42 protein-coding genes, 1 tRNA gene and 1 other RNA gene (1 of these 44 cut by a window edge) are annotated in these 42,630 nt (G+C 72.0%); 23 read left to right on the top strand and 21 right to left on the bottom strand.

Annotated features, from left to right (window positions below; genetic code table 11):
* From ACE3UN_RS15600 to ffs, 5 genes are all read right to left on the bottom strand, one after another.
* A partial coding sequence (locus ACE3UN_RS15600; protein ID WP_374675895.1) for an efflux RND transporter periplasmic adaptor subunit occupies positions 1 to 1,173 on the bottom strand: 1,173 nt, incomplete at its 3' end.
* Positions 1,170 to 1,670 carry a MarR family winged helix-turn-helix transcriptional regulator gene (locus ACE3UN_RS15595; protein WP_374675894.1) on the bottom strand — a complete coding sequence of 167 codons (501 nt, stop codon included), beginning with the start codon at positions 1,668 to 1,670 and terminating at the stop codon, positions 1,170 to 1,172. The genes ACE3UN_RS15595 and ACE3UN_RS15600, both read right to left, overlap by 4 nt.
* Before the next feature lie 100 nt (positions 1,671 to 1,770).
* Positions 1,771 to 3,561 carry a diguanylate cyclase gene (locus ACE3UN_RS15590; protein WP_374675893.1) on the bottom strand — a complete coding sequence of 597 codons (1,791 nt, stop codon included), beginning with the start codon at positions 3,559 to 3,561 and terminating at the stop codon, positions 1,771 to 1,773.
* Positions 3,562 to 3,611: 50 nt separating this feature from the next.
* Positions 3,612 to 3,830 carry a DUF3606 domain-containing protein gene (locus ACE3UN_RS15585; RefSeq protein WP_374675892.1) on the bottom strand — a complete coding sequence of 73 codons (219 nt, stop codon included), beginning with the start codon at positions 3,828 to 3,830 and terminating at the stop codon, positions 3,612 to 3,614.
* A gap of 35 nt (positions 3,831 to 3,865) precedes the next feature.
* An RNA gene (gene ffs, locus ACE3UN_RS15580) (signal recognition particle sRNA small type) lies at positions 3,866 to 3,962 on the bottom strand.
* A gap of 112 nt (positions 3,963 to 4,074) precedes the next feature.
* On the opposite strand from ffs, the gene ACE3UN_RS15575 reads away from it, so the two are divergent.
* Positions 4,075 to 4,362: a hypothetical protein gene (locus ACE3UN_RS15575; RefSeq protein WP_374675891.1), complete on the top strand. Its 288-nt coding sequence runs from the start codon at positions 4,075 to 4,077 to the stop codon at positions 4,360 to 4,362.
* A gap of 19 nt (positions 4,363 to 4,381) precedes the next feature.
* Here the strand turns inward: ACE3UN_RS15575 and ACE3UN_RS15570 are convergent, their stop codons facing one another.
* Entirely contained in the window at positions 4,382 to 5,503 is a 1,122-nt protein-coding gene (locus tag ACE3UN_RS15570) for an AIR synthase-related protein (protein ID WP_374675890.1), read from the bottom strand.
* A gap of 68 nt (positions 5,504 to 5,571) precedes the next feature.
* On the opposite strand from ACE3UN_RS15570, the gene dnaX reads away from it, so the two are divergent.
* The 3 genes from dnaX to recR are packed head-to-tail and all read left to right on the top strand — an operon-like array spanning position 5,572 to position 8,522.
* Positions 5,572 to 7,551, top strand: a complete 1,980-nt coding sequence (gene dnaX / locus ACE3UN_RS15565; RefSeq protein ID WP_374675889.1) for a DNA polymerase III subunit gamma/tau — start codon at positions 5,572 to 5,574, stop codon at positions 7,549 to 7,551.
* 33 nt (positions 7,552 to 7,584) lie between these two features.
* On the top strand, positions 7,585 to 7,911 hold the full coding sequence (locus ACE3UN_RS15560; RefSeq protein ID WP_374675888.1) for a YbaB/EbfC family nucleoid-associated protein: 327 nt from the start codon (positions 7,585 to 7,587) through the stop codon (positions 7,909 to 7,911).
* A gap of 23 nt (positions 7,912 to 7,934) precedes the next feature.
* The gene (gene recR, locus ACE3UN_RS15555; RefSeq protein ID WP_374675887.1) at positions 7,935 to 8,522 is read left to right on the top strand and encodes a recombination mediator RecR; all 588 of its coding nucleotides are present in this window, start codon (positions 7,935 to 7,937) and stop codon (positions 8,520 to 8,522) included.
* Between the two features lie 62 nt (positions 8,523 to 8,584).
* Here the strand turns inward: recR and ACE3UN_RS15550 are convergent, their stop codons facing one another.
* Together ACE3UN_RS15550 and gloB are read right to left on the bottom strand one after the other, a co-directional pair.
* Positions 8,585 to 10,312 (bottom strand): transglycosylase SLT domain-containing protein, encoded by a 1,728-nt coding sequence (locus ACE3UN_RS15550; protein ID WP_374675886.1) that lies wholly within the window; start codon positions 10,310 to 10,312, stop codon positions 8,585 to 8,587.
* Complete coding sequence (gene gloB, locus ACE3UN_RS15545; RefSeq protein ID WP_374675885.1) at positions 10,312 to 11,082, bottom strand: hydroxyacylglutathione hydrolase; 771 nt, start codon at positions 11,080 to 11,082, stop codon at positions 10,312 to 10,314. The genes ACE3UN_RS15550 and gloB overlap by 1 nt, the downstream gene beginning before the upstream one ends.
* Here gloB and ACE3UN_RS15540 point away from each other — a divergent pair.
* Together ACE3UN_RS15540 and rnhA are read left to right on the top strand one after the other, a co-directional pair.
* Complete coding sequence (locus tag ACE3UN_RS15540; protein WP_374675884.1) at positions 11,081 to 11,911, top strand: class I SAM-dependent methyltransferase; 831 nt, start codon at positions 11,081 to 11,083, stop codon at positions 11,909 to 11,911. The genes gloB and ACE3UN_RS15540 overlap by 2 nt on opposite strands.
* Positions 11,904 to 12,353 carry a ribonuclease HI gene (gene rnhA, locus ACE3UN_RS15535; RefSeq protein ID WP_374675883.1) on the top strand — a complete coding sequence of 150 codons (450 nt, stop codon included), beginning with the start codon at positions 11,904 to 11,906 and terminating at the stop codon, positions 12,351 to 12,353. The genes ACE3UN_RS15540 and rnhA overlap by 8 nt, the downstream gene beginning before the upstream one ends.
* 268 nt (positions 12,354 to 12,621) lie before the next feature.
* Here rnhA and moaA read toward each other — a convergent pair whose 3' ends face one another.
* Positions 12,622 to 13,740, bottom strand: coding sequence for a GTP 3',8-cyclase MoaA (gene moaA, locus ACE3UN_RS15530; protein WP_374675882.1), 1,119 nt, complete (start codon positions 13,738 to 13,740; stop codon positions 12,622 to 12,624).
* 76 nt (positions 13,741 to 13,816) lie between these two features.
* On the bottom strand, positions 13,817 to 14,452 hold the full coding sequence (locus ACE3UN_RS15525) for a C40 family peptidase (RefSeq protein ID WP_374675881.1): 636 nt from the start codon (positions 14,450 to 14,452) through the stop codon (positions 13,817 to 13,819).
* Positions 14,453 to 14,649: 197 nt separating this feature from the next.
* Between ACE3UN_RS15525 and ACE3UN_RS15520 the strand changes: the two genes are divergently transcribed.
* Entirely contained in the window at positions 14,650 to 16,638 is a 1,989-nt protein-coding gene (locus ACE3UN_RS15520; RefSeq protein ID WP_374675880.1) for a M3 family metallopeptidase, read from the top strand.
* Between the two features lie 19 nt (positions 16,639 to 16,657).
* On the opposite strand, the gene ACE3UN_RS15515 is transcribed toward ACE3UN_RS15520, so the two are convergent.
* From ACE3UN_RS15515 to ACE3UN_RS15505, 3 genes are all read right to left on the bottom strand, one after another.
* Complete coding sequence (locus tag ACE3UN_RS15515; protein ID WP_374675879.1) at positions 16,658 to 18,367, bottom strand: PhoH family protein; 1,710 nt, start codon at positions 18,365 to 18,367, stop codon at positions 16,658 to 16,660.
* Between the two features lie 147 nt (positions 18,368 to 18,514).
* Positions 18,515 to 18,991, bottom strand: coding sequence for a peroxiredoxin (locus ACE3UN_RS15510; protein WP_374675878.1), 477 nt, complete (start codon positions 18,989 to 18,991; stop codon positions 18,515 to 18,517).
* A gap of 95 nt (positions 18,992 to 19,086) precedes the next feature.
* Positions 19,087 to 19,476, bottom strand: coding sequence for an Mth938-like domain-containing protein (locus ACE3UN_RS15505; protein WP_374675877.1), 390 nt, complete (start codon positions 19,474 to 19,476; stop codon positions 19,087 to 19,089).
* Between the two features lie 97 nt (positions 19,477 to 19,573).
* On the opposite strand from ACE3UN_RS15505, the gene ACE3UN_RS15500 reads away from it, so the two are divergent.
* The 9 genes from ACE3UN_RS15500 to ACE3UN_RS15460 all read left to right on the top strand — a co-directional run bounded on the left by ACE3UN_RS15500 (position 19,574) and on the right by ACE3UN_RS15460 (position 27,933).
* A complete protein-coding gene (locus tag ACE3UN_RS15500; protein ID WP_374675876.1) occupies positions 19,574 to 20,806 on the top strand; it encodes a pyridoxal phosphate-dependent aminotransferase in 1,233 nt (410 codons plus the stop codon).
* A gap of 40 nt (positions 20,807 to 20,846) precedes the next feature.
* A complete protein-coding gene (locus tag ACE3UN_RS15495; protein WP_374675875.1) occupies positions 20,847 to 22,157 on the top strand; it encodes a homoserine dehydrogenase in 1,311 nt (436 codons plus the stop codon).
* A 17-nt stretch (positions 22,158 to 22,174) separates the two neighbouring features.
* Positions 22,175 to 23,593 (top strand): threonine synthase, encoded by a 1,419-nt coding sequence (gene thrC, locus ACE3UN_RS15490; protein WP_374675898.1) that lies wholly within the window; start codon positions 22,175 to 22,177, stop codon positions 23,591 to 23,593.
* A gap of 37 nt (positions 23,594 to 23,630) precedes the next feature.
* Entirely contained in the window at positions 23,631 to 24,887 is a 1,257-nt protein-coding gene (glp, locus tag ACE3UN_RS15485; protein WP_374675897.1) for a gephyrin-like molybdotransferase Glp, read from the top strand.
* Between the two features lie 47 nt (positions 24,888 to 24,934).
* Positions 24,935 to 25,189, top strand: a complete 255-nt coding sequence (locus ACE3UN_RS15480) for a MoaD/ThiS family protein (protein WP_374675874.1) — start codon at positions 24,935 to 24,937, stop codon at positions 25,187 to 25,189.
* Positions 25,190 to 25,192: 3 nt separating this feature from the next.
* A complete protein-coding gene (locus ACE3UN_RS15475) occupies positions 25,193 to 25,684 on the top strand; it encodes a molybdenum cofactor biosynthesis protein MoaE (protein ID WP_374675873.1) in 492 nt (163 codons plus the stop codon).
* A 6-nt stretch (positions 25,685 to 25,690) separates the two neighbouring features.
* Positions 25,691 to 26,074, top strand: a complete 384-nt coding sequence (locus tag ACE3UN_RS15470) for a CrcB family protein (protein ID WP_374675872.1) — start codon at positions 25,691 to 25,693, stop codon at positions 26,072 to 26,074.
* Between the two features lie 72 nt (positions 26,075 to 26,146).
* Positions 26,147 to 26,632 carry a flavin reductase family protein gene (locus tag ACE3UN_RS15465; RefSeq protein ID WP_374675871.1) on the top strand — a complete coding sequence of 162 codons (486 nt, stop codon included), beginning with the start codon at positions 26,147 to 26,149 and terminating at the stop codon, positions 26,630 to 26,632.
* Positions 26,633 to 26,670: 38 nt separating this feature from the next.
* On the top strand, positions 26,671 to 27,933 hold the full coding sequence (locus tag ACE3UN_RS15460) for an acyl-CoA dehydrogenase family protein (protein ID WP_374675870.1): 1,263 nt from the start codon (positions 26,671 to 26,673) through the stop codon (positions 27,931 to 27,933).
* Between the two features lie 35 nt (positions 27,934 to 27,968).
* Here the strand turns inward: ACE3UN_RS15460 and ACE3UN_RS15455 are convergent, their stop codons facing one another.
* Entirely contained in the window at positions 27,969 to 29,402 is a 1,434-nt protein-coding gene (locus ACE3UN_RS15455; protein WP_374675869.1) for a sulfotransferase, read from the bottom strand.
* A 181-nt stretch (positions 29,403 to 29,583) separates the two neighbouring features.
* On the opposite strand from ACE3UN_RS15455, the gene clpB reads away from it, so the two are divergent.
* The 3 genes from clpB (at position 29,584) to ACE3UN_RS15440 (ending at position 35,216) form a co-directional block, all read left to right on the top strand.
* Entirely contained in the window at positions 29,584 to 32,175 is a 2,592-nt protein-coding gene (gene clpB, locus ACE3UN_RS15450; RefSeq protein ID WP_374675868.1) for an ATP-dependent chaperone ClpB, read from the top strand.
* 86 nt (positions 32,176 to 32,261) lie between these two features.
* On the top strand, positions 32,262 to 33,953 hold the full coding sequence (gene nadB, locus ACE3UN_RS15445) for an L-aspartate oxidase (protein ID WP_374675867.1): 1,692 nt from the start codon (positions 32,262 to 32,264) through the stop codon (positions 33,951 to 33,953).
* Positions 33,954 to 34,049: 96 nt separating this feature from the next.
* The gene (locus ACE3UN_RS15440; protein ID WP_374675866.1) at positions 34,050 to 35,216 is read left to right on the top strand and encodes an HD-GYP domain-containing protein; all 1,167 of its coding nucleotides are present in this window, start codon (positions 34,050 to 34,052) and stop codon (positions 35,214 to 35,216) included.
* Positions 35,217 to 35,237: 21 nt separating this feature from the next.
* On the opposite strand, the gene ACE3UN_RS15435 is transcribed toward ACE3UN_RS15440, so the two are convergent.
* The 4 genes from ACE3UN_RS15435 to ACE3UN_RS15420 form a co-directional block, all read right to left on the bottom strand.
* Positions 35,238 to 35,522 carry a late competence development ComFB family protein gene (locus ACE3UN_RS15435; RefSeq protein WP_374675865.1) on the bottom strand — a complete coding sequence of 95 codons (285 nt, stop codon included), beginning with the start codon at positions 35,520 to 35,522 and terminating at the stop codon, positions 35,238 to 35,240.
* A gap of 126 nt (positions 35,523 to 35,648) precedes the next feature.
* Entirely contained in the window at positions 35,649 to 36,521 is an 873-nt protein-coding gene (nadC, locus tag ACE3UN_RS15430; RefSeq protein WP_374675864.1) for a carboxylating nicotinate-nucleotide diphosphorylase, read from the bottom strand.
* Between the two features lie 10 nt (positions 36,522 to 36,531).
* Positions 36,532 to 37,644 carry a quinolinate synthase NadA gene (nadA, locus tag ACE3UN_RS15425; RefSeq protein ID WP_374675863.1) on the bottom strand — a complete coding sequence of 371 codons (1,113 nt, stop codon included), beginning with the start codon at positions 37,642 to 37,644 and terminating at the stop codon, positions 36,532 to 36,534.
* A gap of 64 nt (positions 37,645 to 37,708) precedes the next feature.
* Positions 37,709 to 38,560 (bottom strand): helix-turn-helix transcriptional regulator, encoded by an 852-nt coding sequence (locus ACE3UN_RS15420; protein WP_374675862.1) that lies wholly within the window; start codon positions 38,558 to 38,560, stop codon positions 37,709 to 37,711.
* Between the two features lie 74 nt (positions 38,561 to 38,634).
* Between ACE3UN_RS15420 and ACE3UN_RS15415 the strand changes: the two genes are divergently transcribed.
* Positions 38,635 to 39,885, top strand: coding sequence for an MFS transporter (locus ACE3UN_RS15415; protein ID WP_374675861.1), 1,251 nt, complete (start codon positions 38,635 to 38,637; stop codon positions 39,883 to 39,885).
* Between the two features lie 16 nt (positions 39,886 to 39,901).
* On the opposite strand, the gene ACE3UN_RS15410 is transcribed toward ACE3UN_RS15415, so the two are convergent.
* A complete protein-coding gene (locus ACE3UN_RS15410; RefSeq protein ID WP_374675860.1) occupies positions 39,902 to 40,801 on the bottom strand; it encodes an EamA family transporter in 900 nt (299 codons plus the stop codon).
* Positions 40,802 to 40,907: 106 nt separating this feature from the next.
* On the opposite strand from ACE3UN_RS15410, the gene ACE3UN_RS15405 reads away from it, so the two are divergent.
* From ACE3UN_RS15405 to ACE3UN_RS15395, 3 genes are all read left to right on the top strand, one after another.
* Positions 40,908 to 41,375 (top strand): Lrp/AsnC family transcriptional regulator, encoded by a 468-nt coding sequence (locus ACE3UN_RS15405; protein WP_374675859.1) that lies wholly within the window; start codon positions 40,908 to 40,910, stop codon positions 41,373 to 41,375.
* 2 nt (positions 41,376 to 41,377) lie between these two features.
* The gene (gene rraA / locus ACE3UN_RS15400; protein WP_374675858.1) at positions 41,378 to 41,884 is read left to right on the top strand and encodes a ribonuclease E activity regulator RraA; all 507 of its coding nucleotides are present in this window, start codon (positions 41,378 to 41,380) and stop codon (positions 41,882 to 41,884) included.
* A 45-nt stretch (positions 41,885 to 41,929) separates the two neighbouring features.
* A tRNA-Pro gene (locus ACE3UN_RS15395) sits at positions 41,930 to 42,006 on the top strand.
* A 78-nt stretch (positions 42,007 to 42,084) separates the two neighbouring features.
* Here ACE3UN_RS15395 and ACE3UN_RS15390 read toward each other — a convergent pair.
* Positions 42,085 to 42,279 carry a hypothetical protein gene (locus ACE3UN_RS15390; protein WP_374675857.1) on the bottom strand — a complete coding sequence of 65 codons (195 nt, stop codon included), beginning with the start codon at positions 42,277 to 42,279 and terminating at the stop codon, positions 42,085 to 42,087.
* A gap of 66 nt (positions 42,280 to 42,345) precedes the next feature.
* Positions 42,346 to 42,630, bottom strand: partial view of a hypothetical protein gene (locus tag ACE3UN_RS15385; RefSeq protein ID WP_374675856.1) — the 3' portion only. Its footprint extends 486 nt past the window's final position; 285 of the gene's 771 nt are visible here — the last part of the coding sequence; its start codon lies off the right edge, out of view — the gene reads right to left on this strand; it ends in the stop codon at positions 42,346 to 42,348.

Here is a 42,630-nt window from a genome sequence, read left to right as displayed (position 1 = left end):
CGCGGTCGTGGCGCCACGACCGCGTTCCGCGAGGGGCGCCCCGGGGCGCAGGTTCTGCCGGCCATCGAGCACCACGCGCTCACCGGGCTGCACGCCCTCGACCGCGGCATCGGCCCCTTCGGCATGCAGCACCTTCACCGGCCGCGATTGCGCCTGCCCGTCGACGGCCACGTAGACCACCGGTCCCCGTGCGGCCTCGATCACCGCGGCCTGGGGAATCACCACCGCACCGGCCAGCGAACGGGCCTGCATGCGCACGTGGACGAACGCCCCCGGCCACAGGCGGGTGCCGGGGTTCGGGAACACCGCCTTGGCCTTGACGGTGCCCGAGGCCGCGTCCACCTGGCTGTCCACGAACTGCAGCCGGCCCTGCACCGGTGCGCTGCCCGCGTCGGGCAACGTGGCCGTGACCGGCGCGCCACCCCCCGGCAGCGCGGCCAGGGCATCGGCCAGGTGCCGCTGGGGCAGGCTGAACGACACGGCCACGGGATCCAGCTGGGTGATCGTGGTCAGGGCGGTCTGGCCGCTCAGCACCGCGGTGCCGGGGAACACCGGCACCAGGCCGACCCGCCCCGAGCCGGGGGCGGTGATGCGGGCGTGGGACAGCGCCACCCGGGCCGCCGCCAGCGCGGCGCGGTCGGACTGCACCAGGGCGGCCTGGGCGTCCACGTTGGCCTGCGCCGCGTCGACCGAGCCCTGGGAGACAAAACCCTGCGCCAGCAGCTCGCGGGCGCGGGCCAGCTGGCGCTGCGCGTCCGCCAGCGAGGCCTCGTCCCGCGTCACCTGCGCCGCCGCCTTGGCCACGTTGGCCTGCTCGGTGCGGTCGTCGAGCGTGAACAGCAGGTCGCCGGCGCGCACGAACTGGCCCTCGCGCACATGCACGCGCTGCACCACGCCGCTCATCTGGGGCTTCACGTCCACGGCGGACAGGGGCGTGACGGTGCCCGTGGCCTGCAGGCTGACCGGCAGGTCCTGCCGGCGGGCGGCGACCGTGGTGACGCTGACGGCCGGGCCGGTGGCCGCACCGGAGGCCGCGGGGGACGAGGCGGCTGGGCCGTTGCCGCCCTGGCCGCCGCCACAGGCGGCCAGCACGGCGGTGCTCAGGCACACCGCCAGCCGCGACCGGGCGCCGCGTGACGGGAAGGAAGGGAAAGGCGGTTCGGTCCGTCTCATGCGGTGCGTGAGGAGGGGGGTGGAGCGGAGGGCGCGGCGGTCGGCGCGACCGGCCGCCCGAAGAGCTGGCGCAGCAGCAGCAGGCCCGCGTGCAGGGTGCGCAGGTCGTCGGCGCTGCGCGGTGACAGCCACAGGGCAAGCTCGGCGTGGGCGCCGCGGCGGATGGTGTCGAGCTGGTCCCGGCCCGCCGGGGTGAGCTCCAGGGCGCTGCGCCGCCGGTCGTCCGTCGCCGTGCCGGGCGCCACGGCGCCGGCCTTGACCAGGCGATCCACCATGGCCGAGGCCGTGGGCAGGCTCACGCCCAGGAAGCGGGCCACGGCGCCCACGGAACTGCCGGGGTGCAGGCCGATGTAGTTGAGGCAGCGGAACTGCGGCACCGAGAGCTGGTCGCCCACATGGGCGCGCATCGCCAGCCGCAGGGCGTCCATGGCCCCCGGCACCGCGTCCAGGAACGCGGAGGCAACGGAATCAGCGTCGGGGACCGGGAAGGCGGGCATTGCTTAGCTCAGCTAACCAAGCCGCGGAGCGTAACACCGGGTTTCAGCACCCGGCGGGTAGGAGGGTTCTCTTTACCCCCCGCAACACGCAGGGCCCGGCTCAGGCCGCCACGCCCACCCGGTTGCGGCCCTCGCGCTTGGCGGCCAGCAGCCGGTCGTCGGCCGCTTTCAGCAGGGCGTCGGGCGAGTCGGCGGCCAGCCGCGTGTCCGCCACGCCCGCGGAGAAGCTGAGCCCCTGCACCTGTTGCCCGGACAGGTCGAACGCCTGCAGCCGCCAGCGCCGCAGCAACGACTGCACCTTGCGGCGCGCGCCCGCGGCGTCGGTGCGCGGCATGAGCAGGCAGAACTCCTCCCCGCCGTAGCGGCAGGCCACGTCGCTGCGGCGGCAGTGGCCGGACAGCAGCTCGCCGAAGGCCGCCAGCAGCTGGTCGCCGGCGATGTGGCCATGCTCGTCGTTGATGCGCTTGAAGTGGTCCAGGTCGATGATGGCCAGCGCCATGGGCTGGCCGTCACGCGTGGCCAGCGCGAACAGGGTGGGCAGGGCGTCGTTCAGGTGTCGGCGGTTGAACAGCCCCGTCAGCGGGTCGTGCGTGGCCTGCTCGATCAGCGCCTGCTGCAGCGCCTTGACCTGGGCCACCTGGCGGCGCAGCTCGGCGTTGGCGGTGGCGAGCTCCTCGCGCGCGGCCTCGAGCCGCCGGCGGTGGGCATCGTGCCGGTCCAGGCGCTGCTGCAGGCGGATCACCTCGCTCTGCAGGGCCGCCGCCTGGTAGCGCGCGCGCGACGCCAACTGGGACTGCAGGCGCTGGAGCCGCTGCTGCTGGCGCAGGGCGTGCAAGGATTCGGCCACGTGGCCGGCCGCTTCCTGGGCCTCGGACAGCACACCGAAGAACTGGGCGCGCACGCGCACGCTGCCCCCGCTGCGCAGGTCGTCGGCCGCGTCGGCCACCATCGGCAGCAGGCCTTGCAGCGCGTCCGCGGGGCGACGGTCCGCCAGGGCCAGCAGTGCCGTCGCGCAGGCGCGCTCCAGCCGCTCGTCGGCTTGCACCGCATCGCCCAGGGTCCAGGCGCGCGCGACGAGGTCGCGGCCCATGGCCGGCTGGCCGGCGCGCAGCGCGGCGATCGCCAGCGTCTCGTGGTGCGGCGACATGCGGCCGCGGCCCGTAGGGTCGGTGGGCAGGGCGAGCAGGGCCGCGATGTCGGGCAGGCTCTCGCCGGCTCGACCGAGCTCGGTCAGGGCGATGACCCGGTTGATCCAGAGCACGCTGGTCAGCCGTGCGTTCTTCAGCGCCTGGCCGCGCGCCAGGCCTTGGCTCACATGGAGCAGGGCATGCTCGTAGTCGCCGATCTGCAGCAGCTCGTGCGAGAGGTTGCAGTGCAGCACCACGTCGAACCCGCCGCCGGTGTGACTGCCGGTGTCGCGCAGGGCCTCGAACATGTAGGCGAAGGCCTGGGCCGATTCACCCAGCGCCGAGTAGCAGCCGGCAATGGTGTTCAGCAGCACGCCGCGCTGGTCGGGCCGCAGCACCCGAAGGCCTTCGTCGCGCAGGGGCAGCACGTGCGCTAGCGCGCGCGGGGCGTCCCCCTGGCGCCACATGGCGCGGGCCTGGCCGGCCTGGCAGAGGATGCGCCCGGCGGCGTCGCCGCCGCGGGCGAAGTGGGCCTCGGCGCGGGCCAGCTCCTGTGCGGCCTCGGCGGCCGTGGCGTAATAGAGCAGGTGGAACCCGCTCGCGAGCCGGGCCCAGCCGAGCGCGGCGTCGTCGCCCCGGCGCTCCGCGTCGACCAGGGCCCGCTCGGCCAGCTCGCGCGACTGCGCCGAATCCGCATGCAGCAGATCCCAGGCCTTCTGGGCGAGGCGCCAGGCAGACGAGGCGGACATGCGTGGCGTGGCCATGCCAGCGATTATCGGCGCCAGCATCTGCGCCAGGATGACAGCCGGCGGACTCAACCGGCGGACTGGTCGGCGCCCATGCCGCCCTGGCCGAGGTATTCCTTGACGCGGTCGATGCGCGTGCCGACTTCCTGCACCGCGTTCACGAGGGCCTCGTCGGTGGTGCCAAGCGCTTTTGCCCAGCGGTCGACCGAGGCCTTGTCGTCGATGTCGACGTGCTCTCGGGAGTGGGGGTCTTCCGCGGCGTCGCGGGCATGGGCGGCTGTGTTCATGGCCGCCATGGGCAAACGGAATGCCCGGAATGGGGGGTGACGAGCCTGACCCCGGCACTGGTCACAACGGTTAGGGCTGCTTGGTTCCCCACCTGACCCGGTTGGCCGCGCTTCCATGCGAGGAGGCCCGTCGAGGCGCATTGTAAGCGAGCGCCCTGGCCGCGCGGGCGCAGGGACAACTGTTTACCGTCTGGTGGCGCAGGGATCGTTATGCTGCGCGCCGATCTACCTTTCAGGAGCGTGCATGCCCGTGGCCCCCACCCACCACCGTCGCCCGATCGTCCGCCTGGCCGCCGCCGGCCTCGCCATGGCGCTGCTGTCTGCCGTGCCCGCCCGCGCCGGGCAACCCCACATGGAGGAGGCCCTGGCCCACCTGCAGCAGGCCCGCGCGGCGCTGATGCGCGCGAGCTCCGACAAGGGCGGCAACCGCGCCGACGCGCTGCGCGCCGTGGACAAGGCGATCGCCGAGGTGCAGCGCGGCATGGCCTATGACCAGCGGCACCAGTCCTTCAAGGAATCGTACCGCCGCTGAACGGCCGGGAGCCGGCCGTTCAGCGCAGCTGCAGGTCGTCGTCGCCGAAGCGGATGCCCAGCGGTTCGATCAGCAACTGCTTGTCGCCGTCTTCCACGCGCCCGGCCACCAGGGCCTCCACACCCTGGCTGCGGGCGATGTCGACCGTGCGCTGGGCGTCATCGGCCGCCACGAAGAGGGCGAAGCCCGCACCCATGTTGAGGGTGGAATAGGCCTCACGATCGTCCTGCTGCGCATGGCGCTGCATGAACGACAGCACCGGTGGCACGGCGGGCAACGCGTCGATGCGGTAGGTGAGCGCTTTCGGGTGACGTAGCAGCTTGCGCCAGCCGTGCCCCGTGATGTTGGCGCAGTAGTGCATCGTCACGCCCGCCTTGGCCAGCGCCTCGGTGACCGGGCTGTACAGCGTCGTCGGCGCCAGCAGGGCCTCGCCGTAGCTCAGGCCCGGTGCCACCTCGGTGAGGTAGCCCTCGGGCAGGCGCTCGACCAGCTTGCGGGCCAGGCTCAGGCCGTTCGCATGGATGCCGCTGGACGCCAGCAGCACGATGGCGTCGCCCGCGCCGAGCGCGTCACCCACGGACAGGCGGCTCTTGGGGCTGATGATGCCGGTGCACGACGCGGCCAGGTCGATGCGACCCGGCTCCACGATGCCGGCGAGCGCGGGCGTCTCGCCGCCGCCCCAGGCCACGCCGCAGGTGTCGCAGGCGCGCTTCCAGCCCTCGACCAGGGCCTGGGCGCGTTGGGCATCGGCGAACCAGTCGCTGCCACCGGCGGCCCAGTAGGCCTGCACCACGAGCGGGGTCGCGCCCACGGTGATCAGGTCGTTCACCGCCATCGCGATGGTGTCCTGGGCGATGCCGGCGTAGTACGAGCGGCCGGTCAGCGCCTTCATCTCGTCGGCCACCAGGGCCTTGGAGCCCAGGCACTCGACGATGCTGGCGAGGTAGAAGGGCCCCACGTCCACCACGTAGGCCGATTCGCCGCGGGAGGCCGGCACCTCGCTGAAGCCGTGTCCGGCGAGGTGGCCGGCGGTGGCCGCGGCCGAGCGCTGGGCGGCCACCTTCAGGGGATCGATCAGGTCGTAGTTGACGCCGGCCTGTTCGTAGCTCAGCGTGCCGGTGGAAGCGGGGGTGGAACTCATGGGGCGGGATTATCCGCCACGGGGTCGCCGGCACAGGCGACGCCGGGGGCGCCCGTAGAATGCCGCGCATGAGCTATGTGGTCCTGGCGCGCAAGTACCGTTCGCGCAACTTCGAGGAGATGGTGGGCCAGGACCATGTGGTGCGGGCCCTCACGCATGCGCTCGAACAGCAGCGGCTGCACCACGCCTACCTCTTCACCGGCACCCGCGGCATCGGCAAGACCACCGTGTCGCGCATCCTTGCCAAGTGCCTCAACTGCACGGGGACCGACGGCACCGGTGGCATCACGGCCACGCCGTGTGGCGTGTGCACGGCGTGCCGCGAGATCGACGCCGACCGCTACATCGACTACACCGAGCTCGACGCCGCCAGCAACCGCGGCATCGACGAGGCCCGCGACCTGATCGAACGCGCGTCCTACAAGCCCAGCGTGGGCCGCTTCAAGGTCTTCATGATCGACGAGGCACACCAGCTCACCAAGGACGCGTTCAACGCGCTGCTGAAGACGCTGGAGGAGCCGCCGGAGTACCTGAAGTTCGTGCTGGCCACGACGGACCCGGAGAAGATGCTGCCCACGGTGCTGAGCCGCTGCCTTCAGTTCAACCTGCGGCCGATGGCGCCCCAGACCGTGGCCGACCACCTGCGCGACGTGCTCGGGCGCGAGCAGATCGCGGCCGACGACGGCGCGCTGCGCCTGCTGTCGCGTGCGGCGCGGGGCTCCATGCGCGACGCGCTGTCGCTCACCGACCAGGCCATCGCCTACGGCGGCGGCCGGCTGGAGGAGGCCGCCGTGCGCGCCATGCTCGGTACGGTGGACCGCCGGCATGCGCAGCGCCTCATCGAATCGCTGGCCGCGCGCGATGGCCGGGCGGTGCTCGAGCAGGCCGAGGCGCTGCGCAGCCAGGGGCTGTCGGCGCCGGGCACGCTGGAGGAGATGGCGCGCCTGCTGCAGCACATGGCGGTCGAGCAGGCGGTGCCCGGCGCGCTGGACGCCGCCGATCCCGACACCGAGGCGCCGCGCCTGCTGGCGCCGCAGCTGGCGCCGGACGAGACGCAACTGCTCTACAGCATGGTGCTGCAGGGACGCGCCGAGCTGAGCCTGGCGCCGGACGAGTACGCGGGCCTGGTGATGGTGCTGCTGCGCTTCCTGGCCTTCCCGCCCGCAGGCGGCGCAGCGGCCCGCCCGCCGGCCGCGGCGGCGCCCGGCTCTGCCGCGGGGCCGGCGGGGACGGCGTCGGCGCCGTCCCCGTCCGCGGCGCTGCAGGCGCGCCGCGTCGAGCGCACCAGCGCGCCGGTCGACACGCCGGCCCGGGCCCGCGCCGCGGCGACCGACCACCCGCGCCCGGTTCCGCCCGTGGCCGCCGAGCGCGCCACACTGGCCGTGGTGGCCACTTCATCGGACGATGGCCCGCCCCCCTGGATGGACGAGGCGCCGCCCTGGGCCGACGAGGCGCCCGCGGCGCCGGCCCCCACCGCCGCGCGTCCCGCGGTCGGCGAGGGCAGTGCGGCGGGCCCGGCCGCCGCCGTGCAGGCGGCTGTGCCGGCGGCCTCGGTACACCGTCCGGTCCCCCCCGCCCCCGCCCCGGAGCCGTCGCCTGCCGCCCCGCCCGCGCCTGTGGCCCCGGTCGCCTCGTTGCGGCGCACGCCGCTGGGCGACCGCTGGGCCGAGCTGGTCGCCGCGCTGGTGGCCGGCAACGCCATCCAGGCACTGGTGCGGGAGCTGGCCATGCAGGCCGAACTGGCCGCCGTGGACCCGGCCGGCGAGGGCGGCGAAGTCTGGCGCCTGGTGGTCGAGCGAGAGACCTTGCGTGCCCCTGGCCTGGCAGACAAGCTCCAGGCGGCCCTGCGCACCCGGCTCGACGCCACGCTCCGTCTGGAAGTGGTGGCCGGCGTGCCGGCCGATTCGCCCGCCCGGCGCGACGCCGAGGCGGCCGCGGAGCGGCAGCGACAGGCCGAGCAGATCATCCACGACGACCCCCTGGTTCAGGCCGTGCTGTCGCAGTTTGCGACCGCCCGCATCGTGCCCGGTTCCATCCGGCCGGCCTGACCCCTCCACTCCCTACCCGAAGGAACACCGACCATGATGAAGGGTCAACTCGCCGGCCTGATGAAGCAGGCCCAGGCCATGCAGGACAACCTGCGCAAGGCACAGGAAGAACTCGCGCTGATCGAGGTCGAAGGCCAATCGGGCGCGGGCCTGGTGAAGGTGGTCATGACCTGCAAGAACGACGTCAAGCGCGTGACCATCGACCCCAGCCTGCTGGCCGATGACAAGGACATGCTCGAGGATCTCGTGGCCGCCGCGTTCAACGACGCCGTGCGCCGCGCCGAGACGACCACCCAGGAGAAGATGTCCAAGATCACGGCCGGCATGCCGCTGCCGCCGGGCATGAAGATGCCGTTCTGACAGGCGGCTCGCGCGCGACTGCCATGGCAACAGGCCATCTGGAGGCGCTGGTCGACGCGTTGCGGCGCCTGCCTGGCGTGGGGGTGAAGTCGGCGCAGCGCATGGCCTTCCACCTCCTGCAGCACGACCGCCACGGTGCCCAGCAGCTGGCGCGTGCACTTGACGAGGCGGTGGCCCACGTGCGCCACTGCAGCCGCTGCCATACCTTCACCGACGACGAGGTGTGCGCCATCTGCCGCGACCCGTCGCGCGACGGCCGCCTGCTGTGCGTGGTGGAGTCGCCCGCCGACCAGGCGGCGCTGGAGCGCACCGGCAGCTACCGCGGCTGCTACTACGTGCTGATGGGCCGCATCAGCCCGCTCGACGGCCTGGCAGCCAGCGCACTGGGCGTGCCGGGCCTCATCGGACGCGCCACCGACGGCACCGTGGAGGAGGTCATCGTGGCCACCAGCTTCACGGCCGAAGGCGAGGCCACCGCCCATGTGCTGGCCGAGACACTGCGCCCGCGCGGCCTGAAGGTCACGCGGCTCGCGCGCGGCGTGCCCGCGGGCAGTGAGCTGGAGTACGTGGACCTGTCCACCATCGCCCACGCGCTGGTGGACCGGCGCTGAGGCTGCCCCACGGCTGCCTCACGGCCCCACCGGGGCCGCCTGGGCGCGTCAGAGGCGGCGCCTCATTGCCGCGTCATGCGCACCGGCGCTGCCTTGGGCGACGCCGAGGCGCGTGAGACGGGGCGGGACGCCGGGCGCGACGCGCTGCCGCCGCGCGCCGCGTCGGCCACCTTGGTACGGCTGGCCTTGCTGCTGGCTTGCCGGGTGGATGCCTTCTTCGGTGTCGCCTTGGCGTTCGCCGCGGCCACCCGGGTGCCCTTGGCGCCGCGCCCGGCGACCGCCGTGGAGGCCTTGCGGCTCGGCTGGTACACCACGATGCTGGCGCCGGGCTTGAAGCGGCCACCGGCGCTCACGTCGTTCCACTGCGCCACCTGGCGCGCGGAGACGTTGTAGCGCCGGGCCACCGAGGCCACGGTCTCGCCCTTCTTGCCCGCGCGCAGCGTCAGCCGGCGCAGTGCGGGCGCATCCGGGGCCAGCGCGATCATGGCGTGGTCGGCCAGTTCCTCCGACACGTCCTGCTCGTGCCGGCTGTGGCGGGGCACCAGCAGCGTCGAGCCGGCCTTGACCAGCATGCGCGGCGGAATGCGGTTGACGTCGCGCAGCGCGTCTTCGCTCATGCCGACCTGCCGGGCCGCGTCGGCCGGCCGCATCGTGCGCGGCGTCACCCAGGCGGTCCAGGTGGCCAGCGGGCCCTTGTGCTGGGACAGGTTCTGCACGAAGCGGTTGGCGTTGTCGTAGGGCAGCAGGATCTGCTCGGTGCCGGCCGCCAGGATGACCGGCTTGTTCATCTGCGGGTTGAGGTGCCGGAACTCGTCCAGCGGCACCTCGGCCAGGTGCACCGCCATGCTGACGTCGATGTCGCGCTCGATGGGCACGCTCAGGAAGTACGGGTGGTTGCGCAGCTCGGGCAGCGCGAGTGCGAACGCATCGGGACGCGCGACGATGTTCTTCACCGCCTGTAGCTTGGGCACGTAGTAGCGCGTCTCCGCGGGCATGCGCAGGCTCTCGTAGTCGGTGGGCAGGCCGGCCTTCTGGTTGCGGGCGATCGCACGCTGGACGTTGCCTTCGCCCCAGTTGTAGGCGGCCAGCGCCAGATGCCAGTCGCCGAACATGCGGTGCAGGCGGCCGAGGTAGTCCAGCGCGGCCCGGGTGGACGCCAGCACGTTGCGCCGGTCGTCGCGGAACACGTTCTGCGTCAGGTCGTAGTCCTTGCCCGTCGACGGAATGAACTGCCACATGCCCGAGGCCTTGGCCACGGATTGCGCCTGCGGGTTGAAGGCGCTCTCGATGAACGGCAGCAAGGCGAGCTCCATCGGCATGCCGCGCTTGTCCAGCTCCTCGACCACGTGGAAGAGATAGCGGCTGCCCCGCTGCGTCATGCGTTGCACGTAATCGGGCCGTGACGCGTACCAGCGCTCACGGTCGCGCACCAGCTCACTGTCGAGGTCCGGCATCGCGAAGCCGGCGCGCACGCGTTCCCACAGGTCCACCTTGGCGCGGTCGTCGTACAGGTCCACCGGGCGGTCAGGCTGCATCGGGTCCACCGGCGTGGCCACGAAGCGCTCGTCGTCGGCTGCCGCGGGCGCGGAGGCCGCCGCCGACGCCACCGGGGCGGGCGCCACGACGTGCTCGGCCACGACCGTCGACGGTGCGGGCGCGGCCGCGGCCGGCTCGCCCGCCGGCGGCAGGGTGGTGGCGCAGCCGGCCAGCCAGGCGGCCAGGCCCAGGGCCAGCCAGCGGACGAGGGGGCGGGCGGACAAGGCAGCAGTCGGGGCAGGGGTGGGGGTCATCAATGCTGGTTCTTCCATTCGCGCAGGGCGGCGAACACGCTCACCGGGTCGGTGGCCTGGGCGCCGTGGGCCCGCGCCGACGCCACGAGAGCGGGCTCATCACAGCGCAGGAAAGGGTTGATGCGCCGCTCGAGCGCCAGGCTCGAGGGCAGGGTGGACAGCCCCTGTGCGCGCAATTGCTGGCAGCGCGCCTGGTGGGCCGGGATGTCGGGGTTGGACGGGTCCGCATCGCGCGCGAAGCGCAGGTTGGACAGCGTGTACTCGTGGGCGCAACAGACGCGGGTGTCGCCGGGCAGCGCCGCCAGGCGCTGCAGCGACGCCTGCATCTGCGCCGGCGTGCCTTCGAAGAGGCGGCCGCAACCGGCGGAGAACAGCGTGTCGCCACAAAACAGCAGCGGCCCGCCGGGGGCCGCTGGGGCGTGGTAGGCGATGTGGCCGGCCGTGTGGCCCGGCACATCGATCACCTCGAACTCGATGCCCTGCCATCGCACCGCGTCGCCGCCGGTGTGGCGGACGACCGGGTCCACCGGCATCGGCTCGCGGGCCGGACCGTGGACCGGTCCGTCGAGGCGGGGCTGCAGGGCCGCGAGGCCGCCGACGTGATCGGGGTGGTGGTGCGTCACTAGAATGGCCGTGAGCGCCAGGCCCAGTCGGTCGAGCGCCTCATTCACCGGCAGGGCATCGCCTGGATCCACCACGAGGGCCTCGCGGCCATCGTGCAGCATCCAGATGTAGTTGTCGGCGAAGGCGGGCAGGGCGACGAGATCCATGACGCAAAGCGAGTCGATTATAGAGTTGGGCCTCTGGCTGCGAACGCCCCCCGGCCGGTACCTGCTGGCATGGGAGCAGGAGCGGCTGGACGAGGCCGTGGCCGACCTCTTCGGCTTCCATGCCGTGCAGGTCGGCTTGCCCGAGATGGACGCGCTGCGCTGCAACCGCATGCCGCACCGCTGGGTGGCCAGCGACACGCTGGAGCTGCCTGCGCCCCTCGAGGTCCCTTGTGCCGAGGAGGCGCCGGGCCGCGGACCGGCGGCGGTGGCGCTGCACTGCGAGCCGGACGCCTTGCCGTTCGCGGACCAGTCGCTCGACCTCGTCGTGCTGCCGCACACGCTGGAGCAGGCGGCCGACCCGCACCAGACCCTGGCGGAGGTGGCGCGGGTGCTGCGCCCCGAGGGCCGGGTGGTCATCGTCGGCCTCAATCCCGTGAGCCTGTGGGGCGTCCGGCAGCGGCTGGGCCATGCCCGACTGCGCCTGGCGGGCGGGCCGCGCAGCCTGTTCCTGCCGCGCGCGGGCGAGTTCATCGGCTACTGGCGCGCGCGCGACTGGCTGCGGCTGCTCGGCTTCCAGGTGGAGGCCGGGCGTTTCGGCTGCTGGCGGCCACCCGTGGCGTCGGAGCGCTGGCTGCAGCGCTTCGCCTGGATGGACCGGGTCGGCTCGCACTGGTGGCCGGTGTTCGGCGCCGTCTATTGCCTCGTGGCCGTCAAGCGGGTGCGCGGCATGCGGCTCATCGGCCTGGCGCGGCAGGAGCGGATCGCCCCCAAGGTGGCACCGGTGCTCAACCGGCACATGCACATGACAACCGAGGACACACGTGAATGACGCGACGACCGCAGTGACGGTCTATACCGATGGCGCCTGCAAGGGCAACCCCGGCCCCGGCGGGTGGGGCGCCTGGCTCAGCAGCGGCGGCCATGAGAAGGAACTGTTCGGCGGCGAGCGCCTGACCACCAACAACCGGATGGAGCTGACCGCCGTGATCGAGGCCCTCGCCAGCCTCAAGCGCCGCTGCCGGGTGGCCGTGTACACCGACAGCGAGTACGTGAAGAACGGCATCACCACCTGGATCCACAACTGGAAACGGCGAGGCTGGCGTACCGCCGACAACAAGCCGGTCAAGAACGCCGAGCTGTGGGAGCGCCTGGATGCCCTCGTGCAACAGCACGACGTCGCCTGGCATTGGGTGCGCGGCCACACCGGCGACCCCGGCAACGAACGCGCCGACGCCCTCGCCAACAAGGGCGTCACCTCCATCCTGCGCTGAGCCCGCGCGCAGCCCGCCGCCATGCGCGCGCAGCGCGCCCGCAGGGCGCCGCTGCCTCCCAAGGCGTGCGCGGATCCGGCTCCGCCGGTCCGCTGCGCGAGCCCCCTCGGGGGGCAACAAGGCCATCGAGCGTCGAGGCATCACTTCCCCCGCAGCGCGCCCGCAGGGCGCCGCTGCCTCCCAGGGCGTGCGCGGATCCGGCTCCGCCGGTCCGCTGCGCGAGCCCCCTCGGGGGGCAGCCCCCCGGCAGGGGGGCGTGGGGGCCCCATCACCCCCCGATGTAGTGCATCTCCACGCGGCGTTCGCCCGCCTGCGGCGCGGCGGCCGAGCCGCGCAGCTCGGAGTACCGGTCCTCGCGACCGCCCCACACCTGCGCGATGGCGGTGGTGATGTCGGCGTCGGTGGCGCCGCCCCGCAGCAGCGAGCGCAGGTCGTGCCCCTGGCTGGCGAACAGGCAGAGGAACAGCTGGCCCTCGGTGGACAGCCGCGCACGGTTGCAGTCGTGGCAGAAGGCCTGCGTGACGCTCGAGATGAGCCCGATCTCGCCGCGGCCGTCGTCGTAGCCCCAGCGCTGTGCCGTCTCGCCGGGCGCGGCGGATTCCAGCGCGTGCAGCGGCCACGCCTGTTGCAGCCGGCCCAGCACCTGGGACGAGGGCACCACGTCGTCCATGCGCCAGCCGTTGGTGGCGCCCACGTCCATGAACTCGATGAAGCGCAGCACCGCGGCGCAGCCATAGCGGTCGCGGAAGTGGCTCGCCATCGGCACGATCTCGTGGTCGTTGACCCCGCGCTTGACGACCATGTTCACCTTCACCGGGCCGAGCCCGGCCGCGAGCGCCGCGTCGATGCCGGCGAGCACGTCGGCCACGGGGAAGCCCACGTCGTTCATGCGCTGGAAGATGGCGTCGTCCAGCGCGTCCAGGCTCACCGTCACGCGGCGCAGCCCGGCCGCCTTCAGCGCGGCGGCCTTGCGCCGCAGCAGCGAGCCGTTGGTCGTGAGCGTGAGGTCCAGTTCCTCGCCGTCAGGCGCGCGCAGGCCGGACAGCATGGCGACCAGGTCCTCCACGTTCTTGCGCAGCAGCGGCTCGCCGCCGGTCAGGCGCAGCTTGCGCACACCGTGGGCGGTGAACAGCCGGGCCAGGCGGGTGATCTCCTCGAAGCTCAGCAGCGCGCTGTGCGGCAGGAACGCGTGCCGGTTGTCGAACACCTCCTTGGGCATGCAGTAGCTGCAGCGGAAGTTGCACCGGTCGGTGACGGAGATGCGCAGGTCACGCAAGGGGCGGCCGCGCGCGTCCGCCAGCAGGCCGGTGGCCGCGATCGGCGCGGCGGGGCGAGCCATGGCGGCGCCCCGGCGCCAGTCGGTGAGGGGGATGACACGTTCGCCCATGGCCTGCGATTGTGCCGTTGCCTGGTGCGCCGACCCCGCGCGGGGTCAAGCCAGGTGCCCGCAGGGGGCGGCGGCGCTACTGCACCGAGCGGTTGCCCGCTTCGGCCGACACCGTGCCGCCGACTTCCGGCGCGCGCCGCGCACCGTTGAAGCGCTTGGCCCAGTACTCCATGCGCATGTCCTCGATGCGCACCTCGCCGCCGGCCCGGGGCGAATGGATGAACTTGCCGTCGCCGATGTAGATGCCCACGTGGGAGAACGTGCGGCGCAGGGTGTTGAAGAACACCAGGTCGCCCGGCTTGAGATCGTCCTTGGAGATGCTGAACAGGCCCGGCGCCTTCGCCTGCTCGTCGGCTCGGCGCGGCAGCACCAGGCCCACGCTGTTCTCGAAGACGTAGCGGGTGAAGCCGGAGCAGTCGAAGCCGTTCTCGGCGCTGGTGCCGCCACGCCGGTAGCGCACGCCGATGAAGTTCATGGCCGACAGCACCAGGTCGGACGCCTTTTCACGCACCTGGTGGATCAGGCCCGTCGGGGCGCCGCTGGCCGGGGGCACTGCCGTGCCCGGCTGGATGAGGCCCCGGTCCTGCAGCAACTGCATCACCGGGTCGTGTGCAGCGCCGGCCGGTGCGCCGGGCGCGGCCTGCGCTGCGGACAGCGTCAGGGCGAGGAGGGCGGCCACCAGGGCGGGCTTCAGGGGACGAAGAATCGGCACGGGGCGCAGCATACGTGCGTGGGATTCCCGGTGTCAACGGGAAAAGTCAGTGTTTTCAAGTACTTGCGGGAGGATTGGGCCAGCACGGCCCTCGCGGCACCGATCCAATGATCAGGAATGAACGTCCGCGGGCCGGCGCAGCCGCCACAATGCGCGCCGGCCGGTGCTTCCATGCCGGCGCCATCCATCGAGGCGACATGCAAATTTCGTGGTTTCGTGCGTCGTTGGCCGTGTCGGCCATCGTTCTGGCCCCCCTGGTCAGGGCCGCTGACGGCCCCGCCTGGCCGGGGCCGGCCTTTCCCGACCTGCGCACCGCCGGCCAGGTGAAGCTGGCCTGCGACTCCGGGATGCGGCAGGCCGCTGCGGCCCTGCGCCGGCTGGAGGCCGTGGCCCCGTCGGCGGGCTGGATCGCCCAGTACGACGCCTTCTACGCCGTCACCGAGGACGCGCACGGCCCCGTCGAATTCATCCGCCATGTGCACCCGGACCCCAAGGTGCGTGATGCCGCCGAGGCGTGCGAACTGCGCTGGCAGGATTTCCTGACCCGCGTGGGCCAGAACGAGCGCCTGTACCGGGCAGCCCGGGCCGCCGAGCCGGCCGACGACATCGACCGCGAGGCGCTGCGCCAGACCATCGAGGCCTTCGAGGACTCGGGGGTGGGGCTGCCGCCGGCGCGCCGCGCCCGCGCCCGCGAACTCGCCAACCGCATCAGCGCGCTGGGCCAGCAGTTCGACAAGACGATCCGCGACAGCGCCACGCGCGTGGCGTTCACGCCCGCCGAGCTCGTGGGCGTGCCGGCCTCGCTGTGGCAGGGGGCGCGGCGCGATGCGCAGGGCCGCGTGCTGCTCGGCCTGGACTACCCGAGCTACTACCCCGTGGTGGAGCACGCCCAGAGCCCGGCCGCGCGCGAGCGCATGTGGCGGGCGAAGATGACCGAGGGGGGCGCGGCCAACATCAAGCTGCTCGGCGAGATCACCCGGCTGCGGCGCGACTACGCGCGCCTGTTCGGCTTCGACAGCTACGCGGATTTCATGCTGCGTCGGCGCATGGCGCGCGACACGGCCTCGGCGCAGCGTTTCCTGGACGACGTGCAGCAGGCCGTGCGTGCGGGCGAGCAGCGCGACCTCGCTGCGCTGCGCGAGGCCAAGGCCAGGCACCTGGACCAGCCGCTCGAGAAGACGACGCTCGAACGGTGGGACGTGCTGTTCTACACCGAGCGCCTGCGCAAGGAGCGCTTCACCGTGGACGAGGAGTCGTTCCGGCCGTACTTCCCGCCGCAGGAGAGCCTGCAGTTCGTGATGCGCATCGCCGAGACGATGTTCGGTGTGCGCTATACGCCCGTGCCGGCCCGCCTGTGGCACCCCGAGGCCCAGGCCTATGCCGTGAGTGACGCCGCCACCGGCAAGCCGCTGGCGGGCCTGATGGTCGACCTGTACCCGCGCGACGGCAAGTACGGCCATGCGGCAGTGTGGTCCTATCGCAGCGGCTCCACGCTGACCGGCCGGCTGCCGCAGGCGGCGCTGGTGGTCAACTTCGACCGCAAGGGCCTGACGATCGACGAGCTGGACACGCTGCTGCACGAGTTCGGCCACGCGCTGCATGCGAACCTGTCGGCCACGCGCTACGCACTGAACGCCGGGACCAGCACGCAGCAGGATTTCGTGGAGGCGCCGTCGCAGATGCTGGAGGACTGGGTCTTCGACCGGCCGGTGCTGAAGCTGTTCGCCGAGGTGTGCCCGCGCTGCGAGCCGGTGCCCGACGAACTGGTGGAGAAGGCCCGGGCGGCGCGTGAGTTCACCAAGGGCAGCCTCACCGCGCGCCAGCACCTCTACGCGGCCTATGACCTGGCCCTGCACGGCCCGGACGCCCCCGAACCCATGGCGCTGTGGCAGCGCATGGAGGGCGCCACGCCGCTGGGCCATGTGCGCGGCACGATGTTCCCGGCGGCCTTCAGCCACGTGGCCGGCGGCTACGGCGCCGGCTATTACGGCTACCTGTGGAGCCTGGTGGTGGCGATGGACCTGCGCACGGCCTTTGCAGGCAAGCGGCTGGACGCCACGGTGGGGCGGCGCTACCGCGACATCGTGCTGGGTGAGGGGGGCCAGCGCCCGCCTCAGCAGCTGGTGCACGACTTCCTCGGCCGCGACACCAGCCCCAAGGCGTTCTACGACTACCTGGCGCGCTGAGCGCGCCGCGCCTCGGGCGTCAGAGCACGTCCGAGGCGTAGTCGGCCAGGCGCGAACGCTCGCCGCGCGCGAGCGTGACGTGGCCGGAGTGCGGCCAGCCCTTGAACCGGTCGACCGCGTAGGTCAGCCCCGAACTGCCCTCGGTGAGGTAGGGCGTGTCGATCTGCGCCAGGTTGCCCAGGCAGACGATCTTGGTGCCGGGCCCCGCGCGGGTGACCAGCGTCTTCATCTGCTTGGGCGTCAGGTTCTGCGCCTCGTCGATCAGCACGAACTTGTTGAGGAACGTGCGCCCGCGCATGAAGTTCAGGCTCTTGATCTTGATCTTCGAGCGCACCAGGTCGTTGGTGGCGGCGCGGCCCCATTCACCCGCGGAGCTGTCGCTCTTGGCCAGCACCTCCAGGTTGTCGTCCAGCGCGCCCATCCACGGGCCCATCTTCTCTTCCTCGTTGCCCGGCAGGAAGCCGATGTCCTCGCCGACCGGCACGGTGACGCGGGTGACGATGATCTCCGAGTAGCGACGGTCCTCCAGCACCTGGGACAGGCCGGCCGCCAGGGTCATCAGCGTCTTGCCGGTGCCGGCCGTGCCGGTGAGCGTGATGAAGTCGCACTCCGGGTCCATCAGCAGGTTGAGGGCGAAGTTCTGCTCTCGGTTGCGTGCGGTGACCCCCCACACGGCGTTCTTGCCGTGGGTGTAGTCGCGCAGGGTCTTGAGCACCGCCGACTTGCCGGTGATCTCGGTGACGCGCGCGTACAGCGGCGCCTCGCCGGGCGTCTCGAGGTAGACGAACTGGTTGATCATCAGCGCCGGCACGAGCGGGCCGCTGATGCGGTAGAAGGTGTGGCCGCCCTGGTTCCAGCTCTCCATGGTCTTGCCATGGCGTTCCCAGAAGTCCGCCGGCAGGGGCAGCACGCCGGTGTAGAGCAGGTCGCCGTCGTCCAGCGTCTTGTCGTTGAAGTAGTCCTCGGCGCACAGGCCCAACGCGCGCGCCTTGACGCGCATGTTGATGTCCTTGGAGACGAGCACCACCTCGCGTCCGGCCTGCTGCTCGATCAGCGACTGCACCACCCCCAGGATCTGGTTGTCGGCCTTGCCCTGCGGCAGCCCGGCGGGCAGCTTGGCGTCCAGCAGCGTGGTCTGGAAGTACAGCTTGCCGGCTGCCTCCCGGTGGCCGGTCTTGGCCAGCGGGATGCCCTCGTGCGGCGCGAGCCCGCTGGTGTCGGAGGCCAGCGCATCAAGCTCGCGGCTGACCTGGCGCACGTTGCGCGCCACTTCGCTCATGCCCTTCTTGTGCCCGTCCAACTCCTCGAGCGTGATCATGGGCAGGTAGATGTCGTGCTCGTCGAAGCGGAACAGCGACATCGGGTCGTGCATCAGCACGTTGGTGTCCAGCACGAAGAGCTTGGGCGGCCCGTCGCGGCGGGGGCGGCGCGGCTTGGGCTGCGGCTCGGGGGCACGGGCCACCGACGGGGGCGGCGCCTTCGCCGCCATGGGGGCCGCCGCACTGGCGGCTGCCGCGGCGCGCGGCGCCTTGGCCGTCTTGGGCGCGCGTGCCGGCGCGACGGGAGTGGGGGTGTCCTGGCGCAGGGCCAGCGGCGGGGCGCCGTTGTCCTCGGGCGGCGAGGCGGCCGGGCCGGGCCGCGTGCGCCCGGAGCGGGGCGCGGCCTGGGTCTCGTAGGCGGAGGCGGGAAGGGTGGCGGCGCGGGTCGCTGGGGGCTTCGGCAGAGGCATGGGCGGTCAGGCTCGATGACGGAGGTGCGCGGCAGCCCGAGACAAAAAAGCCGCACAGACGGCTGTGCGGCTTGGGGGGTGGATGCAGGGCATCACGGTCACGGGCATGGGCCCATTATGCACATCGCGCAGCGCCGTCCAGGCGCGTCAGGCGGCCTTCTTCAGGTCCTTCACCGCTTGCAGCACCTCGTCCACATGCCCGGCAACTTTGATGCCGCGCCACTCGGCGCGCAGCACGCCCGTGCCGTCGATGAGGAAGGTGGACCGCTCGATGCCCTTGACCTTCTTGCCGTACATGATCTTGTTCTTGACCACGCCGAACATGTGGCAGAGCTTCTCCTCGGTGTCGGCGATCAGGTCGAACGGCAGTTCGAGGTTCTGCTTGAACTTGTCGTGCGAAGCCATGTTGTCGCGGGACACGCCGAACACCACGGCGCCGGCCTTCACGAACTCGCCGTGCTGGTCGCGGAACTGCATCGCTTCCGTGGTACAGCCAGGGGTGTTGTCCTTCGGGTAGAAATACAGCACGATGGCGCGGCCCTTGAAGGCCTGCGGCGTGAACTTCACCCCTCCCGTGGCTTGCGCTTCAATCTCCGGCAGGGTCTTGTTGAGGGCTGGCGTCATGTGGAGATAGGTGTCGTTATGCGGGCGCCCCGTCGAGGCTCAGCCCGCAATTATAGGTTCATGCGGGTGGGGCACCCGAGCCGGCCGGGCGCCCGTCAGCCCGCGGAGGGTGCCGGTGCGACGATGAACGCGCCCACCACCTTGCGGCCCTCGTTGACCAGCACGTTGTAGGTGCGGCAGGCCGCCGCGGTGTCCATGGTCTCCACGCCGATGCGCTGCGCGATGAGACCCCGGTAGAGCGCGGGGGAGACGAAGCGGTGCGCGGGGCCGCTGCCGAAGATCACCACCTCGGGTTGCCACTGCGCCGCCAGGTCGAAACACGCCGCGTCCAGGTCCTCCGGGCGCTGCGCGGGCCATGGCTGCACCGCGCCGCGCCAGGGTACGAGGACACTGTGGGAGAACGGCTGTGCATGCACCCAGATGCGGCCGGTGTCGAGCCGCGAGACGGCGTTCACGCCGTCCAGCTGATCGGGTTGGAATTTCACGGGGCCTCCTGTGTTTAAATTCTACGTTTTGCAGCGCAACATCAGCGCTGTCGTGGTCGATCGGGCACGCGCCCCCGGCCCGCGCCAGGAGGTCCCCGTGAAGCCGATCGCCAAGTCCAGCAAGCTCGCCAACGTCGGCTACGACATCCGCGGGCCGGTGCTGGACAAGGCCCGGCAGATGGAGGAAGAGGGCCACAAGATCATCAAGCTGAACATCGGCAACGTCGCCGCGTTCGGCCTGCTGCCGCCCGACGAGATCATCCAGGACATGATCCGCAACCTGCCCAGCCAGGTGGCGGCGGGCTACACCGATTCCAAGGGGCTGTTCGCCCCCCGCAAGGCGGTGGTGCACTACTGCCAGCAGAAGCACATCGCCGGCGTCACGGTGGACGACGTGTACCTGGGCAACGGTGCGTCCGAGCTCATCGCCATGAGCATGAACGCGCTGCTGGACGCGGGCGACGAGGTGCTCATTCCCTCGCCCGACTACCCGCTCTACACCGCGGTCGTGGCCCTGTCCAGCGGCACGCCGGTGCACTACCGCTGCGACGAGGGCTCGGGCTGGATGCCCGACATCGACGACATGAAGGCCAAGGTGACGCCCTGCACCAAGGCCATCGTGATCATCAACCCGAACAACCCCACCGGGGCGCTGTACCCGGTGGAGGTGCTGCAGCAGATCGTCGAGGTGGCGCGCCAGCACCAGCTCGTCGTGTTCGCCGACGAGATCTACGACAAGACGCTGTTCGACGGCGCGCAGCACACGAGCATCGCCTCACTGGCCGACGACGTGCTGTTCCTGACCTTCAACGGCCTGTCCAAGAACTACCGGTCCTGCGGCTACCGGGCCGGCTGGATGGTGGTGTCGGGCAACAAGAAGCGTGCGAAGGACTACATCGAGGGCCTGAACATGCTGGCCTCGATGCGGCTGTGCGCCAATACGCCCGGCCAGCTGGCCATCCAGACCGCGCTCGGCGGCTACCAGAGCATCGACGACCTGGTGGCCCCGGGCGGGCGCCTGGCGCGCCAGCGTGACCTGGCGCACTCGCTGCTCACCCAGATTCCCGGCGTCTCGGTCGTCAAGCCGACCGCGGCGCTGTACATGTTCCCCCGCCTGGACCCGAAGGTCTACCCGATCGAGGACGACCAGCAGTTCGCCTACGAACTGCTGGCCGAGGAAAAGGTGCTGATCGTGCAGGGAACCGGCTTCAACTGGCCGACGCCCGATCACTTCCGGCTGGTGTTCCTGCCCAACACCGACGACCTCACCGAGGCCATCGGGCGCATCGCCCGCTTCCTCGACCAGTACCGCAAGCGCCACACGGCGTGAACGCGGGCCTCCTTCCTTTTCGCGCTCCACGGATTTCCGCATGAAACCCATCCAGGTCGGCCTGCTCGGCATCGGCACTGTCGGCTCCGGCACCTACAAGGTGCTGCAGCGCAACCAGCATGAGATCCAGCGCCGCGCCGGCCGCGGCATCGAGATCGCCATGGTGGCCGATCTCGACGTGGCCCGCGCCCGCAGCATCGTGGGCGACGGCGTCGAGGTGGTGGCCGACGCCCGCGCCATCATCGCCAACCCGGCCATCGACATCGTGGTCGAGCTCATCGGCGGCTACGGGGTGGCCAAGGCGCTGGTGCTGGAGGCGATCGCCGCCGGCAAGCACGTGGTCACGGCCAACAAGGCCCTGCTGGCGGTGCATGGCAACGAGATCTTCGCCGCCGCCCGCGAGAAGGGCGTGATGGTGGCCTTCGAGGCCGCGGTCGCCGGGGGCATCCCCATCATCAAGGCGCTGCGCGAGGGCCTGACGGCCAACCGCATCGAGTGGATCGCCGGGATCATCAACGGCACCACGAACTTCATCCTCAGCGAGATGCGCGACAAGGGGCTGGACTTCGCCACCGTGCTGAAGGAAGCCCAGCGCCTGGGCTATGCCGAGGCCGACCCCACCTTCGACATCGAAGGCGTGGACGCCGCCCACAAGGCCACCATCATGAGCGCGATCGCGTTCGGCGTGCCGGTGCAGTTCGACAAGGCGCACGTGGAGGGCATCACCCAGCTGGCGGCCACCGACATCCGCTATGCCGAACAGCTGGGCTACCGCATCAAGCTGCTGGGCATCACCCGCCGGCGCGAGCAGGGCATCGAGCTGCGGGTGCATCCCACGCTGGTGCCGGCCAAGCGCCTGATCGCCAACGTCGAAGGCGCCATGAACGCCGTGGTGGTGCAGGGCGACGCCGTGGGCACCACGCTGTACTACGGCAAGGGCGCCGGTTCCGAGCCCACGGCCTCGGCCGTGGTGGCCGACCTGGTCGACATCACCCGCCTGCACACCGCCGACCCGGAGCAGCGCGTGCCGCACCTGGCCTTCCAGCCGGACGCCATGGTCGATACGCCCATCCTGCCCATCGCGCAGGTGGTCACCTCGTTCTACCTGCGCCTGCGCGTGGCCGACGAGGCGGGCGTGCTGTCCAAGATCACCACCATCCTGGCCGAGCACGCCATCTCCATCGACGCGGTGCTGCAGCGCGAGTCCAACGAGGGCGAGAAGTCGACCGACCTGATCATCCTGACGCACGACACGGTGGAAGGCCGGATGCGGGAGGCGCTGGCCCGCATGCAGGCGTTGCCGACCGTGCTCGCACCGATCGTGTCCCTGCGCAAGGAAGAGCTGGCCTGACCGCCGGCCGCATGGCGATGCGCTACATCAGCACCCGCGGCGACACGTCCGCGCCCAAGCGATTCTGCGAGATCCTGCTGGAGGGCCTGGCGCCCGATGGCGGGCTGTACCTGCCCGAGCGCTACCCGCAAGTGGATGCCGCCACGCTGGCGCGCTGGCGCGGCCTGCCGTACGCCGACCTGGCGTTCGAGATCCTCTCGCTCTACATCGACGACATTCCGGCCGACGACCTGCGCGCGCTGATGCGTCGCACGTACACCGCCGAGGTCTTCGGCAGCGCGGCCATCGTGCCGGTGCGGCCGCTGGGCGACACCGGCCTGCACATCGAGGCGCTGTCGAACGGGCCCACGCTGGCCTTCAAGGACATGGCGATGCAGCTGCTGGGCCAGCTGTTCGAGTACGAGCTCGGGCGGCGCGGCGAGCAGCTGAACATCCTGGGGGCCACCTCCGGCGACACCGGCAGTGCCGCCGAGTACGCCATGCGCGGCAAACGTGGCGTGCGGGTGTTCATGCTGAGCCCGCACGGCCGCATGAGCCCGTTCCAGCAGGCGCAGATGTACAGCCTGCCCGACGCCAACATCCACAACATCGCCATCGAAGGCGTGTTCGACGATGCGCAGGACATCGTCAAGGCGGTGTCCAACGACCTGGCCTTCAAGCGCGCCCACCGCATCGGCACGGTGAACTCGATCAACTGGGCGCGCCTGCTGGCCCAGGTGGTGTACTACTTCGCCGGCTACTTCCAGGTCACTCGGTCCAACGACGAGCCGGCCAGCTTCACCGTGCCCTCGGGCAACTTCGGCAACGTGTGCGCGGGCCACGTGGCGCGCATGATGGGCCTGCCCATCCGGCACCTGGTGGTGGCGACGAACGAGAACGACGTGCTCGACGAGTTCTTCCGCACCGGCACCTACCGCGTGCGACAGGGTGCCGAGACCCACGAGACGTCCAGCCCCTCGATGGACATCTCGAAGGCCTCGAACTTCGAGCGCTTCGTGTTCGACCTGCTGGGGCGCGACGGGGCGCGCACGCGGGCGCTGTTCGCCACGCAGGTGGAGCGCGAAGGGCGCTTCAGCCTGCAGCCGGACGAGTTCGCCCGCATCGCCGGATTCGGCTTCCAGTCCGGCCGCAGCACCCATGCCGACCGCCTGGCCACCATCCGGGCCACCTGGGAACGCCACGGCACGATGATCGACACCCACACCGCCGATGGCGTCAAGGTGGCGGCCGAACGCCGTGAGCCCGGCGTCCCCATGGTGGTGCTGGAGACCGCGTTGCCGGTGAAGTTCGCCGAAACGATCCGCGAGGCCCTGGGGCGTGAGCCGGAGCGCCCGTCGGCGCTGCAGGGCATCGAGGCCCTGCCACGGCGCGTGGTGGTGATGAAGCCCGACGTGCAGGCCATCAAGGCCTACATCGAGCAGCACACCACCGACTGACCTGCCGCTTGACCGCCGGGAGCCACCGCCCATGAGCCTGCCACCGCCCGACCGGCCCGCGCGGCCCGCGCTGTTGCCGCTGGACGACGCCCTGGCGCAGCTGGCGCAGGGCGCCGCCGCGCACCGCATCGCCGCCACCGAGCTGCTGCCCACCGCGCAGGCCCTGGGCCGCGTGCTGGCCGAGCCCGTGGTGTCGGCGGTGGACGTGCCGCCGGCGGACAACAGCTCCATGGACGGCTACGCCCTGCGCCATGCCGACCTGGCTGCCGGCCGGCCCCTGGCATTGGGCCAGCGCATCGCCGCGGGTGGCGTGGGCCATGCCCTGGTGCCCGGCACCGCGGCGCGCATCTTCACCGGGGCCCCCATCCCGCCCGGCGCGGACACCGTGGTGATGCAGGAGCAGTGCGAGCTGATCCCCGGCGAGCCGTCCGAGGTGCATGTGCAGGGCGAGGTGAGCCCGGGCCAGTGGATCCGCCGCCGGGGGGAGGACGTGTCGGCCGGCGCGACGGTGCTGCCGGCCGGCACCCGCCTGACGCCCCAGGCCATGGGGCTGGCGGCCTCCGTGGGGGCCGCCCGGCTCCGGGTCGTCCGCCGGCCGCGCGTGGCGCTGTTCTCCACCGGCGACGAGCTGGTGATGCCCGGTGAAGCGCTGCCGCCGGGCGCCATCTACAACTCCAACCGCTTCACGCTGCGCGGGCTGCTGGAGGCCGCCGGCTGTGAGGTGGACGACCTCGGCATCGTGCCCGACCGCCTCGACGCCACGCGCGACGCGCTGCGCCGCGCCGCCGCCGGCAACGACCTCATCCTCACCTCCGGCGGCGTGTCGGTGGGCGAGGAGGATCACCTCAAGCCGGCCGTGCAGGCCGAGGGCCGGCTGGACCTGTGGCAGCTGGCCATCAAGCCGGGCAAGCCGCTGGCCTTCGGCAGCGTGCGGCGGGCTGAGGGGGGCGACGCCCTGTTCATGGGCCTGCCGGGCAACCCCGTGTCCAGCTTCGTGACCTTCCTGATCGCCGTGGCGCCGGTGCTGCGCGTGCTCCAGGGCATGTCCGCCGGCCTGCCCCCTGCCTGGCCGATGCGGGCCGGCTTCGATTGGCCCCGGCCGGACAAGCGCCGGGAGTTCCTGCGCGTGCGCCTGGGGCCGGACGGGCGGCTCGCGCTGTTCCCCAACCAGAGCTCGGGCGTGCTCACCTCGGCCGTGTGGGCCGACGGGCTGGTGGACAACCCGCCGGGCCAGGCGATCCGGGCCGGCGACACGGTGCGGTTCCTGCCGTTGGCCGGCCTGGTCGGCACCTGAGCGGCGCCCGAGGTCCCCTTGAGGCGCACCTGACCGCCCGTATCGCCATGCTCACCATCCGACTTCGATTCTTCGCTTCCTTGCGCGAGGCCCTGGGCGCCGAGGGCCGGCTGCAGCTGCCGGTGGGCAGCCGCGTGGCCGATGCGCGTGCCGCCCTGGTCGCGCGGGGGGCGCCCTTCGACGCGGCCCTGGCGCCCGGTCGGGCGCTGCGCGCCGCCCGCAACCAGGTGCTTTGCGACGAGGCCACCGAGTTGGCTGACGGCGACGAGCTGGCGTTCTTTCCCCCGGTCACCGGAGGCTGAGCCATGGGCCACGCTCCCCGGGTGTCCATCCAGATGGCCGACTTCGACGCCGGCGCGGAGATCGCCGCCCTGCGCGCGGGCGACCTCTCCGTCGGTGCGGTCGCCTGCTTCGTGGGCACCGTGCGCGACCGCACCGCCGGCCAGGCGGCCGGCAGCATCCAGGCCATGGAGCTGGAGCACTACCCCGGCATGACCGAGCGCGCCATCGAAGAGATGATCGACGCCGCCATGGTGCGCTTCGACATCCGTGCCGCCCGGGTGATCCACCGCGTGGGGCCGCTGGCGCTGGGCGACCAGATCGTGCTGGTGGCCGTCACCTCCCTGCACCGTGGCCAGGCCTTCCAGGCCTGCGAGTTCCTGATGGATTACCTCAAGACCCAGGCGCCCTTCTGGAAGAAGGAGACGACGCCGGAGGGCGCCCGCTGGGTGAACGCGCGCGTGAGCGATGACGAAGCGCTGGCGCGCTGGGGCGATTTCGCCCCCAATGCGGGCTGAGCGCCGGTGGGCAGCGGCGGGATCCAGGCCCTGGCGGTGGCCGTGGGTGGCGCGGCGGGCGCGCTGCTGCGCTGGCGCATCGGCGCCTGGCTGAACCCGCTGTCGCAGTCGCTGCCCCCGGGCACCCTGCTCGTCAATGCACTGGGCGGCGTGCTGGTCGGTGCCAGCCTGGTGTGGTTCGACCGGCACCCCGCCGACACCCTGCGCCTGCTGGTGGTGACGGGCGGCCTGGGCGGGCTGACCACCTTCTCCACCTTCTCCGCCGAGTCCCTGGCGATGTGCCTGCGCGGCGACTGGACCGGCGCGGCCCTGCACAGCCTGGCCCACGTGGGCCTGGGCCTGGCCGGCGCGGCCGGCGGCTTCGCCGCAGCCCGGGCGCTGCTCGCCTGAAGGCGCCCGGCCGGCGCCCGCACAGCCCTGCGCCGTCACGCCGGCGCGTTTGCCCCTACCATCGCGCCTGTCATGCCGCCATTCGACACCCAGGCCTTGCGCTGCGCGCTGGGCCGATTCACCACCGGGGTCACGATCGCGACCTGCCGCGGCACCGATGGCGTGCGGGTGGGGCTCACCGCGAATTCGTTCAACGCGCTGTCGCTGGACCCGCCCCTGGTGCTGTGGTCGCTGCGGCGGGCCAGCCCGGCCGTCGCGGCCTTCCAGGCGGCGGGCCACTTCGCCATCAATGTGCTCGCCGAAGGTCAGGTGGGCCTGTCGCGCCGCTTCGCCAGCCCGGTGCCCGACCGTTTCGCCGAGGGCCTCTGGGCCGACGGCGTCGGCGGTGCGCCGGTGCTCGCGGGCTGCGCCGCGGTGTTCGAATGCACCCTGCACCAGCAGGAGACGCTGGGCGACCATGTGCTGTTCGTCGGGCGCGTGGAGCGGCTGCACGAGGCTGCCCTGCCGCCACTTGTGTTCCAGGGTGGCCACTACCACCTGCTGGGCGAAATGCTCTGACGCCTGCCCTCTGACCCCCATCGCTCGGGAGCTTGTCCATGGCTGTTGCGCCCCGACCCCTTGCCCACATCGCCGGCGATGCCGGCCGCCTCAGCGAGCGCCAGCGGGCCCTGGTCGCCCTGGCCGCCGACTTGGGCCGCTCCCGTTTCGCCGCCCGTGCCGCGCTGCATGACCGCGAGGCCAGCTTCCCGCTGGACAACCTGCGCGACCTGCGCGACAGCGGCCTGCTGGGCCTGTGCGTGCCGGCCGAGCGCGGCGGGCTGGGCGGCGGTTATGCCGAGCTGATGCTGGTGGCGGCCGAACTGGGCCGCCACTGCGGCGCCACGGCCCTGTCGTTCAACATGCATGCCTGCGCCACCCTCTGGCTGGGCCCGGTGGCGGACGCGCTGGCGTTGTCCGACCGCGAACGTGCCGACCAGCGGGCCCGCCAGGCCCTGCACCATGAGCGGGTGGTGCGCCAGGGCAAGCTCTACGCGCAGCCTTTCTCCGAGGGCGGCGCGGCGTCGGCCGGCAAGGCCCCCTGGGGCACCGTGGCGCGGCGGGTGGAAGGCGGCTACCTCGTCACCGGCCGCAAGGTCTTCGCCACCCTGGCGGGGGTGGCGGACCACTACGCCGTGCTGTGCACGCTCGACATCCCGGGCGCATCCCCGCGCGATGCGTTGTTCCTGGCGGTGCCTGCCGATGCGCCCGGTGTGAGCGTGACCGGCGCCTGGGACCCGCTGGGCATGCGCGCCACGGTGTCGCGGGACCTGGTGCTGCACGATGTCTTCGTGCGCGACAGCGCCCGCCTGCTGCCCGAGGGCCGCTACCACGAGGCCGCGCAGCGGCACCCCCATCTGTACGGCACGCTCGCTGCGCCGTACATGGGCATCGCCCAGGCGGCGTACGACTTCACGGTCCAGTACCTGCGCGGCGAACTGCCCGGCATGCCGCCGGTGACGCGGCGCATGTACCCCACCAAGCAGCTGGCTGTCGCCCAGATGTGCATCCAGCTGGAGCAGGCGCGCGCCATGTTCCTGGACAGCGCCCTGCATGCCCGGCCGGACCCCGACGCCGCCGCGCTGCAACGCCTGCAGGCCGCCCACTACACCGTGATGGAGACGGCGGCGGCCATCTGCACGCTGGCCATCCGCACCTGCGGAGGTGCCTCCATGATGCGCTCGCTGCCACTGGAGCGGCACTTCCGCGATGCGCGCTGCGGCTCGCTGATGCTGCCCTGGACGGCTGAGCTGTGCCTGGACCAGCTCGGCCGCGGCTGCCTCTATGACGAGGCGGAAGGCGACGAGGACATCGAGACCTGAGGGCGCGTGGCGACGCGGCGCGCCGCGGCCGGCTGTCAGCCCGTGCGGGCGCGCCCCATGGCCAGCGCCCGCTCCAGCGGTGCCAGGTGGCGGGCATAGTGACGCCAGCGGCCGGACGCGTGCTGGTACAGCGGCTGGCGCACCTGCCACAAGCTGGCCGTCTGGACGGGGCCCCCGAGTTGGTGGAAATCCAGCACAGCCGGGTCCCAGGCCAGGCCGCAGAAGGCCAGCAGGCGGCGTGCCTCCGTCTCCGGGTTGCGCACGAAACGGTCGTAGTCCAGGGTCAGCACGTCGTCGCCATACAGCTCCCGCCAATGCGCACACAGGCGGTCGTGCTGCGAGATCCAATGCCCCAGGTGGGCGAGGTCGGTCGCGTAGGGCATCGTGCGCCCCAGGTGCAGAAAGTACATGGACAGGCCGTTGTCCAGCGGGTGGCGCTGGGTCAGCACGATCCGGGCCCGGGGAAACATCGCCTTGATCAGGCCCACATGGAGGAAGTTGTCCGGGCGCTTGTCGGTCAGCACGTCCGCACCGGGGAAGCGCTGCCCAACAGCCGCCTGGTAGCCCCGGGCCAGGCGTGCCAGGCCGGCCGCGTCGTCGAGCACCGGCCAGGCGGCGCCGGCAGGCAGGTGGGCCGCCGCCAGAGCGGGCACCAGATCCAGCTCGCCGCCGGCAGTGACGCGCGGATGCGCCGCAAGCACCCGCTCGATCAGGGTCGACCCCGAGCGGAACAGGCCGCAGATGAAGATGGGAGAGGCCGAACCGTCTGCTGCGCCGGCAGGCGCCGCCCGGAAGGTGTCGACAAGCCGACGCACATGGGCCTCGCAGGCGGCGGCGTCGTACGGCGCGACGCCACTGGCGAGTCGGCAGTCCTGGTTGGCGGTGGTGTAGGCGGCAAACGCCTCGTCGTAGGCGCCGGCGTCGTCCAGCGCCTTGCCCAGCGCGAAGCCCAGATCGGCGCGCTCGGCGGGGTGGCGGGAGCGGTTGTCCAGTGCCTGGCGCAGCCGCCCGACAATGGGCGCGTGCGCGCTCTCGCAGCGCTGCAGGCCCGCCAGGCGCGACAAGGCCAGCGCGTGGCCGGGCGAGAGCTCGAGCGTGCGCTCGTAGGCGAGCGCGGCCTGCTCCCTGTCGCCGGTCTGCTCGTACAGATTGCCCAAATTCAGCCAGGCCGGGGTGTACCCCGGGTGGTGCCGCAGCGCCTGTTGCAGCTCGTGCCGCGCGTCGTCTGGCCGCGCCAGGTGCCGGGCAAGCAGCACACTGCGGTTGAGGTGCACTTCCTCGGGGCGGGCAATTCCGCCATCGAGCGCCCGCTGGTACGCGGCCATCGCCTCCTCGAAGCGACGGGCACGCCACAACGCTTGGCCCAGGTTGTACCAGCCGTCCAGCCAGTCGGGGTGCCGCGACAGCAACTGCCCGTACACCCCGGCCGCTTCCGCGTGGCGGCCTTCCATCTCGAGACGGCGGGTCATGGCCAGCAGAGGGTCGGCAGGGGCGGGCTGGGGCATCGTGGCACCGGGTAATTTAAGGGCAGGGGCAGGGGCAGGGAAGGCGGGAACCTCCCCGCGGATGGGCGCGTCGCCGGGCGCGCCGGACGGCGGCTTGAAACCGCGGAGTCCGCCCGCATGTGTGGCGGCATCGGAGGATACTGCCATGCGTCAGGACAAGCTCACCACCGCGTTCATGCAGGCCCTGGCCGATGCCCAGAGCCTGGCCGTTTCGCGCGACAACCCCTACATCGAGCCGGCCCACGTGCTGGCCGCCATGCTGGCCCAGCCCGACGGCCCCAAGGCGCTGCTGGACCGGGCGGGCGCCAACACGGCCGCGCTGAAGACGGCCATGGACACTGCCATCGGCGGCCTGCCCAGCGTGGAAGGCGGCGGGCCGGTGCAGCCCGGGCGCGACCTGATGCAGCTGCTGCAGGCGGCCGACAAGGAGGCCACCAAGCGCGGCGACCAGTTCGTGGCCAGCGAGATGTTCCTGCTGGCCCTGGCCGACGCCAAGAGCGACATCGGCGGGGTGGTGCGCGGGCACGGCCTCACGCGCAAGTCGCTGGAGGCGGCCATCACCGCCGTGCGCGGCAACCAGCCGGTGGACTCGGCCGATGCCGAGGGCCAGCGCGAGGCGCTCAAGAAGTACACGCTCGACCTGACCGAGCGCGCCCGCCAGGGCAAGCTTGATCCGGTGATCGGGCGTGACGACGAGATCCGCCGCGCCATCCAGGTGCTGCAGCGCCGCAGCAAGAACAACCCGGTGCTCATCGGCGAGCCGGGCGTGGGCAAGACCGCCATCGTCGAGGGCCTGGCGCAGCGCATCATCGCCGGCGAGGTGCCCGATTCGCTGAAAAACAAGCGCGTGCTGGTGCTGGACATGGCCGGCCTGCTCGCGGGTGCCAAGTACCGCGGCGAGTTCGAGGAGCGGCTCAAGGCAGTGCTCAAGGAAGTGGCGGCCGACGAGGGCCGCATCATCCTGTTCATCGACGAGCTGCACACCATGGTGGGCGCCGGCAAGGCCGAGGGCGCCATCGACGCCGGCAACATGCTCAAGCCGGCGCTGGCGCGCGGTGAACTGCACTGCATCGGCGCCACCACGCTCGACGAGTACCGCAAGTACGTCGAGAAGGACGCCGCGCTCGAGCGCCGCTTCCAGAAGGTGCTGGTGGACGAGCCCAGCGTGGAGGCCACCATCGCCATCCTGCGCGGGCTGCAGGAGAAGTACGAGGTGCACCACGGCGTGGAGATCACCGACCCGGCCATCGTCGCCGCGGCCGAGCTGAGCCACCGCTACATCACCGACCGCTTCCTGCCGGACAAGGCCATCGACCTCATCGACGAGGCGGCGGCCAAGATCAAGATCGAGATCGATTCCAAGCCAGAGGCCATGGACCGGCTGGACCGCCGGCTCATCCAGCTGAAGATCGAGCGCGAGGCCATGAAGAAGGAGCACGACGAGGGCTCCCAGCGCCGCCTCGGCCTGATCGAGGAAGAGATCACCAAGCTGCAGCGCGAGTACGCCGACCTGGAGGAGATCTGGAAGGCCGAGAAGGCGCAGGCCCAGGGCTCGGCCCAGGTGAAGGAGGAGATCGACCGCATCCGCACCCAGATCGAGGACCTCAAGCGCAAGGGCGACTTCAACCGCGTGGCCGAGCTGCAGTACGGCAAGCTGCCCGATCTGGAGAAGCGCCTGAAGGACGCGCAGGCCAAGGAGGCCGGCAAGAAGGGCGGCGAGGGCGCGCCGCAGCTGCTGCGCACGATGGTGGGCGCCGAGGAGATCGCCGAGGTGGTCTCGCGCGCCACCGGCATCCCGGTGAGCAAGCTCATGCAGGGCGAGCGCGACAAGCTGCTGCAGATGGAGCGCAAGCTGCACGAGCGCGTGGTGGGCCAGGACGAGGCGATCGTCGCCGTGGCCGATGCCATCCGGCGTTCGCGCGCCGGCCTGTCCGACCCGAACCGTCCGCTGGGCTCCTTCCTCTTCCTGGGCCCCACCGGGGTGGGCAAGACCGAGCTGTGCAAGGCGCTGGCGGGCTTCCTGTTCGACAGCGAGGAGCACATGATCCGCGTCGACATGAGCGAGTTCATGGAGAAGCACTCCGTGAGCCGGCTGATCGGCGCGCCGCCCGGCTACGTGGGCTACGAGGAGGGTGGGGCGCTGACCGAGGCGGTGCGCCGCAAGCCCTACAGCGTGATCCTGCTCGACGAGGTGGAGAAGGCGCACCCGGACGTGTTCAACGTGCTGCTGCAGGTGCTGGACGACGGCCGCCTGACCGACGGCCAGGGCCGCACCATCGACTTCAAGAACACGGTCATCGTGATGACCAGCAACCTGGGCTCCCACCTCATCATGCAGATGGCGGGGCAGCCGAGCGAGGCCATCCGCGACGCGGTGTGGGTGGAGGTCAAGCAGCACTTCCGTCCGGAGTTCCTCAACCGGATCGACGAGACGGTGGTGTTCCACGCCCTCGACCAGGCCCACATCGAGTCGATCGCCCGCATCCAGCTGAAGAACCTGGAGGCCCGGCTGGCGCGCATGGAGATGAAGCTGGACGTCTCGCCCGAGGCGCTGGCCGAGATCGCCAAGGTGGGCTTCGACCCGGTGTTCGGCGCGCGGCCGCTCAAGCGCGCCATCCAGCACCAGATCGAGAACCCGGTGGCCCGGCTCATCCTGGAGGGCAAGTTCGGCCCGAAGGACGTGATCCCGGTGCGCGTGGAGGACGGCCGCTTCGCCTTCGAGCGCGTGGTGCACTGACCCGTCGGGCCAGCGTCGGCCCGGGGCCCCGGCCTAGAATGACCGTTTCGTGACTGGAACGGCCGCGCGACTTGGCCGGGGACCCGATGCAAGAGCAGACGAGCGCCACCGTGGCGCCGGTGGTGGTGATCGGCGCCACCGCGGCGCCGGTGGTGGTGATCGGCGCCGGCCTGGCCGGCCTGACCGTGGCGCTGCACCTGGCGGCCCAGGGCCAGCCGGTGATCGTGCTGGCCAAGCGCAGCCTGGGCGAGGGCGCCACCGCGTGGGCGCAGGGCGGCATCGTGGGCGTGCTCGGGTCCGACGACAGCGTCGAATCCCATGTGCGTGACACCCAGGATGCCGGCGCCGGGCTGGTCGACGAGCACACCGCCCGGTTCATCGCCGAGCACAGCCCCGAGGCCATCGAGTGGCTGGTGGCGCAGGGCGTGCCTTTCTCGCCCGACCCGCAGGGACCTCTCGGCCTGCACCTCACGCGCGAGGGGGGCCATGCCGTGCGGCGCATCGCCCATGCGGCCGATGCCACCGGCCGTGCCATCCACGACGCGCTGCTCGCACGGGCGCACGCCCATCCGCTGGTGACGCTGAAGGCGCGCTGGATGGCGGTGGACCTGATCACCGAGCGCCATCTCAGGCGGCCCGACGCGCCGCCCGCCTGCCACGGCGTGTATGCGCTGGACATCGATGCGCAGCGCGTGGAGACGCTGCCGGCGCGCGCCGTGGTGCTGGCCACGGGCGGCGTGGGCAAGACCTACCGCTACACCACCAACCCCGACACCGCGACGGGCGACGGCATCGCCATGGCGTGGCGGGCCGGCTGCCGGGTGGCGAACATGGAGTTCATCCAGTTCCACCCCACGTGCCTGTACCACCCGCAGGAGCGCAGCTTCCTCATCACCGAAGCCCTGCGCGGCGAGGGCGCGGTGCTGCGCCTGCCGGCCAACGGCAGTGCCGGCCGGGAAGCCACGGCCGAGGAGCCCTGGGGCCCCCGCTTCATGCCGGCACACGACCCGCGCGCCGAGCTGGCCCCGCGCGACATCGTCGCCCGCGCCATCGACTTCGAGATGAAGAAGCACGGCGTGGACCATGTGTGGCTGGACGCCACGCACCTGGGCGAGGCCTTCCTCAAGGAGCACTTCCCCACCATCCATGCGCGCTGCCTGCAGCTCGGCATCGACATCGCCCGCCAGCCCATCCCCGTGGTGCCGGCGGCGCACTACACCTGTGGCGGCGTCGTCACCGACCTGGCTGGCCGGGCCGACCTGCCCGGCCTGTACGCCGTGGGCGAGGCCACCTACACGGGGCTGCACGGGGCCAACCGGCTGGCGAGCAACTCGCTGCTGGAATGCGTGGTGATCGGCCGCACCTGCGCGGCGTCGATCCTGGACACCCCCTCGCCCGAACGCCCGGGGCTGCCCCCCTGGGACGAGAGCCTGGTGGAGAGCGCCGACGAGCAGGTGGTCATCTCCCACAACTGGGACGAACTCCGCCTGCTGATGTGGAACTACGTCGGCATCGTCCGCACGACCCGGCGCCTGGAGCGCGCGCTGCACCGCATCGAGCTGCTGCGCGGCGAGATCGACGAGTACTACGCCAACTTCCGTGTCACGCGCGACCTGCTGGAGCTGCGCAACCTGGTGGAGTGCGCGGAACTGATCGTGAGATCGGCCCTCGTGCGGCACGAGAGCCGCGGGCTGCACTTCAGCCGCGACTTCCCGCAGACGCTTCCCGTGAGCTTTCCCACGGTATTGACGCGCCCGGCCCGCAGCGGCACCCGCTGAGGCCTCGGCCTACACACTGCCCCGGTTGCCCCGGGGGGTATGTTGCGGTACACCTCTCCCAGGGGTGGCTGCGGTTGCCGCCCGGAGGGCCGGACCATGGAGACGTCTCAGCGCACGCCGCTCGCGGCCGTGCGCGACCTGGTGGCGGTGGGCCAGCCGCTGCCCTTCCATGTGCACGATCCCGCGGGCCGGCGCCTGCTGGCCGAGGGGCAGGTCATCGTCAGCGACACCCAGCTGGAGATGCTGATGGAGCGGGGCGCCTGGGCCGAGAGCGAACAGGTGCACACCGCGCGCAAGCAGCGGGAGGCAGCCGGCGGCGGCGCGGGCGCTGCGCTGGTCTCGACCTACCGGCGCCCGTCATTGTTCGACCGCTGGGAGCGCCTGACCTGGGACCTGGACGCGCTGCTGCGCAAGGTCCTGGCCGGCATGGCGTGCGGGCCCGAGCTGCACGAGCTGGCCGACCAGCTGATCGCACAGGTCGATCGTGATGTCGACGTGGCGCTGTTCATGACCATCCGGCCGCCGGACACCCGCTTTGCCCTGTACGCCTTGACCCATGCCCTGCACGCGGCGACGGTGGGGGTGGTGCTGGCCCGCCAGCTCGGCTGGCCGGCGGACAGGCAGCACCTGCTGGTGCGCGCGGCACTCACCATGAACGTGTCGATCCTCGAGCTGCAGGCGCACATGGCGGCCGAGCCGGACCCGCCCAACGCGCGCCAGCGGGCGGCCATCCGCGCCCACCCAGAGGCCTCGGTGACGCTGCTGATGGGCGCCGGCGTCAGCGACGTCGCCTGGCTGGAGGCGGTGCGCCAGCACCACGAACGGACGGATGGCCAGGGTTACCCGGCCGGGCGGCGCGACATCGACGAGGTGGCACGCGCCTTGGGCGTGGCCGATGTCTTCACCGCCAAGCTCAGCCCGCGCGCGTTCCGCCAGGCGCTGCCGGTGCAGTCGGCCGCACGCCAGCTGTTCCAGGACGAGCGTGGCGGGCCGCTGGCCGGGGGGCTGATCAAGGCCCTGGGGCTGTACCCGCCGGGCGACCTGGTGGCGCTGAAGAACGGAGAGGTGGCGGTCGTCACGCACCGCGGCGCCAGCGCCACCACACCGCGCGTGGCCAGCCTCAGCAACGCCGCGGGGCAGCCGGTGGCCAGCAGCCTCATGCGGGACACGGCACACGCCGACTACGCCATCGTCGGCCCGGCCAGCGACCCGCGGCGCTTTGCGCGGGTGCTGCCGGAGCGGGTGTACGGCCTGATCGAATGACGGGCGGCGGCGGCGCGTCGCTCAGCGGCGCGCCCGCATCGCGTTGCGCGCCTGCACGAAGCCGAAGGCGAACTCCACCGCCTCCTGCACGGCGCGCTCGCTTTCCGTGCGCTCGTGTTCCGTCTGGAAGAAGGCGAAATCCACGTCGTGCCGGATGTAGCGCGGAGGCAGGCGGTTCAGCGCGACGCAGGCGATGTCCGCGAGCACGTCGTCGTTCTCCTCCAGGTGTGGGTAGTGGCGGGCCTGGTCCAGCACGGCAGCGTACACCGCCTTCTCGTAGAAGTTGTGGATCGACGAGGTGTCCATCTCGGTCGGGGGCAGAAGTGGCGATCCGGCCGAGTGTGGCGCGCCGGGCGCCGGCCCGGGCGCCGAAATGCGTGCAGTTTCCCGCGCGCTTCTGGCACCGGCGTCCGCCGCCGGGCCAGGCGTGGGTCAGCCGGCCACGGCGTCCAGCACGCGCAGGGAGTAGTCGACCGCGGTCACGTCCTTCGTGAGCTTGCCGATGGAGATGCGGTCGACGCCGGTGGCGGCGATCTCGCGCAGCGCCGGCAGCGTCACGCCACCCGAAGCCTCCAGCAGCGCGCGGCCGGCGGTCAGGGCCACCGCCTCGCGCATCTGGGGCGGGGTGAAGTTGTCCAGCAGCACGCTGGTCGCGCCGGCGTCCAGCGCCTGCTGCAGCTCGGCGAGCGACTCGACCTCGATCTGGATGTCCACGCCCGCGTCGAGCGCGCGCGCCTGGTGCAGCACGGCGGCGATGCCGCCGGCCGCGGCGATGTGGTTCTCCTTGATGAGGATGCCGTGCCACAGCGCCAGGCGCTGGTTCTGGCCGCCGCCCACGCGCACGGCGTACTTCTGCGCCTGGCGCAGCCCCGGCAGCGTCTTGCGCGTGTCCAGCACCGCGCAGCCCCGGGGGTTGGGCGACGCACCGGCGATGGCATCGACGTGGCGCCGGGTCACCGTGGCCGTGGCCGACAGCAGCTGCAGGAAATTGAGGGCGGGCCGTTCGGCCGAGAGCAGCGCCCGGGCGTCCGCCGCGATCTCGCACACCGGCGTGTCGGCCGCCATGCGGGCGCCTTCGGCGTAGTGCCAGTGCAGCTCGGCCTGCGGGTCGAGCGCGGTGACGCAGGCGTCGAACCACTCGCGGCCGCACAGCACGGCGTCCTCTCGCACCGTGACGCGGGCGCGCACGCGGCGGCCGGCCGGAACCAGCCGGCCGGTCCAGTCGCAGCGGCCGATGTCCTCGAACAGCGCGTCGCGCACATTGCGTGCGCGTGCCTCGTCCAGGGTCTCGTCGTGATCGAACATGCCGGTCTCCTCAGGCCGCGCCGATGCCGCGCACCATGCCCTGCACCTTGGGTGCCAGGGCCGCAGGGTGGGCGGCAACGAAGGCCAGCATGCGGTCGATGCAGCGCACGGCCTGCTGGCCGACTGCCGGGTCGACATGCACCTCGCCGCTGCCGTGCTCCAGGCAGTCCACGAGCCCCTGCAGGCCGTTCATGGCCATCCAGGGGCAGTGCGCGCAGCTCTTGCAGGTGGCCGAGTTGCCGGCCGTGGGCGCCTCGATCAGCGTCTTGCCCGGTGCCAGCTGGCGCATGCGGTGCATGATGCGGTTGTCGGTGGCGACGATGTACTCCTTCGCGTGGCCCTCGATGACCGCCTTGAGCATCTGCGAGGTGGAGCCCACCACGTCGGCCAGTTGCACCACCCCCTCGGGCGACTCGGGGTGCACGAGCACCATGGCCTCGGGATGCTCGGCCTTGAGCAGGTCCAGCTCCAGCGCGCGGAACTCGTCGTGCACGATGCAGGCGCCATGCCACAGCAGCATGTCCGCCCCGGTTTCCTGCTGGATGTAGCGGCCGAGGTGGCGGTCGGGGGCCCACAGGATCTTCTGCCCCTGCGCCTTCAGGTGGCGCACGATGGCCAGTGCGCAGGAGCTGGTCACCATCCAGTCGGCGCGGGCCTTCACGGCGGCGCTGGTGTTGGCGTACACCACCACCTGGCGGTCGGGGTGCGCGTCGCAGAAGGCGGCGAAGTCGTCGGGCGGGCAGCCCAGGTCCAGCGAGCAGGTGGCGTCCAGGTCCGGCATCAGCACCCGCTTGGTGGGCGACAGGATCTTGGCCGATTCGCCCATGAAGCGCACGCCGGCCACCACCAGGGTCTGGCTCGGGTGGTCGCGGCCGAAGCGCGCCATTTCCAGCGAGTCGGCCACGCAGCCGCCGGTTTCCAGCGCCAGGTCCTGCAGGTCGCCGTCCACGTAGTAGTGGGCCACCAGCACCGCGTCGTGTGCCTTGAGCAGCCGGGCGGCGCGCGTCTTGAGGTCGTCGCGCTGGGCAGGGCTCAGCGGCACCGGCACCTTGGCCCAGGCGTGGGCGGTGCAGGTGGCGCCCGTGGCGTCCTGCAGCGTGTAGTCGTAGACAGCATCCGTCATGGCGGGATTCTAGGTGGGGGCCTGGGCGAGGCCGGGCGCCGGGGTCATGCGGCGCCCGGCCTGCTCAGGCCTCGGCGAAGAAGCGGCTGGGCGGCATGCCCACCGCGCGGGTCACCATCGCGCTGAAGGCGCTCGGGCTGGCGTAGCCCAGCTCGGCGGCGATCAGCTGCATGGGCTGCTTGCGCGCCGCCAGCTGCAGCGCCCGGGCCAGCAGCAGCTGCTGGCGCCACTGGGCGTAGCTGGTGCCCAGCTCGTCGCGGAACCAGCGCGACAACGTGCGCGGGCTCGTCGCCGCCTCCGCCGCCCATCCTTCGATGTCGGGGTGCCGCAGCGGCTGCTCCAGCATGGCCTCGCACATCCGGCGCAGCCGCGGCCCGGACGGCAGCGGCAGGCCCAGGGGCAGGGCGCGCGCCTGCGCCAGTTCGTCGACCACCAGCGTGGTGATGGCCGCGTCGCGCTGGCGCGCCGCTGCGCCGGCCAGCGGGTCGTCCGCGCACGCAGCCAGCTGCAGCACCAGCTCGCGCAGCAGCGCAGACACCTCCAGCACCCGGCAGTGCCGCCATCCCCCCCCGGGCGACCGGGCGGCCAGGGCCTGCACCGCCGGCTCGCCCAGGTACAGCGTGCGCAGGTCGGCCTGCTCGACGGCCGTCACCGCATGCACGACGCCCGGCGGGATCCACACCGCGCGGGCGGGTGGCACCAGGTAGCTGCTGTCCGCGCCGGCGTGCCGGGCCGACACGCGCACCGCGCCAGCCACCGAGAACACCAGCTGCGCCCAGGCGTGCTCGTGCGGCTGGATGTTCATCTGGTGGGCCATCTGGCGCGCCTTGGCGCGCAGCGGCCGCTCGGCCGAGGGCGCGTAGCGCTGCGGGTCCAGTGGCGGCACGCTGGCGGGGCGAGGGGGCAGGGCGCTCATCGGTGGCTGAAAGTCGACAGATGTTGGCAAGCTATCGTAACCAGGCCGGGTTCGGGCTGCCTACAGTGGGGTCGATGAACACGGTCACCTTACCGGCTGGCAGCCCACCGGGCCCCTCCGCCCGCGCCGACTACACCACCATCGGGCTCATCGGCCTGGCACACGGCTGCTCGCATTTCTTCCACATGCTGCTGCCGCCGCTGTTCCCGGTGTTCATCCGGGACTTCGGGCTCAGCTATTCCGAGCTCGGGCTCCTGGTCACGACCTTCTTCGTCATTTCCGGCGTGGGCCAGGCCCTGGCGGGGTTCCTGGTGGACCGCACCGGGGCGCGGCCGGTGCTCTTCGCCGCCGTGGCCTGCTTCGTGGCCGCCGCGGTGGCGGCCGCGGGCGCGAACGGCTTCGCCGGCCTGATGCTCGCGGCGTCGCTGGCCGGGCTGGGCAACGCACCGTTCCACCCGGTCGACTTCACCATCCTCAACAAGCGGGTGTCGTCCCCGCGCCTGGGACACGCCTTCTCGGTGCATGGCATCTCGGGCAACCTCGGCTGGGCGCTGGCGCCGGTCGTGTTGATCGGCCTGACCGAGGCGACCGGCAGCTGGCGCATGGCGTACCTCGGCTGCGCGCTGCTCGCCGCGGTGGTGCTGGCGGTGCTGCTGCTCAAGCGCGACGCGATCGACGACCGCATCGGCCAGTGGGCGCACGAGAAGGCGGCCGGCGCCGTGCCGGCGGAGCATCCGCTGGCCTTCCTGAAGTTGCCATCGGTGTGGCTGTGCTTTTCGTTCTTCTTCTTCACCACGGCGGCACTGAGCGCCATCCAGAGCTTTGCCAGTCCGGCGCTGCAGCAGATGTTCGGCCTGCCTGTAGGCCTGACGGCCTTCGTGGTGACCGGCTACATGCTGTGCGGTGCCGTGGGCATGGTGATGGGCGGCTTCCTCGTCGCCCGGGGCGATGCGCTGGAGCGCAACATCGCCGTGGCGATGGCAGCGGCCGCCGTGTTGCTGGTGCTGGCCGGCACCGGCTGGCTGCCGGGCGCGCTCTCGGCGGCGCTGGTGGCCGTGGCCGGCTTCGGCACCGGCCTGGCCGGGCCTTCGCGCGACATGCTCATCAAGCGCGCCGCACCACCAGGCGCCACCGGTCGCGTCTATGGCACGGTGTACTCCGGCCTGGACGTGGGCTTTGCCGTGGCGGCGCCCATCTTCGGCGCGCTGATGGACGGCGGCCGCCCCCAGGCCGTGTTCATGGGTTCCGCGCTCGCGCTGGTGCTGGGCGTGGCGGCGGCCGGCCTGGTGGGCGTGACACGCCGGCGGCCGCTGGCCGCGGCATGACCGGCTGCCCGCCCCGTCAGGCGGGGCGCCGGCCGCCTAGCAGCAGCACCACGCCCGCCAGCACCACCGCCACCGCGGACCATTCGTAGCCTGTCACCGTTTCCCCGGCGATGGCCACGCCCAGCAGCATGGCGATCACCGGGTTGACGAAGGCGTAGCTCGACGCCAGGCCGGCCGAGGCCTGCGCCAGCAGCACCATGTAGGCATTGAACGCGATCAGCGAGCCGAAGACCACGAGGTACAGCCACGCGCCGACGGCCACGGGCTCGGGCGGCCACACGGGTGCCTCGCCTGCCACCCACGACATGCCCATCAGCACCGCGCCACCACACAGCATCTCGCTGGCGAAGCCCATGGGCCCGGGCGCCAGCGGCAGGGTGCGCTGGCTGAGCACGCTGCCGATCGACCAGGTGAGGCAGGCCAGCGTGACGGCCACGAGTCCTTCGGTGGAGGCCTGGAAGCTGGCGCCCTGGGTGAGCATGAGCACGCCCGCCAGGCCGACCGCGATGCCGCCGGCTTCCAGGCGGCCCGGCCGCACGCCATAGGCGAGGTTGACCAGCGCGATCATCAGCGGCAGCACGGCGATGAACGCGACCACCAGGCCCGAGCCCACGCTGGTCTCGGCCACCGCGGTGCCGCCCATGCCTCCACCGAGCATCAACGCGCCGCAGACCAGCGCATTGCGCCATTGCAGCGCGCTGGGCATCGGGGCACCGCGCCAGCGCATCCAGGCCAGCAGCAGGGCGCCGGCCACCAGAAAGCGCGTGCCCATCTGGAAGTAGGGCGGGAAGCTGATCAGCGCGTACTTGATCGCCAGGTAGGTGGAACCCCAGACCAGCCAGGTGGCGGCCAGGCAGGCCAGCACCAGGGGCGACAGGCCGGGCCAGGCGGAACGGGAGGCGAGAGCGGTCGTCATGGTGGACATGCTAGAAAAGCGCGCCGCCTGGATCCATGCGACTTCAAAGGTGTTGTGCGGGCGGGGCGCCGGAAAGTCAAGGTCGAATGGGTGTTAGGCTTTGCAGATGCCCGACACCCTGTCTTTCGACGGTTACGACGCCCGGATCCTGGCCGAGTTGCAAGCCGATGCGCGGCTGTCCATGACGGAGCTCGGCCGGCGTGTCCACCTGTCGCAACCGGCCGTGACCGAGCGCGTGCGCAAGCTGGAGGCGGCCGGCGTCATCACCGGCTACCGCGCCACGGTGAACCCGCAGGCGCTGGGCTACGGCATCCGGGCGATCATCCGCGTGGGGCGCGCCGAGTACGGGCGCATCGTGCGCCTGGTGGGCGACACACCGGAGGTGGTCACCGCCTACAACGTCACCGGGGAGGACAGCTGGGTGCTGGAGATCGCCGTCGTCGACGTGGCGCACCTCGACGCCGTGGTCTCGCGCTTTTGCGAGCTGTCCGAAACCAGCACGTCCATCATCCTCAAGGTCACCCGCGACCACCAGCCGCTGGCGCCCGCCCGCGGCCCGCAACCAGGAGCCTGACCATGCCTGCCTCCAGCCCGTCCACCTGCGACCTGTGCGACCGCTTCCGCGACAGCGATGCCGTGGGTTTCCGCGTCCTGCCCTCGGTGTTCCGTCTCTATGGCGGCCACGCCGCGTTCCACGGCCCCGTGCGCACGCTGCGCTGCTTCGAGGACAACGCCCTGCTGCGCGAGCGCCTGCAGACGCCCGGTGACGGGCACGTGCTGGTGGTGGACGCCGGCGCGTCCCTGCGCCGTGCGGTGCTGGGCGGCAACCTCGCCGGCTTCGCGGCGGCGCAGGGCTGGGCCGGCGTGCTCGTGCACGGCGCCGTGCGCGACCTGGCCGAACTGCGCGCCGCGCAGGTGGGCATTGCGGCCCTGGGCCATTGCCCCTTGCCCACCGCCCGCCACAGCGGCATGCCGGGCGGTGCGCTGGACGTGCCGGTGCAGGTCGCCGGCGCCCTCGTGCGCCCCGGGGACTGGCTCTACGCGGACGAAGACGGGGTGGTGGTCAGCGACGCGGCGCTGTGAGCCGGCCAGGCGCCGCGACCCGGCGGCTACAATGCGCCCCTTCGTCGGGGTGTAGCGCAGCCTGGTAGCGCAACTGCTTTGGGAGCAGTGGGTCGGACGTTCGAATCGTCTCACCCCGACCATCCGCCCACCGCGGCTTGGCCGCGTCGCTCAGCGCCTGCCGGACGCAGCCGTCGGTGCGGTGCGGTCGCGAGGCGCGCTCACGCCTGCTCGCCGGAGGGCCCGCCGCACGGCGACTGCCACTCGCGCAGCTCGGTGGCCAGGACGGATTGCCCGTCCTGCTCGGCCCGCCGTATCAGAGCCTGGACGTTGTCGTCCGTGACCTTCTCGTGTCCCAGCCCCTTGCGGAGCAGGCGGTACACGTCCTCGACTTCCTGCAGTTGCGCGTCGTTCATGCCTGGCCTTTCGTCCATGGCCAGGACGGGCAAGCGGCATTCCGCCGCCTGGCGCCGGGACTCACGTCATTGCAGGGCCATGGGGGTGAGCACCGTGCCGGCCTCGAGGCTGCCGATCACGTTGTTGCCGTAGGTGTAGGCCTTGGCGGGCGCCGGGGCAGAGATGCCCACAGGGCCACCCATCACGGTGGCCCGGTTGAGGTGGAAGGCCGCGAACGACCCCGTGCCCAGCAGGCCGGTCTGTTCGTAGCGGTCCACCAGCGTGTCCCACAGGAACACCGGGCTCACGGCGGTGGGGTTGGACCGCACGCCGATGAGGTTGCCCAGGATGGAGCTGTTCGACACGAAGAC

Source organism: Ideonella sp., assembly GCF_041918995.1.
GTDB lineage: Bacteria > Pseudomonadota > Gammaproteobacteria > Burkholderiales > Burkholderiaceae_C > Ideonella.
Note: the sequence above shows the minus strand (reverse complement) of the source record. Positions and strands in the feature narration are given on the sequence as shown.

Coding starts and splice junctions, on each gene's coding strand:
- ACE3UN_RS15595 (WP_374675894.1), bottom strand. CDS start 1,670: ATGCCCGCCTTCCCGGTCCCCGACGCTGATTCCGTTGCCTCCGCGTTC.
- ACE3UN_RS15590 (WP_374675893.1), bottom strand. CDS start 3,561: ATGGCCACGCCACGCATGTCCGCCTCGTCTGCCTGGCGCCTCGCCCAG.
- ACE3UN_RS15585 (WP_374675892.1), bottom strand. CDS start 3,830: ATGAACACAGCCGCCCATGCCCGCGACGCCGCGGAAGACCCCCACTCC.
- ACE3UN_RS15575 (WP_374675891.1), top strand. CDS start 4,075: ATGCCCGTGGCCCCCACCCACCACCGTCGCCCGATCGTCCGCCTGGCC.
- ACE3UN_RS15570 (WP_374675890.1), bottom strand. CDS start 5,503: ATGAGTTCCACCCCCGCTTCCACCGGCACGCTGAGCTACGAACAGGCC.
- dnaX (WP_374675889.1), top strand. CDS start 5,572: ATGAGCTATGTGGTCCTGGCGCGCAAGTACCGTTCGCGCAACTTCGAG.
- ACE3UN_RS15560 (WP_374675888.1), top strand. CDS start 7,585: ATGATGAAGGGTCAACTCGCCGGCCTGATGAAGCAGGCCCAGGCCATG.
- recR (WP_374675887.1), top strand. CDS start 7,935: ATGGCAACAGGCCATCTGGAGGCGCTGGTCGACGCGTTGCGGCGCCTG.
- ACE3UN_RS15550 (WP_374675886.1), bottom strand. CDS start 10,312: ATGACCCCCACCCCTGCCCCGACTGCTGCCTTGTCCGCCCGCCCCCTC.
- ACE3UN_RS15540 (WP_374675884.1), top strand. CDS start 11,081: ATGACGCAAAGCGAGTCGATTATAGAGTTGGGCCTCTGGCTGCGAACG.
- gloB (WP_374675885.1), bottom strand. CDS start 11,082: ATGGATCTCGTCGCCCTGCCCGCCTTCGCCGACAACTACATCTGGATG.
- moaA (WP_374675882.1), bottom strand. CDS start 13,740: ATGGGCGAACGTGTCATCCCCCTCACCGACTGGCGCCGGGGCGCCGCC.
- ACE3UN_RS15520 (WP_374675880.1), top strand. CDS start 14,650: ATGCAAATTTCGTGGTTTCGTGCGTCGTTGGCCGTGTCGGCCATCGTT.
- ACE3UN_RS15515 (WP_374675879.1), bottom strand. CDS start 18,367: ATGCCTCTGCCGAAGCCCCCAGCGACCCGCGCCGCCACCCTTCCCGCC.
- ACE3UN_RS15510 (WP_374675878.1), bottom strand. CDS start 18,991: ATGACGCCAGCCCTCAACAAGACCCTGCCGGAGATTGAAGCGCAAGCC.
- ACE3UN_RS15495 (WP_374675875.1), top strand. CDS start 20,847: ATGAAACCCATCCAGGTCGGCCTGCTCGGCATCGGCACTGTCGGCTCC.
- thrC (WP_374675898.1), top strand. CDS start 22,175: ATGCGCTACATCAGCACCCGCGGCGACACGTCCGCGCCCAAGCGATTC.
- ACE3UN_RS15480 (WP_374675874.1), top strand. CDS start 24,935: ATGCTCACCATCCGACTTCGATTCTTCGCTTCCTTGCGCGAGGCCCTG.
- ACE3UN_RS15475 (WP_374675873.1), top strand. CDS start 25,193: ATGGGCCACGCTCCCCGGGTGTCCATCCAGATGGCCGACTTCGACGCC.
- ACE3UN_RS15465 (WP_374675871.1), top strand. CDS start 26,147: ATGCCGCCATTCGACACCCAGGCCTTGCGCTGCGCGCTGGGCCGATTC.
- ACE3UN_RS15460 (WP_374675870.1), top strand. CDS start 26,671: ATGGCTGTTGCGCCCCGACCCCTTGCCCACATCGCCGGCGATGCCGGC.
- ACE3UN_RS15455 (WP_374675869.1), bottom strand. CDS start 29,402: ATGACCCGCCGTCTCGAGATGGAAGGCCGCCACGCGGAAGCGGCCGGG.
- clpB (WP_374675868.1), top strand. CDS start 29,584: ATGCGTCAGGACAAGCTCACCACCGCGTTCATGCAGGCCCTGGCCGAT.
- nadB (WP_374675867.1), top strand. CDS start 32,262: ATGCAAGAGCAGACGAGCGCCACCGTGGCGCCGGTGGTGGTGATCGGC.
- ACE3UN_RS15440 (WP_374675866.1), top strand. CDS start 34,050: ATGGAGACGTCTCAGCGCACGCCGCTCGCGGCCGTGCGCGACCTGGTG.
- ACE3UN_RS15435 (WP_374675865.1), bottom strand. CDS start 35,522: ATGGACACCTCGTCGATCCACAACTTCTACGAGAAGGCGGTGTACGCT.
- nadC (WP_374675864.1), bottom strand. CDS start 36,521: ATGTTCGATCACGACGAGACCCTGGACGAGGCACGCGCACGCAATGTG.
- nadA (WP_374675863.1), bottom strand. CDS start 37,644: ATGACGGATGCTGTCTACGACTACACGCTGCAGGACGCCACGGGCGCC.
- ACE3UN_RS15420 (WP_374675862.1), bottom strand. CDS start 38,560: ATGAGCGCCCTGCCCCCTCGCCCCGCCAGCGTGCCGCCACTGGACCCG.
- ACE3UN_RS15415 (WP_374675861.1), top strand. CDS start 38,635: ATGAACACGGTCACCTTACCGGCTGGCAGCCCACCGGGCCCCTCCGCC.
- ACE3UN_RS15410 (WP_374675860.1), bottom strand. CDS start 40,801: ATGACGACCGCTCTCGCCTCCCGTTCCGCCTGGCCCGGCCTGTCGCCC.
- ACE3UN_RS15405 (WP_374675859.1), top strand. CDS start 40,908: ATGCCCGACACCCTGTCTTTCGACGGTTACGACGCCCGGATCCTGGCC.
- rraA (WP_374675858.1), top strand. CDS start 41,378: ATGCCTGCCTCCAGCCCGTCCACCTGCGACCTGTGCGACCGCTTCCGC.
- ACE3UN_RS15390 (WP_374675857.1), bottom strand. CDS start 42,279: ATGAACGACGCGCAACTGCAGGAAGTCGAGGACGTGTACCGCCTGCTC.